This window comes from Nocardia abscessus (genome assembly GCF_015477775.1).
Classification (GTDB): domain Bacteria; phylum Actinomycetota; class Actinomycetes; order Mycobacteriales; family Mycobacteriaceae; genus Nocardia; species Nocardia abscessus_A.
The window spans coordinates 341,544-398,151 of the sequence record NZ_JADLQO010000006.1 but is presented as its reverse complement, the minus strand read 5'-3'; the positions used below and the strand labels follow the sequence as shown (position 1 = coordinate 398,151).

The 56,608-nt window shown below is 69.3% G+C and carries 54 protein-coding genes (1 of these 54 running past the window's edge); 29 read left to right on the top strand and 25 right to left on the bottom strand.

The genetic code is table 11. The features are described 5' to 3' along the window. Nucleotides 1-483 (top strand): transposase (locus IU450_RS19005; RefSeq protein WP_195151057.1); only part of this gene is annotated, 483 nt, incomplete at its 5' end. Between the two features lie 145 nt (nt 484-628). Here the strand turns inward: IU450_RS19005 and IU450_RS19000 are convergent. Then, nucleotides 629-1,825: an NAD(P)/FAD-dependent oxidoreductase gene (locus IU450_RS19000; protein ID WP_195151056.1), complete on the bottom strand. Its 1,197-nt coding sequence runs from the start codon at nt 1,823-1,825 to the stop codon at nt 629-631. A 217-nt stretch (nt 1,826-2,042) separates the two neighbouring features. Here IU450_RS19000 and IU450_RS18995 point away from each other — a divergent pair, with 217 nt between their 5' ends. The 3 genes from IU450_RS18995 to IU450_RS18985 all read left to right on the top strand — a co-directional run bounded on the left by IU450_RS18995 (nt 2,043) and on the right by IU450_RS18985 (nt 4,074). Beyond that, nucleotides 2,043-2,399, top strand: a complete 357-nt coding sequence (locus IU450_RS18995) for an SPW repeat domain-containing protein (protein ID WP_195151055.1) — start codon at nt 2,043-2,045, stop codon at nt 2,397-2,399. Then, nucleotides 2,399-3,028 (top strand): TetR/AcrR family transcriptional regulator, encoded by a 630-nt coding sequence (locus IU450_RS18990; protein WP_228834743.1) that lies wholly within the window; start codon nt 2,399-2,401, stop codon nt 3,026-3,028. Before IU450_RS18995 ends, IU450_RS18990 begins: the two co-directional genes overlap by 1 nt. Nucleotides 3,029-3,117: 89 nt before the next feature. Beyond that, complete coding sequence (locus IU450_RS18985) at nt 3,118-4,074, top strand: type IV toxin-antitoxin system AbiEi family antitoxin domain-containing protein (protein WP_195151054.1); 957 nt, start codon at nt 3,118-3,120, stop codon at nt 4,072-4,074. A gap of 125 nt (nt 4,075-4,199) precedes the next feature. On the opposite strand, the gene IU450_RS18980 is transcribed toward IU450_RS18985, so the two are convergent. Further along, nucleotides 4,200-5,021: an alpha/beta fold hydrolase gene (locus tag IU450_RS18980; protein ID WP_195151053.1), complete on the bottom strand. Its 822-nt coding sequence runs from the start codon at nt 5,019-5,021 to the stop codon at nt 4,200-4,202. A 193-nt stretch (nt 5,022-5,214) separates the two neighbouring features. Here IU450_RS18980 and IU450_RS18975 point away from each other — a divergent pair, with 193 nt between their 5' ends. Both IU450_RS18975 and IU450_RS18970 read left to right on the top strand, forming a co-directional pair. Continuing rightward, nucleotides 5,215-6,222 carry an adenylate/guanylate cyclase domain-containing protein gene (locus IU450_RS18975; protein WP_228834742.1) on the top strand — a complete coding sequence of 336 codons (1,008 nt, stop codon included), beginning with the start codon at nt 5,215-5,217 and terminating at the stop codon, nt 6,220-6,222. 41 nt (nt 6,223-6,263) lie between these two features. After that, nucleotides 6,264-7,031, top strand: a complete 768-nt coding sequence (locus IU450_RS18970) for an RluA family pseudouridine synthase (protein WP_195151051.1) — start codon at nt 6,264-6,266, stop codon at nt 7,029-7,031. Nucleotides 7,032-7,696: 665 nt separating this feature from the next. Here IU450_RS18970 and IU450_RS18965 read toward each other — a convergent pair. Next, a complete protein-coding gene (locus IU450_RS18965; RefSeq protein ID WP_195151050.1) occupies nt 7,697-8,299 on the bottom strand; it encodes a TIGR03086 family metal-binding protein in 603 nt (200 codons plus the stop codon). Between the two features lie 51 nt (nt 8,300-8,350). On the opposite strand from IU450_RS18965, the gene IU450_RS18960 reads away from it, so the two are divergent. From IU450_RS18960 to IU450_RS18950, 3 genes are all read left to right on the top strand, one after another. Then, on the top strand, nt 8,351-8,788 hold the full coding sequence (locus IU450_RS18960; RefSeq protein WP_195151049.1) for a MarR family winged helix-turn-helix transcriptional regulator: 438 nt from the start codon (nt 8,351-8,353) through the stop codon (nt 8,786-8,788). A 178-nt stretch (nt 8,789-8,966) separates the two neighbouring features. Then, a complete protein-coding gene (locus IU450_RS18955) occupies nt 8,967-9,752 on the top strand; it encodes a metallophosphoesterase (protein ID WP_228834741.1) in 786 nt (261 codons plus the stop codon). Nucleotides 9,753-9,819: 67 nt separating this feature from the next. After that, nucleotides 9,820-10,497: a phosphodiesterase gene (locus IU450_RS18950; protein ID WP_195151048.1), complete on the top strand. Its 678-nt coding sequence runs from the start codon at nt 9,820-9,822 to the stop codon at nt 10,495-10,497. Here IU450_RS18950 and IU450_RS18945 read toward each other — a convergent pair. Next, entirely contained in the window at nt 10,494-11,555 is a 1,062-nt protein-coding gene (locus IU450_RS18945; protein ID WP_195151047.1) for an AraC family transcriptional regulator, read from the bottom strand. The genes IU450_RS18950 and IU450_RS18945 overlap by 4 nt on opposite strands. A gap of 85 nt (nt 11,556-11,640) precedes the next feature. Between IU450_RS18945 and IU450_RS18940 the strand changes: the two genes are divergently transcribed. From IU450_RS18940 to IU450_RS18925, 4 genes are all read left to right on the top strand, one after another. After that, a complete protein-coding gene (locus tag IU450_RS18940; protein ID WP_195151046.1) occupies nt 11,641-13,107 on the top strand; it encodes a flavin-containing monooxygenase in 1,467 nt (488 codons plus the stop codon). Nucleotides 13,108-13,173: 66 nt separating this feature from the next. Further along, the gene (locus IU450_RS18935) at nt 13,174-15,300 is read left to right on the top strand and encodes an ABC transporter ATP-binding protein (RefSeq protein ID WP_324197726.1); all 2,127 of its coding nucleotides are present in this window, start codon (nt 13,174-13,176) and stop codon (nt 15,298-15,300) included. Next, a complete protein-coding gene (locus IU450_RS18930; protein ID WP_195151045.1) occupies nt 15,297-16,037 on the top strand; it encodes an energy-coupling factor transporter transmembrane component T family protein in 741 nt (246 codons plus the stop codon). Before IU450_RS18935 ends, IU450_RS18930 begins: the two co-directional genes overlap by 4 nt. Before the next feature lie 705 nt (nt 16,038-16,742). Then, complete coding sequence (locus IU450_RS18925) at nt 16,743-17,396, top strand: ammonium transporter (RefSeq protein WP_195151044.1); 654 nt, start codon at nt 16,743-16,745, stop codon at nt 17,394-17,396. Between the two features lie 121 nt (nt 17,397-17,517). Here IU450_RS18925 and IU450_RS18920 read toward each other — a convergent pair whose 3' ends face one another. After that, nucleotides 17,518-18,786, bottom strand: a complete 1,269-nt coding sequence (locus IU450_RS18920) for a lipase family protein (RefSeq protein ID WP_195151043.1) — start codon at nt 18,784-18,786, stop codon at nt 17,518-17,520. 250 nt (nt 18,787-19,036) lie between these two features. Here IU450_RS18920 and IU450_RS18915 point away from each other — a divergent pair, with 250 nt between their 5' ends. Beyond that, complete coding sequence (locus tag IU450_RS18915) at nt 19,037-19,681, top strand: cysteine hydrolase family protein (RefSeq protein WP_195151042.1); 645 nt, start codon at nt 19,037-19,039, stop codon at nt 19,679-19,681. Between the two features lie 42 nt (nt 19,682-19,723). Here the strand turns inward: IU450_RS18915 and IU450_RS18910 are convergent, their stop codons facing one another. From IU450_RS18910 to IU450_RS18890, 5 genes are read right to left on the bottom strand one after another with little or no spacing between them, the layout of a single operon-like run. After that, complete coding sequence (locus IU450_RS18910; RefSeq protein WP_227954598.1) at nt 19,724-19,900, bottom strand: antitoxin; 177 nt, start codon at nt 19,898-19,900, stop codon at nt 19,724-19,726. Between the two features lie 44 nt (nt 19,901-19,944). After that, a complete protein-coding gene (locus IU450_RS18905) occupies nt 19,945-22,266 on the bottom strand; it encodes an ATP-dependent DNA ligase (protein ID WP_195151041.1) in 2,322 nt (773 codons plus the stop codon). A 47-nt stretch (nt 22,267-22,313) separates the two neighbouring features. After that, entirely contained in the window at nt 22,314-22,520 is a 207-nt protein-coding gene (locus IU450_RS18900; protein WP_195151040.1) for an antitoxin, read from the bottom strand. Between the two features lie 39 nt (nt 22,521-22,559). Beyond that, the gene (locus IU450_RS18895) at nt 22,560-23,699 is read right to left on the bottom strand and encodes an MBL fold metallo-hydrolase (protein WP_195151096.1); all 1,140 of its coding nucleotides are present in this window, start codon (nt 23,697-23,699) and stop codon (nt 22,560-22,562) included. Then, nucleotides 23,699-24,427, bottom strand: coding sequence for an enoyl-CoA hydratase (locus IU450_RS18890; protein ID WP_195151039.1), 729 nt, complete (start codon nt 24,425-24,427; stop codon nt 23,699-23,701). The genes IU450_RS18895 and IU450_RS18890 overlap by 1 nt, the downstream gene beginning before the upstream one ends. Before the next feature lie 89 nt (nt 24,428-24,516). Here IU450_RS18890 and IU450_RS18885 point away from each other — a divergent pair, with 89 nt between their 5' ends. After that, a complete protein-coding gene (locus IU450_RS18885; RefSeq protein ID WP_195151038.1) occupies nt 24,517-25,620 on the top strand; it encodes an NAD(P)-binding domain-containing protein in 1,104 nt (367 codons plus the stop codon). Between the two features lie 25 nt (nt 25,621-25,645). Here the strand turns inward: IU450_RS18885 and IU450_RS18880 are convergent, their stop codons facing one another. From IU450_RS18880 to IU450_RS18855, 6 genes are all read right to left on the bottom strand, one after another. Continuing rightward, entirely contained in the window at nt 25,646-26,503 is an 858-nt protein-coding gene (locus IU450_RS18880) for an aldo/keto reductase (protein ID WP_195151037.1), read from the bottom strand. 114 nt (nt 26,504-26,617) lie between these two features. Then, nucleotides 26,618-28,213, bottom strand: a complete 1,596-nt coding sequence (locus IU450_RS18875; protein WP_195151036.1) for a carboxyl transferase domain-containing protein — start codon at nt 28,211-28,213, stop codon at nt 26,618-26,620. Nucleotides 28,214-28,264: 51 nt separating this feature from the next. Continuing rightward, the gene (locus IU450_RS18870) at nt 28,265-28,867 is read right to left on the bottom strand and encodes a GTP-binding protein (RefSeq protein WP_174186021.1); all 603 of its coding nucleotides are present in this window, start codon (nt 28,865-28,867) and stop codon (nt 28,265-28,267) included. Further along, nucleotides 28,848-29,222, bottom strand: coding sequence for a DUF742 domain-containing protein (locus IU450_RS18865; protein WP_014981573.1), 375 nt, complete (start codon nt 29,220-29,222; stop codon nt 28,848-28,850). The genes IU450_RS18870 and IU450_RS18865 overlap by 20 nt, the downstream gene beginning before the upstream one ends. Before the next feature lie 7 nt (nt 29,223-29,229). Then, a complete protein-coding gene (locus IU450_RS18860; protein ID WP_011207200.1) occupies nt 29,230-29,643 on the bottom strand; it encodes a roadblock/LC7 domain-containing protein in 414 nt (137 codons plus the stop codon). Continuing rightward, nucleotides 29,640-33,635 (bottom strand): sensor histidine kinase, encoded by a 3,996-nt coding sequence (locus tag IU450_RS18855; RefSeq protein ID WP_195151035.1) that lies wholly within the window; start codon nt 33,633-33,635, stop codon nt 29,640-29,642. Before IU450_RS18855 ends, IU450_RS18860 begins: the two co-directional genes overlap by 4 nt. Before the next feature lie 320 nt (nt 33,636-33,955). Between IU450_RS18855 and IU450_RS18850 the strand changes: the two genes are divergently transcribed. From IU450_RS18850 to IU450_RS18830, 5 genes are all read left to right on the top strand, one after another. Continuing rightward, nucleotides 33,956-36,019, top strand: a complete 2,064-nt coding sequence (locus tag IU450_RS18850) for an AMP-binding protein (RefSeq protein WP_195151034.1) — start codon at nt 33,956-33,958, stop codon at nt 36,017-36,019. Between the two features lie 121 nt (nt 36,020-36,140). Further along, the gene (locus tag IU450_RS18845; protein WP_195151033.1) at nt 36,141-36,527 is read left to right on the top strand and encodes a hemophore-related protein; all 387 of its coding nucleotides are present in this window, start codon (nt 36,141-36,143) and stop codon (nt 36,525-36,527) included. 129 nt (nt 36,528-36,656) lie between these two features. After that, nucleotides 36,657-37,370, top strand: a complete 714-nt coding sequence (locus IU450_RS18840) for a response regulator transcription factor (protein ID WP_195151032.1) — start codon at nt 36,657-36,659, stop codon at nt 37,368-37,370. Further along, nucleotides 37,367-38,743: a sensor histidine kinase gene (locus IU450_RS18835; RefSeq protein ID WP_195151031.1), complete on the top strand. Its 1,377-nt coding sequence runs from the start codon at nt 37,367-37,369 to the stop codon at nt 38,741-38,743. Before IU450_RS18840 ends, IU450_RS18835 begins: the two co-directional genes overlap by 4 nt. A gap of 56 nt (nt 38,744-38,799) precedes the next feature. Beyond that, entirely contained in the window at nt 38,800-39,969 is a 1,170-nt protein-coding gene (locus IU450_RS18830) for a YhgE/Pip domain-containing protein (RefSeq protein WP_195151030.1), read from the top strand. Nucleotides 39,970-40,027: 58 nt separating this feature from the next. Here IU450_RS18830 and IU450_RS18825 read toward each other — a convergent pair whose 3' ends face one another. The 4 genes from IU450_RS18825 to pdxH form a co-directional block, all read right to left on the bottom strand. Continuing rightward, a complete protein-coding gene (locus tag IU450_RS18825; RefSeq protein ID WP_195151029.1) occupies nt 40,028-40,387 on the bottom strand; it encodes an FKBP-type peptidyl-prolyl cis-trans isomerase in 360 nt (119 codons plus the stop codon). 38 nt (nt 40,388-40,425) lie between these two features. Then, the gene (locus tag IU450_RS18820) at nt 40,426-41,739 is read right to left on the bottom strand and encodes a citrate synthase (RefSeq protein WP_195151028.1); all 1,314 of its coding nucleotides are present in this window, start codon (nt 41,737-41,739) and stop codon (nt 40,426-40,428) included. Nucleotides 41,740-41,931: 192 nt separating this feature from the next. Next, a complete protein-coding gene (locus IU450_RS18815; protein ID WP_195151027.1) occupies nt 41,932-43,212 on the bottom strand; it encodes an MFS transporter in 1,281 nt (426 codons plus the stop codon). Between the two features lie 70 nt (nt 43,213-43,282). Then, nucleotides 43,283-43,975 carry a pyridoxamine 5'-phosphate oxidase gene (pdxH, locus tag IU450_RS18810; protein WP_195151026.1) on the bottom strand — a complete coding sequence of 231 codons (693 nt, stop codon included), beginning with the start codon at nt 43,973-43,975 and terminating at the stop codon, nt 43,283-43,285. A 121-nt stretch (nt 43,976-44,096) separates the two neighbouring features. On the opposite strand from pdxH, the gene IU450_RS18805 reads away from it, so the two are divergent. Then, on the top strand, nt 44,097-45,245 hold the full coding sequence (locus IU450_RS18805; RefSeq protein WP_195151025.1) for a citrate synthase 2: 1,149 nt from the start codon (nt 44,097-44,099) through the stop codon (nt 45,243-45,245). A 452-nt stretch (nt 45,246-45,697) separates the two neighbouring features. Here the strand turns inward: IU450_RS18805 and IU450_RS18800 are convergent, their stop codons facing one another. Beyond that, on the bottom strand, nt 45,698-46,336 hold the full coding sequence (locus IU450_RS18800) for a hypothetical protein (RefSeq protein ID WP_195151024.1): 639 nt from the start codon (nt 46,334-46,336) through the stop codon (nt 45,698-45,700). 64 nt (nt 46,337-46,400) lie between these two features. On the opposite strand from IU450_RS18800, the gene serC reads away from it, so the two are divergent. The 3 genes from serC to IU450_RS18785 all read left to right on the top strand — a co-directional run bounded on the left by serC (nt 46,401) and on the right by IU450_RS18785 (nt 49,907). Further along, nucleotides 46,401-47,525 (top strand): phosphoserine transaminase, encoded by a 1,125-nt coding sequence (serC, locus tag IU450_RS18795; protein ID WP_195151023.1) that lies wholly within the window; start codon nt 46,401-46,403, stop codon nt 47,523-47,525. Between the two features lie 211 nt (nt 47,526-47,736). Continuing rightward, on the top strand, nt 47,737-48,780 hold the full coding sequence (gene sepH, locus IU450_RS18790; RefSeq protein ID WP_195151022.1) for a septation protein SepH: 1,044 nt from the start codon (nt 47,737-47,739) through the stop codon (nt 48,778-48,780). A 383-nt stretch (nt 48,781-49,163) separates the two neighbouring features. Next, the gene (locus IU450_RS18785; protein ID WP_195151021.1) at nt 49,164-49,907 is read left to right on the top strand and encodes a DUF6928 family protein; all 744 of its coding nucleotides are present in this window, start codon (nt 49,164-49,166) and stop codon (nt 49,905-49,907) included. A 30-nt stretch (nt 49,908-49,937) separates the two neighbouring features. Here IU450_RS18785 and IU450_RS18780 read toward each other — a convergent pair whose 3' ends face one another. After that, nucleotides 49,938-50,237, bottom strand: a complete 300-nt coding sequence (locus IU450_RS18780) for a DUF2537 domain-containing protein (RefSeq protein WP_195151020.1) — start codon at nt 50,235-50,237, stop codon at nt 49,938-49,940. Then, the gene (locus IU450_RS18775; RefSeq protein ID WP_195151019.1) at nt 50,234-51,037 is read right to left on the bottom strand and encodes a TrmH family RNA methyltransferase; all 804 of its coding nucleotides are present in this window, start codon (nt 51,035-51,037) and stop codon (nt 50,234-50,236) included. The genes IU450_RS18780 and IU450_RS18775 overlap by 4 nt, the downstream gene beginning before the upstream one ends. 113 nt (nt 51,038-51,150) lie before the next feature. Between IU450_RS18775 and IU450_RS18770 the strand changes: the two genes are divergently transcribed. From IU450_RS18770 to IU450_RS18760, 3 genes are all read left to right on the top strand, one after another. Continuing rightward, nucleotides 51,151-52,347 (top strand): GNAT family N-acetyltransferase, encoded by a 1,197-nt coding sequence (locus tag IU450_RS18770; protein ID WP_195151018.1) that lies wholly within the window; start codon nt 51,151-51,153, stop codon nt 52,345-52,347. 86 nt (nt 52,348-52,433) lie between these two features. Continuing rightward, a complete protein-coding gene (locus IU450_RS18765) occupies nt 52,434-52,835 on the top strand; it encodes a YccF domain-containing protein (protein ID WP_043686801.1) in 402 nt (133 codons plus the stop codon). 216 nt (nt 52,836-53,051) lie between these two features. Continuing rightward, nucleotides 53,052-53,279, top strand: a complete 228-nt coding sequence (locus IU450_RS18760) for a hypothetical protein (RefSeq protein WP_195151017.1) — start codon at nt 53,052-53,054, stop codon at nt 53,277-53,279. A 51-nt stretch (nt 53,280-53,330) separates the two neighbouring features. Here the strand turns inward: IU450_RS18760 and IU450_RS18755 are convergent, their stop codons facing one another. After that, entirely contained in the window at nt 53,331-53,768 is a 438-nt protein-coding gene (locus IU450_RS18755; protein ID WP_043686798.1) for a MarR family winged helix-turn-helix transcriptional regulator, read from the bottom strand. Nucleotides 53,769-53,882: 114 nt separating this feature from the next. Here IU450_RS18755 and IU450_RS18750 point away from each other — a divergent pair, with 114 nt between their 5' ends. Beyond that, complete coding sequence (locus tag IU450_RS18750) at nt 53,883-54,122, top strand: DUF2530 domain-containing protein (protein WP_195151016.1); 240 nt, start codon at nt 53,883-53,885, stop codon at nt 54,120-54,122. A gap of 9 nt (nt 54,123-54,131) precedes the next feature. Here the strand turns inward: IU450_RS18750 and IU450_RS18745 are convergent, their stop codons facing one another. Then, nucleotides 54,132-56,192 (bottom strand): neutral/alkaline ceramidase, encoded by a 2,061-nt coding sequence (locus IU450_RS18745; RefSeq protein ID WP_195151015.1) that lies wholly within the window; start codon nt 56,190-56,192, stop codon nt 54,132-54,134. 126 nt (nt 56,193-56,318) lie between these two features. Here IU450_RS18745 and IU450_RS18740 point away from each other — a divergent pair, with 126 nt between their 5' ends. Then, nucleotides 56,319-56,608: the beginning of a TetR/AcrR family transcriptional regulator gene (locus tag IU450_RS18740; protein ID WP_228781771.1), read on the top strand. Its footprint extends 328 nt past the window's final position; the window shows 290 of its 618 coding nt (coding positions 1-290); its start codon is at nt 56,319-56,321; its stop codon lies beyond the right edge, outside the window.

Genomic DNA, 56,608 nt, shown 5'->3' with positions numbered 1-56,608 from the left:
GTGCTCCCGAAACTGGCAGATTCGTTGAAAGTAGTTCTGCTGCAACGCAAGCAGATCGCCGAGGACATCGAGGAGATGTTCGCCGACCACCCTCTTGCCGAGGTCCTGACCTCGATGCCCGGCATCGGAGTCAGGACCGGCACCCGCATCCTGCTCGAAGTCGGTGACGCCACGGCGTTCGCCTCGGCCGGCCACCTCGCCTCCTACGCCGGCATCGCCCCGATCACCCACCGCTCCGGCAGCTCCATCCGCGGTGAACACCCCGCCCGCTCCGGCAACCACAAACTCAAACGAGCGCTGTTCCTGTCCGCATTCGCCGCCCTGCACGACCCGGCCAGCCGCGCCTACTACGACAAAAAGAGAGCCGAAGGCAAGAAACACAACGCCGCCCTCATCTGCCTGGCGCGACGACGCTGCGACGTCCTGTTCGCCATGCTCCGCAACAAACAGCCCTACCGGACACCCGCAACCTCAGCAGCTTGACGAACACGATAGGGACACCCCCCGCCGCAACAGCCGCACGCACGCCGGCTCGCCGCCCCGGCCTCGTCGAATGGGACCAGCCGAACTGCCCGCAATTCAGCTGAGCGCCATCAGCCCGCCGAGATTCGTCGCTCACCCGGCGCGTTCAGCTGGGCGCCAGCAGCTCCGTCACCGGAGCGCCCGCCGCGATCTTCGCGCGCGCCTTCATCACCTGCGCGGTCATACCCGCGCCGACGACGCCGGTGAGGTTGCCGCCCTGGGAGTAGTAGGCGAGGAACTTGCGGCCGTCGTCGGAGGCGATGTGCACCTCGTCGGTCGCGCCAGGGGTGCCGAGCGCCTGGATCTTGACGTCGTACTGGTCGCTCCAGAAATAGGGGACGCGCGCCGCCGTGGGCGGTTCGGCGCCCAGCAGCGCGCAGGCGACCAATTTGGCCTGTTCACCCGCGTTGGTCCAGTGTTCGACGCGTTTACGCGATCCGGTGTCGTGCAGCCACGCCGCCACGTCACCCACCGCCCACACGCCTTCGGCGGACGTGCGCCCCACCTCGTCGGCGAGCACGCCGCCACCGGCCGACGGTTCGGCCAGCGCGATCCCGGAATCGCTGAGCCATTCGGTCACCGGCCGCGAACCCACGCCGATCACGACGAGGTCGGCGGCGATCTCGGTGCCGTCGGACAGTCGGGCGCCGCGCACCCGCCCCGCGTCGTCGCCGAGGAGGGTGTCCACGCCGATACCGCAGCGCAGATCGACCCCTTCCGCACGGTGCGTCCGCGCGACCAGTTCGCCGACTTCTTCGCCGAGCACCGAGGCCAGCGGCGTCGCCTGCGGTTCGACCAGCACGACGTCCACCCCCTGCGCCCGGAAACTCGCCGCGAGTTCGCAGCCGATGAAGCCCGCGCCGACGACGAGCGCCGTGGCAGCGCCGGCCAGATCGGCGCGCAGGGCGACGGCGTCGGAATGGCCGCGCAGCACGTGCACGCCGGCCAGATCGGGCAGGCCGGGCAGGCGGCGCGGGCGCAGGCCGGTGGCGACGATCAGCTGGTCGTAGTCCAGCATCGTGCCGTCGGCGAGGCGAACGCGGCGCGCCGCGGTGTCCACGCCGACCGCTTCGGCGCCCAACCGCAACTCGATCTGCTTCTCGTCGTAGAACTCGCTCGGACGCAGGGTGGTGTCGTCGGTTTCGCCGCGCACGAACTGCTTGGACAGCGGCGGCCGGTCGTAGGGCAAGCGCGACTCGTCACCGACCAGCACGAGCGCACCGGCGTATCCCGCGCGGCGCAGTTCCTCCGCGGTGCGCAGGCCGGCGAGGCCGGCTCCGACGATCACGATCGGCGCGGTCATACGGCCATCCCTTCTTTGGAACCCGGCCGCCGATTCCCGGGAACCAGCGGTGCGACGAAGCCCACCCTAACCTCTGCTTGGTTCACGCCTCTGTGAGGACGGTCACGTCAGGGCGGGCGAGCGACTGCCGCGCAATCGTTTCCATTCCGATATTGATCGGGCGGTCAATCAGAGTTATACCGAGGACAGGACATATTTCCAGCCCGAGGAGGCACACATGTTCACCGAGAGCCGCGCGCAAGATTTCCTGGCTGTCGTGCTCGGAGCCTTCGCCGCACTGTCCCCCCTCTGGGTGGACACCAACGACAACGCCATGTGGTCGCTGATCGTGCTCGGCGTGCTCATCGCCCTCACCGGTCTCGCACAGATGGCCCGCCCCGAGATGGCGGCGGCGGACTACGTGATGGGCCTGTGCGGCGCACTGCTGTTCATCTCCCCCTGGGTCATGGACTTCACCGAGTACCGCAGCGCATCCTGGACCGCATGGGTGGTCGGAGTAGTGACGGCGGTGGTCGCGGTAGCGGCGCTGCCGACGGTGTCGGGACGTCTGCACGGCATGGCCACGCATCACTGATGCAGATGCCCAAGGCCCGGCGCGCCGGGCGTCGCCGCAGCGCGAAAGCCGACGGCGACGCCCGGCAGCTCATCCTCGACGCCGCGGAGAAACTCTTCGCGGCACAAGGATTCGACGCCACCGCGACGGCGGCCATCGCCGCCGCGGCGTGCGTCCCCAAAGGACTCGTCTTCTACTACTTCCCGACCAAGGATTCGATCCTGTCCGCCTTGATGTCCGAGCGGGTGCCCGCGCAGCCGATCGATGACATCGGCACCGTGGTGGCGCCGGGCGATCCGGCGACCAGCCTGGTCAACCTCGATGCCGCACTGAACCTGCGCGACCACCACTCGTCGGTGCTGCGGGTGATCCTGTGGCGGGAAGCCGACACCCATCCCGACGTGCGACGGCAACTGCGCCGCCTGCGCGATCAAATGCTCGACGTGACCGCCAAGGTGCTGCAGGCCAGCGCACCGGTCCCGGTCCGCCCCGGAACCCTGCGTGCGTGCGCCGCGGCCTGGGTCTCGGCGATGTTCGCCATCGCCAGCACGGACCGGCTGCACGCGCTCGACGGAGTGCCGCTGCCCACCGCCGACGAAGTGCTGAACGTGGCCCAGGTGGTCGCGGCGGGCATGACTCAGATGGGCTGAACGCGCCGGAGTTATCCACAGCAGGCGTGTTGTCCACATTCGCCCGCGCGATGGGTGTGCCGGGGGCGCCGGTCGCTCACGATCGTCATATGGAAGCACCGCAACTGATCTCGCGCAGGCAAGCGCTGGCATCCGGTCTGTCCGACAAGGCACTGCACCGGTTGTGCCGAACAGGGAAATGGCAGCGGCTGCGGGCCGGGCACTATCTGAATTCGCCCGCGTCCGGTCTCGGCGCGACCGGGCGACATCTGCTGATGACGTTGGCGACGGCGGAATCCACGTCCGAGTCCGCCATCACGAGCCACTGCTCGGCGGCGGTGCTGCACGGAATGGCGACCTGGGGCATTCCACTCGACCGCGTTCATCTCACCAGGAACCGGATCAACGGCGGTCGGCTGAGCAGGCGGGTCGTGGTCCATTCGGCCCAGGTGGAGCCGGACGAGATCACCCTGGTCGACGACATCCGAGTGACCACGGCGGCGCGGACCGTCCTCGACATCGCGCGCTCGGAAGGCTTCGAACAATCCGTCGCTCTCGGGGATTCCGCCTTGCGCCAGGGCCTGACCACCACGACGGAACTGCGCGAACAACTCCGCAGGGCCAGGCACCGGCCGGGCTGCCGCAGGGCCGCCCTCGTCCTCGACTTCCTCGACGGCCGCAGCGAGAGCGTCGGAGAATCCCGCAGCCGGATCTTGCTGCGGCAGCATGGTTTCCCCGCTCCCGAAGTGCAAGCACGCGTCTTCTCCGATAGCGAGATATGCGTCGGTCGGGTCGATTTCCTGTTCCCCGACCTCGGGGTGATCGGCGAGTTCGACGTAAAGGCCGAGCACCGGACCGCATCGCGCGGCCTGCGGCCCAGCGACCAGGCGGTCACCGCGGAAATGCTGCGCGAAGACCGACTCCGCGCCCTCGGCTGGACGGTCGTCCGCTGGACCTGGAACGACCTGCGCGCTCCCGCCTGCCTGGCCGAGCGCCTTCACACGGAGTTCCGCACCGCCACGGGCGACCACCGCTCCGGCTACTGGACGCCCACCCCCGCATTCTGATCCACACTTCCACCGTCCCGATGAGCGCGAAAAGGCGTCCCATGAACCATTGCCCGATCACCGGCCCTCGCCCATCGAGGGACAACCGCCGTGGGCGAGATACCGGCGATTCGGTTCATGGGCGCTCAGGCGCTGCGGGTCAGGAAGTCGGTGACGTCGGTGGCGAAGCGGGGGTGCTTGATCGCACCCATGTGGCCCGCGCCGGGGTAGATGACGAGGCGGGAATCGGGGATTCCGTCGGCGGTGCGACGGAACGTGGCGAGGCTGTAGGCGGCGTCTCGTTCGCCGCCGACGACGAGCGTGGGCGCGTGGATCTCGCCGAGGCGCGCGCCGAGGTCGAATCCGTCCTCGGCGCGGAGGAAGGCGTGCGTGTCGGCCGGGTCGGCGGGGCGGTTCAGCGGATCGAGCAACCACATGGCGGCGGCCGCGAAACGGGCGCCGACAGGCGAGGATACGGCGCTCGATGCCAGGTGGTGCATCGCCCGGCGGCCGCGCAGAGCGGCTTCGGCGTAGCGCATCTGGCCTTCCTTGGCGACCGGATCCAACCGGTATCCGGACGACGCGATGACGAGGCGGCGCACCACCTCCGGATGATCGGCGGCCAGTTGCAGCGCCACCGAGCCGCCGGAGGAGATGCCCAGCACGTCGACCGGCTCACCGAACTCGCCGCGCAGCGCATCCGCGTGCTCGGCGGCGATCTCGCCCATCGTGATGCCCTCCGTCATGCCCGGCGCGCGGCTCACCGCGTAGACGCGGAATTTCCGGGCGAGCGGCTTCAGCGTCTTGATCTCGGAATCGCGCATCCACCCGCGCGGGTTCGCGTGGTCGGGGCTGAACCAACGGAGAAACACCAACGGCCGACCGGAGCCGATCGCGAAGTAAGGAAGGCCGTGCGCCCACACGCCCTCCGTGATCTCGAACCCGGCAGCCCGTCCGGTCTTGCCCACGATGTCCTCCGATCAGAGACCCGTCCCTCGCCCCGACGCTATCGGAGTGCGCCGTGCGGTGCGATGACCTCTGCCGCCGAGAAAGCCGTCCACGCCGTCGCCGCGGAAGCGAATCCGACGTCGGGTAGTCGGCGGTATGTGAACTCCCCCAATGGGGGCCGAGTCGTCGGATATGGCCCGTAAGGTACCGATCATGGCCACCGAGAGGTCCGAGTTGGTGCAGTCGGTCGTCGAGACCTACCTGCTCGACGGAGCACGCCGGTACAACCGCACCGAGGTCGCCGAGCAGTCGGGGACGACGACGGCGCTCACGAAGCGCTTGTGGATGGCGCTCGGTTTCCCGTCGAGCATCGGTGACGAAGCGGTCGACTACGCCGACGCCGATGTCGCGGCGGTGCGCAATTTCGAGCAGCTGACCGTGTTGTCCTCGGCGGACACCCGGCAGCAGTCGGCCACCGCGCGCACGCTCGGCCAGGGCATGGCGCGCCTGGCGGAATGGCAGGTCGACCTGGTGCTGGCGGAGATCGAGGAGCGCATCGCCAGGGCGGATCCCGACGCCGACCCGGAGGAGACGGTGCGCGCCGCCACCGAGGGCGCCATCGCCACGCTCGAGCAGCTGAACACCTACGCGTGGCGACGCCATCTCGCCGCCGCGCTGTCGCGCTCGCTGGACCCGGGGACGAGTGCGGGTGAGTCGGTGCGCGAGCTGGCCGTCGGTTTCGCCGACATGGTCGGCTACACCCGGCTGACCAGGCACCTGCATCCGGACGAACTGTCCATGCTGCTGGAGGCGTTCGAATCCACCACCACCGCCGCCATCACCGAGAACGGCGGATGGGTGATCAAGAACGTCGGCGACGAAGTCATGTTCGCCACCGAGAGCGCCACCGAGGCCGCCCGCATAGCCCTCGCCATCCAGGAATCGACCATGATGGTCGGCGGCACCCCGGACCTGCGCGTCGCCGTCGCCTACGGCCCGGTACTGCAACGCTTCGGGGACCTGTACGGCTCGGTGGTGAACATCGCCTCGCGGCTCACCGGCGTCGCGCGGCCGGGCACCGTCCTCATCGATGACCACGCCGCCGCCGCGCTGGAGGGCGACCCGGCATTCACCATCAGGCACCTGCGCAGCGTCCGGGTGCGCGGCTTCAATCGCCTGCGGCCGCACCTGCTGCGCCACAACGGCAAGAACGGCAAGTAGCCGCTGCCGCTTGCCCGCGACGGCCGCCCTAGGCTCGTCCGGTGGACACGGACTGGTCACAACTGCGCGGGCGTTCCCTCATCGACGAGGACGCGGCGATCCTGGCCCTGCACAAACCCGCCGGCATCTCCGTGACCGGCGAGCGCCACGACACCGACCTCGTCGAACTGGCGGCCGCGGCAGGCGAAACGCTGTATCCGGTGCACCGGATCGACAAGGTGACCTCCGGCCTGATCCTGTTCGCCAAGGAACTCCGCGCGCACGGCGAGCTGACCAGGCAGTTCAACAAACAGACCGCCGACAAGGCGTATCTGGCCGTCGTCGCGGCCACCGATCTGCCCGATAGCGGCGTGTTCGATCTGCCGCTCAGCGTCGGACGGAAGAACCGGGTGCGGATCGCGGCGCCGCGCGAGAGCATCCGCCATTCGGCGGGCCGCTGGTTCGTCGACGACGCCGACCTGCTCTCCGCCAAGAACTACCCGTCACTCACTCACTTCGTGACGGTGCTGCGCGGCCCGGCGCACACCGTGCTCGCGCTGCGTCCGGTCACCGGCCGCCGTCACCAGATCCGCGTCCACCTGGCCTGGACCGGGCATCCGATCGTCGGCGACCCGCTGTTCGACCGCTCCGGCGCCCACCAACGGACCTACCTGCACTCCTGGCGCCTGGCCCTCACCGCCTCGTGGCGCACCCCGCCCGAACTGTCGCTGACCGCCGAGCCCGACGCCGATTTCTGGGCTCCGCTCGGCGAACCCACAGCCCCGCCCCCGCTCGACCACGCCGCCGACCTCCTGCGCACAATCCGGTAGCCCGCCGCCTTTCGTTCTCCACACCTCCCGTCGTCTCCTCAGCTGGGCATCGCCGCTGCGAAAAACGCTGTGCGGCGAACCGGTGCCGACCCACCGGTCGGCCCCGCCCCGGCGCAGGTCCGTCGACCACGCGAGACGGGGACAGTGCGCGAGAAAGCCCGGCGGCACGACCGGGTAAGCGGCTGCCACCGCGCGGTTCTTCCACAACCATCCCGAGGTGGATCACCCAGGGTACCCGCCCGACGTGGGGGCAGCAGCGCCGCAGCACGCCCGACGAGCCACCCGCGCGGCCGGCCGGGGAGCGGCCCCGAACGCAGTTCGTGCACAGCTGTCCCCAGGACGCACTGTCGGCGCACAAGGCCAGGAGCATCGCGACGGGCCGACGGGCCGTCTTCGCGGATCAACTCGGCGAGTTGAAGAGCGGCCGCCGCGCGGTTGTTCTCCGGTCATCGCTGGTGGGGTCGCCTAGGGCACACAGCCGATCCGAGAGGTCAAAGGCCTGCACGAGAGGTTCCGCCGGGCCACTCGAGCGGATCAGCTCGCCAGTTCAGGGAGCCACCGCCAGCGTGCGGTTCACGCACACTCATCCCCAGACGGATCACCCAGAGCGCCGGGCCTGAGGAGGGCGGGAACCCCCGCAGGGCTGACCGACTCGCTCGAGCGGGTCAGTTCGGCCAGTTCGGTGAGCGGCCGAGGGCCAGCAGGATTCGGTCGAGGGTCGATGTCTGCCCCGGCGCGGTCAGGGCCGGGGCGAAGGGCGCGCCGGGGGCGGAGCGTTCGGGGCCGTCGGGGACGGTGAGTGCGATGTTCAGCGCTTCGTCGGCCAGGGCGGCATCGAGCGTGACGGTTTCACCGATGGATCGCGCGACGTCCCAGGCGTGGACGACGCTGTCCACCAGATGGAAGCCGATCACACGGTCGGCGGGAATGCCTTGGTCCGGCAGGATTTCCGCGAGCACCAGCGCGCGCTCGAAGACGTCCTCGGCGGCGAAGGCGGCCAGGACGTCGTCGGCCGAGACGCGGTAATCCGCGACCGGATCGGCGGATGGGCGGACGGCCCAGACGCCGATATCGTCGCCGCCCCGCGCGGCGTCGGCGAAGCCGTTGTTCTGCGCGATCATGTGTTCCAGCAGGTCACGAAGAGGCCAACCCGCACAGGGAGTCTCGGCGTCCAGCTGGTCGGGGCGCACACGGGCGACGACGTCCACGCTCAATCGAACGGACCGGGCGTGCCGGGCCCGCAATTCTTCCAGAGAGTTAGTAGGCATGCGCTTATCGTAAGTGCAAGCCTACAATTTGCCAAGCAGTATCGTCGGTCCATGCCGAACGCCCGTCCCGATCTCGCCGCGATGATCGCGCCGCTCATCCGGACGCTCATGGCCGCCGAACAGCCCATCTTGGAGCGCCACGAGCTGTCGATGTGGGGCTACTCCGTCCTCCTCGGGCTCGGCGCCGAACCCGTCTACACCCAGGCGGCGCTGGCCAAGGCGATCGGCGCGGACAAGACCCGCATCATCGGCGTGCTCGACGAGCTGCAGCGCCGTGGCCTGATCACGCGCGAACCGGACCCGACGGACCGACGGGTCAACCTGGTGTCGATCACCGACGCGGGCCGCGCCCTGCGCGACCGCGCCCAGCGCGACATCCAGGCGGGCGAGGACCGGCTACTCGAGCGGCTTCCCGAACCGGACCGCCGCACCTTCCTGCGCGCCCTGCGCACCCTCTCCGACGCGGTGTCCGAACCCTCCACGTCCTGAACGAGACCGCGACCGCGCATTTCACAATGTGATCTCGATCATAGTTCGATGGGGACCTTTCGCGCGGTGGCGAGCGTCATGACGACGCGTAATACGCAGGTCAATTAGCCTGATGACGTGCGGCGGCCGCGGCGCGCGCACACTCTGACGCAGTGCAGCGAACCCCTAGCGAAAGCGAATGCCGATGATCCTGGTGGCTCAGGTCAGCGACACACATTTCGATCTCGGCACCCGCAATGCCGAGCGTGTGCAGCAGGTGATGGCGTTCATCGCCGGCCTGCGCCGCAGACCCGACGCCATCCTGGTCACCGGCGACATCACCGAGTCCGGCAAACCCGAGCAGTACGCGGAGGCCAGGCTCGCGTTCGACGCCGAGATCCCGGTGTACGCCATCCCCGGCAATCACGACGACCGCGCGGGCTTCCGCACGCGCCTGCTCGGCGAGCCCGCGTCCGACGCCCCGATCAACCGCACGCATCGCATCGGCGATCTCACCATCGCGCTGCTGGATTCGAGCGTTCCCGGGGAGGCCGGTGGACGGCTCGCCGACGAGACCTACCAATGGCTGGACGAGGTGCTCGACAGGGCACCCGCGGGCAAGCCGATCCTGCTCGCGTTGCATCACCCGCCCGCGCACCTGTTCAGCCCGATAGTCGACGGGATCTCCCTCGCCGAGCCGCAGCGGCTGGCCGAGTTGGTGGCCGGTGACGACCGGATCGTCGCGGTACTGACCGGGCACGCGCACTCCGCCGCGACCACCATGTTCGGGGGCCGACCGCTGCTGGTGGCTCCCAGCACCGCGTCGGTGCTGGCCGGCGAGTGGGAACTGGACATGCCCGACCACGTCATGGACTACGCGCCGGACCCGGCGGTCGCGCTGCACGTCATCGGCGACGACCACCGGCTCACCACCCACTTCCGGACCGTCCCGCTGGGCGGCCGGATCGGCGTACAACCGGTCTGAGGGCGGTTTACCGGGCACGAGCCGGGGCAATCGGGAGGCACACGACGCCTACCCGGGAGGATTCGCCATGGTCGATCTACCAGCCGCAGTGGTGAAGAACGCGTTCGCGGCCGGAGCACGGATCCGGCATGCGCGGGTGTTCCACCCGACGGGTCTGCACCTGGCCGGTCGCCTGCACGCGGAACCCGAGTTCGAGCCGCTCTTCGGCAGTGGCGACCGTGCGGTCATCGCGCGGCTGTCCAAGGGCGTCGGGCTCCCGGACGGGCTGCCGGATGTGCTCGGCTTGGCGTTCCGAGTGCTCGGCCATGACGACCAGCCTTGGGATTTCGCGCTGGCCACCACGGGCCGGGGACCGCTGGGCAGGCTGGTGATCACTCCCGCGCGCGGCTGGGCCAGCGCACGCTACGGCTGCCTGATGCCCTACCGGATCGACAACTCCGCGCCCACCTGGTTCTTCGCCGAGCCGGACGGCGTGCAGCCCGGGTCGGCGTCGCTCGAGTCGATGCAAGCCCACCTGCAAGAGGACCTGGTGGCCTTCACCCTCACCGCCAGCCGCCTCGGCGGACCCGCCTGGCGGGTCGCCGAACTCACGCTGCGTCCCGCCGAATCCGCCGAGCACCGGACGGACTACTTCGATCCGATGCTCAACCACCCGCCCGAGGTGGAGCTGTTCCCCAAAGCCATCGGCAAGATCCGCGAGCTGGCCTACACCGGCAGCCGCAGCGGCCGCGGCGAAGGGGCTTAACGCCGGACGACGCGTTCGCGGCGGTAGGCCGCCGGGGTGTTACCGGTCCACCGCTTGAAGGCGAAGATGAACGTCGAGGCTTCGGCGTAGCCGAGCCGGATCGCTACGTCGCTCACCGATAGCGGTGTGGCGGTGAGCATTTCCTCCGCCAACGCCCGCCGCACTTCGTCCAGCAACGCGCGATAACTGGTTCCGGCCGCGTCGAGGTGGCGGCGCAGCGTGCGAGTGCTCATATTGAGATCGTTCGCCACGGCGTCGATGCCGGGTGGCGCGGCGAACCCGTCCGCGCCACCGCGCGGCACCAGGCGCTCGCGCACCTCGGCCGCGATGCCGGTGCGGGCCCTGCGGCGGTGAACCAAGTCCCGGCACTGCGCCAGGCACATCGCCCAGGTGTGCTCGTTGGCCTGCGGCAGTGGTTGTTCCAGCAGCATCGGTTCGATCGCGAACAGGTTGCGCGACATGCCGAAGCGCGGCGGCACCACCGTCACCTCAGTGATCCGCTCCGCGTAGGCGGGTGCGGGGAAACGGAATTCGGCGCGCGTCAGCGGCAAGCGGGTGCCGAGCAGGTCGCTCATCACCTGATGCATGGCGGTGACGTCGCGCTCGACGAGGAATTGGCGCACGTCCGCAGGCACCGATTCGTCGTGCACCACCGCGACGAACTCGCCTTCGCCCCACTCCGCGACCGGCAGGCAGAACGTGAAGCTGAGATCCAGGTAGCGCAGCGCGAAGCTGATCGCCTCGCCGAGCGTCGGGCTGCTGACGCAGGCGAAGCCGAAGATGCCGAAGGTGGTGATCCGGTAGCGGCGGCCGATCTCGACGCCGAGCGCGGGCCGGTCGGCGAGTTCGCGGACTAGATTGCGGATGACCGCCAGTTCGGTGTGTGCGTCGATCTGCGCGTCCGGATCCCGCAATTGCTGCTCGGTGAGGCCGGTGCCCCGCAGCATGCGGGCGACAGGCACCTCGTGTTCCGCCGCGTAACCGACCATCAGCGCCACGCTGGCCACCCCGCGCGGAAAGTTCCAATCGCGGATTTCCGGATCCTGCACCCGCTCCACGCGGACATTATGGCCGAATTTCTCGATACCACGGCACAGCGGCTCCTACAGTGGAGACAGTTACGGTCGCAGTGAGGAGTGTCACATGACAGCGCGCAGTGGGCCGACGATCCTGATCATCGGCGCGGGCTTCGGCGGCATCGGCATGGCGATCGAGCTGCGCCGCAACGGCTTCGACGACATCACCATCCTGGAGCGCGCCGCCGACATCGGCGGGGTGTGGCGGGAGAACACCTACCCCGGCGCCGCGTGCGACGTGCCGTCCCCGCTGTACTCGTATTCGTTCGAACCCAAGCCGGACTGGCCGCAGCGGTACTCGGGGCGTGCCGCCATTCACCGATACCTGCGCGGTGTCGCCGAACGCCACGGCGTGCTGGCGGCGATCCATTTCAAATCCAGCGTCACCGACGCGGAATTCGACGACGCCACCGGCCGGTGGACCGTCCGCACCGCCGACGGGGGCAGCTGGATCGCAGACGTACTGATCTCGGCGGTGGGTCAGCTGTCGCGGCCGTCCCTGCCCGCCATTCCCGGCGTCGAGACGTTCGCGGGTCCGTCGTTCCATTCGGCCGAGTGGGACCACGGGGTCGACCTCGACGGCAAACGCGTCGCCTGCGTCGGCACCGGGGCCAGCGCCATCCAGTTCATCCCGGAGATCCAGCCCCGGGTCGACCGGCTCACGCTGTTCCAGCGCACGCCCGCCTGGGTGATCCCGAAGTTCGACACCGATTACTCGCCGATCCAGCACAACCTCTTCGCGCGGTTGCCCGGCGCGTTGCTGGCCGAGCGGTTCGGGTGGTGGTCGATCGCCGAGTTCGTCTCGCTCGGGCTGGTGGAAGTGCCCGCGATCGCGCGGTGGGTGGCCCGCATCGCCTCCCGGCACTTGGCCGAACAGGTCGAGGACCCGCAGCTGCGAGCCAAGCTCACCCCCGGCTATCCGATCGGGTGCAAGCGCGCACTGTTCTCCAACGACTACTACCCCGCGCTCACCCAGCCGAACGTGCGGGTGGAGACCACCGCCATCAGCGAGATCACCCCGCAGGGCGTACGCACCGCCGACGGAACCCTGCACGAGGTGGACGTGATCATCTACGGCACCGGCTTCAAAGGCACGGAGTTCCTCTGGCCGATGGACATCTACGGCCGCGGGGGCCGCAAGCTGGCCGACGCCTGGGCCGACGGCGCGCACGCCTACTACGGCATCACGGTGCCGGACTTCCCGAACCTTTTCCTCGTCTACGGGCCCAACACCAATCTCGGCGTCGGCTCGATCATCTACATGATCGAGTCGCAGGCTCGCTACATCCGGCAGGCCGTGCAGTTGCTGGCCGACCATCCCGGCCACTGCGTCGACGTTCGCGCGGACCTGGAGGAGGACTACAACACCGCACTCCAGCAACGCCTGGCCCGCACCCCGTGGAACTTCTGCTCGAGCTGGTACCGCAACTCCGCGGGCCGCATCACCAACAACTGGCCCGGCTCGCAAACCAGCTACCGCCGCCGAACCCGTCGCCTCGACCCCCAGCACTACACCCTCACTCCGGTCTCGTGACGGACAAAGGCCCCGCTCGATTTCGCCGTCACCCGGCACCCCCCGCCGGGCTGGCAGACTTGTGCTGTGAATGAACTGGACCGTCCGGGCGAATCGGATCAGCGGGGGCCGCTGCGTCCGATCGAGCTGGCCACCGGCGCCGTGCTGGGCGGAGCCACCGTCGGGCTGGTCACCATCGGATCGGTGGTCCCGTTCGCCGCGGCGCTGAATCTGGTCGCCGCGGTCCCGATCGGGCTGATCGCGCATCGCTTCCGGCCGCGCGCGGTGGTGACCGCGACCATCGCGGCCACGCTGGTCACCTTCGTGGCGGCCGGTATGGCGGCGGCGACGGCATTGCTCGCCGCGGCCACCATGGGCGGAATCATCGGGAGCGTGAAGCGGCGCGGCGGCGGCGTCATCGCGGTGTTCGTGCTCTCGCTGCTCGCCGGGCTGGTCTGGGCCGCGCTCGCCGTCGGGTCGCTGCTGGCGCTGTCGAGCGCCCGCAACCTGTTCTTCGACAACATCCGCAACCTCGCGCGCGGTATGCAGGATCTCGCCGCCCAGGTGCAGCTCGCTGCGCTCGGGCAGCTCGCGGCGGAACTGGCCGACTCGGTGCTGCGCTGGTGGTGGCTGTGGATCGGTGGCGGCGTCGCGCTCGGCATGGTGGCCACCGGGGTGTTCTCCTGGTATGTCCTCGGCTCGGTACTGGACCGGCTGGACTGGCTGCCCGGCTCGGACCGGCTCGACGCCCCGGTCGACGACCGGCCCGTCGCACCGCTGCCGGTCACGCTGCGCGATGCCGGGTTCCGCTATCCCGGCGCGGCGCGCGAAGCGCTCAGTGGCGTCGACCTGACCGTCGAGGTCGGCGAATTCGTGGCCGTGGTGGGACACAACGGTTCGGGCAAGTCGACGCTGACCCGGCTGCTGGCGGGGCTGCCGCCCACCTCGGGATCGGTGCGGCGGCCCGGGTCGGCCGGGCTCGGGCGGCTCGGCGGGACGGCGCTGGTGCTGCAGCGGCCGGAGAGCCAGACCCTCGGGGTGCTCGTCGCCGACGACGTCGTGTGGGGCTTGTCCGCCCAGCTGGCCGCCGAGGTGGACGTCGAGGGACTGCTCGGCGAGGTCGGTCTCGCCGGGATGGGTGGCAAGGAGACCGCCACGCTCTCCGGCGGACAGCAGCAGCGGCTCGCGGTCGCGGCGGCGCTGGCCCGGCGGCCCGCGCTGCTGATCGCCGACGAGGCGACCTCGATGATCGATCCGGACGGACGCCGGGAACTGGTGGAACTGCTGGCCGCACTGCCGAGACGGCACTCGATGGCCGTGGTGCTGGTCACCCACCACGAAGCCGATGCCGCGGCCGCGGACCGGGTGGTGCACTTGGCCGCAGGCCGTTCGGTCGAGCGCCTGCCCGCGTGGCCGCGACCGGCGCGCGACGAGCGCCGTAGGCCGATGGGCGAGCCGATCCTGGAACTGCGCGACGTCCGGCACACCTACAACCGCGCGACGCCGTGGGAAGCGCCCGCCCTGCACGGCGTCGACCTGTCCGTCCGGCAGGGCGAGGCGCTGCTCATCGTGGGCGGGAACGGCTCGGGCAAATCCACCCTGGCCTGGATCATGGCGGGTCTGATCGAACCGAGTTCCGGTCGCTGCGACCTGCGCGGGAAGCCGATCAGCAAGCAGATCGGGCGGGTCGAGCTGGCGTTCCAGCATTCCCGCCTGCAATTGCAGAAGCAGACCGTCGGCGCGGAGATCGCGGACTGGGGCGGGCGGGCCACGGGCTCCGGTGCGGTCGGGCGCGCGCTGGACGCGGTCGGGCTGGACCGGTCGCTGGCCGCACGCTCGATCGAGGAACTCAGCGGCGGCCAGGCCAAACGGGTGGTGCTCGCCGCCATCGTGGCCAGCCATCCCCAAGTGGTCGTGCTCGACGAGCCCCTGGCCGGTCTCGACCCGGAGGGCCGGGCCGACGTGGTGGAGCTGCTCGCGCGGCTACGAGATTCCGGATTGACGCTGATCGTCATCTCGCACGACGTGGCCGACATGGCGGCGGTGTGCGATCGGACGGTGCATCTGCGGTCGGGACGGATCCTGGGCGCGGAATCCGCATGGGAGGCCACGCCGGTGGCGAGCAAGGCCGGCGCGCAGGCCGATTCCGGCTCGGGGGCGCTGCGTACGCGGGGTGAAACCGCGTGGCGATTCGAGCACGGAGGTCGAGGATGAGCACCGTTCTGCTGCGTCAGGTGCCGGTCGCCAGTCCGGTGCACCGGCTGTGGGCGGGCACCAAGATGATCGGCGTGTTCCTGATCAGCCTGGTGCTGATGTTCATGCCCTCCTGGCCGGTACTCGGGGTCATGACAGCGTTCCTGGTGTTCGTCGGCGTCACCGCCCGGTTGCCGCTCGGCACGCTGCCACGCCTGCCCTGGTGGTTCTGGGCGTTGTTCGTCGTCGGCGGCCTGATCACCGTGCCGGTCGGCGGCGCGGCGGTGCTGCGCTATGCGCAGATCGCGACGTTCACCCTGATCCTGGTGGCCGCGTCGTTCCTCATCGCGTGGACCACACCGATGGGCGATATCGCGCCCGCCCTCGCCAGGTTGGGCGCGCCGTTGCGCCGACTGCGGCTCCCGGTCGACGAATGGGCTGTCGTCGTCGCCCTCACCCTGCGCGGTCTGCCCTTGCTCATGGAGGAGATCCGGGTGCTGCGGGCCGCTCGCCGGCTGCGTCCGAAAGCCGGCATGCTCGCCCGCGCGGCCGACAATCCGCTCATCGACATCCTCACCGCGGCCATGGCGGTGTCCACCCGCCGCGCCGGCGAACTGGGTGAGGCGATCACGGCGCGCGGCGGCACCGGCCAGCTCACCGCCCACCCCAGCGCTCCCGGCCGCCGCGACGCGCTCGCGCTCGCACTCATCTTCGGCGTCTGCCTGGGCTCCATCGCCCTGCACCTACTGCTGCTCTGACTATTCTGGTCGGTTGCCACCCCGGAAAGTCTCCGGTGAACTGTGTCGCCGATATTCGCCGAAGGTTTGCGGCCTGCGTGACATCACCCGATACGAGAAACGGCCCGCGGACACCGAAACTCGACCGACCGGGTTCGGCGCAGCGTTCGTGCGTTATGTCGGCAGCCATCGGCCCACGGTCGGTGTTCCAGGTCTCGTCGCGCCACCCTTCCAGCCGCCCAGCTGTCGGCCGCGCGAGCGGGATGAGGGCATCCGCACGCTTGCGCTCGCGCACGATCTCGCGAAAGTCATTGGCGTAGTTGGCCTTACATACTCGAAAGACTCGCTTCGAGTATCTCGGGACAGCTGTTTCAGTTGGAGGTCGCACCGCATCGCGCACATGGGAAGCGACGACCGGCGCGGCCGAGCCGCCGTGAGTTCGGTCGAGAACAGGTCCGCGGCGCCGAGGACACGCCGCCTCGCCCGCAACCACTACAGCGCGGTCCGCCTTGAATAGCGATGCGCTATAACCCCATGGGAGCCGTGAAAAACGGAAGATTACCCCTGAAAATCAGGTCCTAAACCCCGTCAGCCACAGTACAGTTATCACTCAGAAGTAGCTGTCTTCTGGATCACATTACGGACGTACATGCCGATGGGGGAAGGAATTTCGGCGTGCGCCGCGTTCTCTATTGCTCGAAACCTGATGAAGATTGGAACCGAGAAATGATTCTCCGGAAAGTCACCGCCGCTGCCGTGCCACTTGTCGCCGCGCTCGCGGTCGGGACCGGCGTCGCGCACGCGGAACCCGCCGCGGCGCCGGTCCAGGACATCGGCTACCAGGCCGAGCTGATCGGGAACAAGATCGTGACGACGCTCACCGCGGGGACGTTCGACGTGCGCGGCGACGCCGTCGACATCAAGGATGCGGCCGGAAACGTCGCGGTCACACTGCCACTCGCGTTCCGGCAGGACGGCCTCGAATATCCCATGCCGCACGCCGTGCGCGACGCGGGCCGGGTACTGGAACTGACCGTCGTGAAGGACGCGGCACAGGCCCGCCCTGCGGTCACGCCGGTCGCGTCCCCGTTCGAGAACCAGCGGGCGATGGACGCGTTCCTGTCGCAGTTCAGCATCGCCACCGCGGTCGGCGGGTTCATCGGCACGGTGATCGGCGCGCTCGTCGGATTGACCGGCCTCATCGGCGGGCCGATCGGTATCGGCACCGTACTCGCCGGTGCGGGCATCGGCGGCATCATCGGCACCATCGTCGTCGGTGGACCGGCTCTGATCATCGCCGGTATCGATCTGCTGAGCACGCTGGCCGCCCAGCCCGGCACCACCAAGTGGATGGACACCACCGGCCGCCCGCAGAACTGACCGGCGCCCGCCGCACGACGCGCACCGAATCGACTGTGATTCGGTGCGCTTTCGTGTGTGTACCCGGTGGGTCTCGTCCGCGGCGGTGCGCGCCCGCCACCGCGGTCGGACGTTCACCCGCCTACCGCTCGCGGCATCCCGCAGCGGCAGGCAGACCCGCGAAGCGTTCGGCCAGGAAGTTCATCGCGCCCGGAGCCTCACCGATCGCCGCGGGGTTGTGCGTGGGCAGCATCGAGTGCACCGAGGTGACGGTCGCTCCCCGCGCGCAGTAGCGGCGGACCAGGTCGGTGAACCCCGCTACGGGGATAACGTCGTCGGTGAGGCTGTGATACAGATACATCGGCGCCGCGGGCGCGCTGCCGCCGAGTTCCTGGGCGTCGGTCGCGGCCCGGAAGGCCGGTTGTGACAGCAGATCCGGGACCAGGGCGAAGTCGTCGACCCGCGCGCCCGCGTACTTCGGCACCAGATCGGACCCGCAGGCCGCGCCGTTCTCGATCAGCGCCGCGTGCCCTCGATCGTTGAGCAGCTCCAGCAACCCACCGCCGGGATCGTTGCGGGCGAGCGCGAACAGGATCAGCAACGCCAGTCCGGCCTGCACGGTGCCGTCCGCTTCACGCGCGATGGCAGGCCAGTCGGCCGGAACGCCGCCCGAGGTGAGCCCCGCGAGCCGGACATCCGGCGCGTACCACGGCTGTATCTGCGCGGCCCACAACGTGGCGAACGCACCACCGGAGTAGCCCCAAGCGCCGATCGGCGTCGCGGGCCCGAGTCCGGCAGGCGGGAAGTCACGGGCTGCCCGAATGCCGTCCAGCACACCCCGTCCGGAGTTCACCCCGTCGAGGAAACGGGATCGCGGCCCCTCGTAGTCGCTGACCACCACCGCCCACCCGCGGCGTAGCGCCTCCGCCATGAACGGCGTGTCGATCAGCGTGTTCACGGCACCGGTGTCCCAGCCGCCGCGCAACGCGAACGACGGCGCGCACCGCGTGCCCAGACTGTCCTCGGGGACCTGGTAGGACAGCAGTGGCCGTGCGCCGGGACCGAACCACGGCAGCATCGGCACCATGACGGTCGCCACATCCGCGACGGGATCGTCACTGGCGTCGGTGCTCCGGTACTTCACCTGCCAGGTCGAAATGGGCAGAGGCAGACCGAACAGCGCGATCGGGCGGGAATCCAGCACGGCGCCGTTCCGGTAGTCGCCCAGGTCCGCGGGGGCGGCGTAGAACGGGTCCAGATCCGGCGGCGGTAGCTCGGCGTACGCCGCGGGGGCGGCGCTCAGGGCGGCGACCAGAAAGGTCAGAGCCGCCAGTACGGCCCGCAGGATCGCCGCGCGCACAGGCCGGTTGCTCGCCCACGCGATGGCAGGCGCTCGCTGAACATCCTTCATCAGGGCCTCCCCAGTCCCGGCGAGGCGCGAGTATCTCCGGTGCGTTCGGCGCCGAACCACCCGGCCTCCAGAACTCAACGGTACTGCGGCGCCGACCACCCCGGCAACGGTCGATCGCAGGTCACACCCACCGCCGGTGGTGTCCGCCGGACTGGCTACAGTGTTGACGAAAACGCCCCTAGCGCAATCGGATAGCCGTCGGGCGCCACCCCCCGAGCGGCGCGGGCGCAACGAAGAGGAGTAGCCGAGTATGCGGCATGGCAACGGACTGGACATCCCCGAAGGACTCGCCGACGTGTGCGCCCCGGACCGGATGGCGGTGATCGTCTACGACATGCAGGTCGGCGTGCTCAGCCAGTTGCCCGACGGCCAGGAGATCATCGAGCGCGTGGTGCGGGTGGTCGACGCGGCGCGCTCGGGTGGCTACCCGGTGGTCTTCCTGCGCCATTTCTTCCTGCCCCAGCGCCTCAGCGGAGCCTTCGCGCTGCGCATGGCCATGAACTGGCAGCAGGTGGATTCGGTGGACGAGGTGCGCTTCATCCTGCAGCGCGACACCCCGGCCTTCGAACTGGTCCCGGAGCTGCGGCCGCGCGCGGACGAGGTGGTGTTCGACAAGACGTCGATGTCGGCGTTCGAAGGGACGCCGCTGGCCTCGATGCTGCGCGACCTGCGTATCGGCGCCTACGCGATCGCGGGTGTCGCGCTGGAGATCGGCATCGCGCCCACGGTCACCCACTCCACCGACCTCGGGTTCGTCCCGGTGGTGATCAGCGACGCGGTCGGCGGCCGGGACGAAGCGGCCATGGCGCGGGCCTACGACGACTTCGCATTCCAAGGCCACACGCTGGTGACCGATATCGCCACCATCACCCCGCTGCTCGCGGGCGGCCGCTGACACGAGAACGGGCCCCGGCGCGGCCGGGTCCCGTTCGATCGTTCACTGCTCCCGCAAGGCCTTCTTGGCCGCGTCCTGGGCGGTGTCGACCTGGCTCGCGTACTTCTTCCCCGTCTTCTCGTCCACGAGGTCGCCCGCCTTGTCGATGACCGCGTCCAGCTTGTCCGCGTTCTTCTGGGCCAGGTCCATCGCTTTGCCTGCCAGGTTCTTGAAGTCCACCGTGCACTCCTCGTTTTCGCGCTGGGAACAACCGCGAATCAACCCTACCCAGCCTCCCGCGCGTGCGGCGCGGCCCCGACCCAGGCCGGGTGCCACAGCCGTCCCGCCTCGGTCCAGTTCATGAACCTAACGGTGCCACCGAGTTTCGGCGTCACCCACACCGCCTCCTTGCGCTCCTGCGCGGTGAGGTCGTTGTCGAACGGCGAGGTCTTTCGCTCCAGCTTGCGCAAGCGCGCCGCCAGGTCCCGCATGACCGGCTCGTCGAAGCCGGTACCGACCCGGCCGACGTAGATCAGCCGCCCGTCGTGCGGAATGCCGACCAGCAGCGATTTGAAATCCCGCGCCGTGCTGCGCCGCCAGCCGCCGATCAGCACCTGCTGAGTGCGCCAGTTGCGCTGCTTCACCCAGGAATGCCCGCGCTTGCCCGGCAGATACACCGAATCCTTGCGTTTCGCGACCACGCCCTCCAGCCCTTGCTCCTGGCTGTAGCGCAGGGCTTCGGCGCCCGAGCCGTCCAGTCGCGGCGGCACCACCAGCGACGGCGCGTTCGCGGCGAGCGCCTCGAGCACCCTGCGGCGATCGGAATAGCGTTTGCGCAGCAGCGAGGTGCCGTCCAGGTACAGCACATCGAACGCGACGAAAACGGCCCGCGCCGCATCGGCTTGCAGCAGACCGAGGATCGCCACGTCGTGATCGTCGAAGACGACCGCCTCGCCGTCCAGCACCACTCGGTGCCCGGACAACTCCCGCCGCAACGCCGCGATGCCGGGATAGCGGTCGGTCACGATGTTCCCCGCCCGGCTGCGCAAGGTGATCGCGCCGGAATCGATCTCGGCGATCAGCCGGAAGCCGTCCCACTTCGTCTCGAAGCACCACTCGTCGGCCCCGAGTTCGTTGACGTCGCCGGGAGTCGCGAGCATCGGCGACAGTCCGCGCGGCAGCGGCGCGGGCCCGTTGGACGGACGGATGATCCGGCCCGGCGACTTGTCCGCCTCTTCCTGGGGTTCGGCAGCGTCGGAAGCACGCATCAGGTGCATCAGCCACTGGTTGCCGTTGGTCTGGATCAGCGCGTACCGGCCGGTGAGCCGCTTGCCGTGGAACCGGACGATGACTTCGTCGTCGCGCCACTTCTCGGTCTCATAGATGCCGGAGTCCCAGATCGTCATCTCGCCCGCGCCGTACTCGCCCTTCGGGATGGCGCCGTGGAAGTCGAGATACTCCATCGGATGATCCTCGGTGTGCACCGCGAGGCGATTCTGCTCCGGCGAGGTCGGCGGGCCCTTGGGCACCGCCCAGGACACCAGGACACCGTCGCGCTCCAGCCGCACATCCCAGTGCAGCCGCCGCGCGTGATGCTCCTGCACGACGTAGCGGTTGTTCGTCCCCGGCTCGGGCGCCTGGGCGGGGACGGGCTCCGGCGTGCGGGCCGGATCACGCATCGAGCGATACTTCGTCAACGCGTCCGGCCCTGCCTGCGTCGAGGTCGAATCACGCCGCGCCAGCGGCGGATCCAGCTCCGCCAGCAGATCACCGTCGGCTCGGTACCTGGCCAGCACCTCGTCGAACCGCAGGTGCCGCAGCTTCTTCCGGTTCTCGATCTCTTTCCACGTGCGCGCGGCGGCGACGTTCGGCTCCGGCCGCCCCCGCAACGAGTAGGGCGCGATCGTGGTCTTCGCGGGGTTGTTCTGGCTCCAGTCCAGAAAGACCTTGCCGCCGCGAGCCGCCTTCGCCATCGTCGACGTGACCAGGTCCGGGTGCAGCCGTTCCAGATTCGTGGCCACCTGCTTGGCCACCGTGGACGCGCCGCCCGGACTCAGCTCGCGATCCAACGGCACGTAGAGGTGAATGCCCTTGCTGCCGCTGGTGACCGGGAACGCGTGCAAACCGATGCCCTCGACCATCTCGCGCACCGCGAGCGCCACCTCGGCGCATTCGGCGAGCCCGACGCCCTTGCCCGGGTCCAGATCGAAGACCAACCTGGTCGCCGGGCCCATCTCGTCGCCGTCGAAACGCCACTGCGGCACATGGACTTCCAGCGCGGCCTGCTGCGCGAGCCAGGCCAGCCCTGCTTCGGAATCGATCAGCGGGTAGTGGACCTTGCGATCGGAATGCCGCAGGGTGCGCCGCTCGATCCAGGACGGCGCGTGCGACGGAAGATTCTTTTCGAAGAAGGACGGTTCGTCGACCCCGTTGGGCCAGCGCTTCCGGGTGACCGCCCGGCCGGCGATATGCGGCAGCATGGCAGGCGCGATCGCCGAATAATAGGCGATGACTTCGCCTTTGGTGGTGCCGGTGGCCGGATACAGCACCTTGTCGAGGTTGCTCAGGTCAACCTCGATACCACCGAACGCGCGGCGGGCCGCCATATCCGAAGTGTAGCGGCGGAGACCACGACGTGGTCTCCGCCGCTCGCTCAGGCGTGCGGTCCGGACTGATCGGGCGGGACCACCTTCTTGGCGGCCTCTTTGCCCTTCGCGATCTTGTCCGTGTACTTGCCGTGCGTCTTCTGATCGATGAAGTCACCGGCCTTGTCGACCGCTTGGTTGATCTTGTCGGAGTTCTTGGCCGCCGCGTCCTTCCCCTTTTCGACCAGGCCCTTGACCGTATCCGCGAAACTCATCGCCGTGAATCCTTCCTGTCGTCAATTAGCCGGAGTCGTTCACCCAACATTCTCCCACCAAGAATCCGCAGGTGGGGCACTCGACGGGTCCACACGCTGGCCGGGCATCGGTACTGCGACCGCAGTACCCGCCGACCGCGCCGCGGCCACCATGCGCCCGACCGGCTCGGACCAGCCGTGGAAGGCGAGATTGAACGTCGCCCAGTGAATGGGCACCAGCAGGCCGCGGCCCGGATCGCCGCCACACAGATCGGCGTGTGCCCGGACCGCCTCCTCGGGATTCATGTGCACATCCGGCCAGCGCTCGTCGTAGGCGCCGATCGGCAGCAGCGTCAGATCGAACGGGCCGAGCGCGGCGCCCGCCGCGGCGAACGCTTTGGTGTAGCCGGTGTCGCCGCCGAAGTACGCACGCCGTGTGGGACCGACGATCGACCACGAGGCCCACAGGGTGGTGTTGCGCAGCAGGCCGCGTCCGGAGAAGTGCCGCGCCTCCGTGCAGGTGATCACCAGATCCACGCCATCCCGGTCCCGGCCGAGCTCGGTGAGCGAAATCGAACCGCCCCAATCCAATTCGACGATCCGATCCTCCGGGACACCCCAGTGCCGCAAGTGGGCGCCGATGCCGATCGGAACCAGGAACGGCGCGCTCTGGCGCGCCACCAGCTCTCGGACCGTCTCCTTGTCCAGGTGGTCGTAGTGGTCGTGCGAGATGATCACCGCGTCGATCGGGGGCAGATCGGCCAGCGGTTGCGGCACCGGATGCAGCCGCGCCGGCCCGACCAGCGGCGAAGGCGAAACCCGCTCGCTCCACACCGGATCGGTGAGAATCCGGTACCCGTCGACCTCGATCAACGTCGTCGCGTGGCCGTACCAGGTGACGGCGAGCGCGGCCGCCGCCGTGGGCTGCGGGGTTTGCAACGGGATGGCGCCACGCGGCCTGCCCGCGTTGCGCCGGGTCAGGGCCGAGACCAGCAGCGAGGGAGCCGAACCCGCGGCTATCTGGCTACTGGGCTCGGTGTTGTGGAACTGGCGATCGCGATAGGTCGTCGCGCCCACCGCGTGCGGCTGAATGGCGGAGATCGAAGCGCCCATCGCCGACGGGATGTCCCACACCGCCCGGACCAGCCAGGCGATGCCCAGCGCACCCGCGGCCGCGCCTCCGATACGTCTGATGTCCATCATCGCCCCACGAACTTCGCCGGACGCTTTTCCTGCCTGGCCAAACGACCCTCCTTGGCATCCTCGCTCGTCCACGCGGCCTCGAGTGCCGCCCGCTGCTGCGCGGTTTCCGGATCGCGCGTTCCGTCGTCGTTGAGCACCAGCTTCATGTGCCGCAGCGACAACGGGGCCAGCGCCGCGATCTGCTTGGCCCAGGCTTGTGCGTCGGCCAGCCCGCCGATCCGGTTGGCGAACCCGAAGGCGTAGGCGTCGTCGGCCGGTATCTGTTCGGCGCCCAGCAGCACGGTTCGCGCCGGTCCGCCGCCGATCAGGGCGACCAGCCTGCGCACGGTCCACCGGTCCACGGTGATGCCCAGTTTCGCGGCGGGGACCGCGATGTACGCCTCCGGTGAGATCACTCGCAGATCCGAGGCGAGCGCCAGCTGCACCCCCGCTCCGATCGCGGCGCCGTTGATCGCCGAAATCACCGGGATCGGCGCCGATTCGATCGTGTGCAGCATCTCCAGCAGCCCGGACAGGAAATCGTCGGAGTACACCCCGGACAGGTCGGCGCCCGCGCTGAAGACCGGGCCGCGGCCCGTCAACACGAGGACCCGCGCCTCGTCGGCGACCGCGGCGAGCACCGCCTCGCGCAGCAGTGTCACGAGTTCGTAGTTGAGCGCGTTGCGACGCTCCTCCCGCCGTAGTTCGATGGTGACCACGTCACCGTCACGGCTGACCCCGAGCATGCGACCTCCCCGGCTGAACGGTCCATCTGGTCTCTTCACTCTGCCATAGCCCGTCACCCTTTCCGCGCCAGGCGATACGATCACCGGCTGTGCCGACCGACTTCGACATCCTGGTGATCGGCGCTGGTCAGGCGGGGCTGTCGGCCGGATATCACCTGCAACGCCTCGGGCTGCGTCCCGAGCGGCACTTTCTGCTGGTCGACCGGTCCCCCGGTCCCGGCGGCGCGTGGCAGTTCCGCTGGCCATCGCTCACCCTGGAAACGGTGAACAGGGTGCACGACCTGCCCGGCATGCCGTTCGCCGAGACCTTGCCGCCGGGTTCGTCGTCCGTACCCGCGGCCACCGCTGTACCGCACTACTACGAGCTGTACGAAAAACGGTTCGACCTGCGCGTCCACCGGCAGGTGTCGGTCACTGTGGTCTGTGACCGCACCCAAGAGGGCGACCCGGCAGAGCGCGGAACGGTGCTCAACGCGGAAACCGACGCGGCCGGAGCCATCCGGGTGCGCGGTGTGATCAACTGCACCGGCACCTGGGAGCATCCGTTCGTCCCGCACTACCCGGGAGCGGAAGCCTTCACCGGCCGCCAGCTGCACACCCACGACTACCGCAGCGCCGCGGAGTTCGCGGGCAAGCACGTCGTCGTGGTCGGCGGCGGCATCTCGGCGGTACAGCTGCTCGACGAGATCTCCCAGGTCACCACCACCACTTGGGTGACGAGGACCCCGCCGCGCTTCCGCGAGGGTCCCTTCACCGAGGAGACCGGGCGCGCCGCGGTCGCGATGGTCGAAGACCGGGTGCGGCGCGGGTTGCCACCGGGATCAGTGGTTTCGGTCACCGGGTTGCGGCTCGACGACCGCCTACGCGCGGCACGAGCCCGAGGCGCGCTCACCCGCTTGCCGATGTTCGAGCGCATCGAACCCGGTGGGGTGCGCTGGGCCGACGGCAGCTTTCAGCAGGCGGACGTGATCCTCTGGGCCACCGGGTTCCGCAGCGCCCTCGACCACCTCGCACCACTTCGACTGCGCGGGCCCGGCGGAGGCATCACCATGACGGGCCGGCTGGCCACCCAGGTAGCCGCCGACCCGCGCGTCCACCTGATCGGCTACGGGCCGTCGGCCAGCACCGTCGGCGCCAATCGCGCGGGACGCGCGGCGGCGCACGAACTCACCGAACATCTCGGATTGCGCTGACCGCCGCACCCGCCGACCCGGAACGTCAGTCGATCAGACCGAGCGTGAACGTGTCCGGATCACCACCGAGGCGCGAACCGTTGTCCAGCGCGTTGATCGCGTCCATCTGCTGCGGGCTCAGCTCGAAACCGAACACGTCGAAGTTCTCCGCGATCCGCGATGGCGTGACCGACTTCGGGATGACGACATTGCCCAGCTGCAGATGCCAGCGAATGATCACCTGCGCCGGAGTGCGACCGACCTCGGCGGCCACCGTTGTGATGGCGCTCTCCGCGAGCAGCGTGCCCTGCCCGAGCGGGCTCCACGCCTCGGTGGCGATCGCGTTGGCGGCGTGGAACTCGCGCAGCTCGCGTTGCGCCAACCTGGGGTGCAGCTCGATCTGGTTCACCACTGGGATCTCACCGGTCTCGGCGATGAGCCGCTGGATGTGCGCGACCGTGAAGTTCGAGACGCCGATCGAGCGCACCCGGCCCTGGGACTTCAGCGCCTGGAAAGCGCGGAAGGTGTCCACGAACCGGTCGGCGGCGGCCACCGGCCAGTGGATGAGGTAGAGGTCGAGGTAGTCCAGGCCGAGCCGCTGCATGCTGGCGTCGAACGCGCGCAGCGTCGAGTCGTAGCCCTGCTCGGAATTCCACAGCTTGGTGGTGACGTAGATCTCGTCGCGGGGCAGGCCGGATTCCCGGATCGCCCGGCCGGTGCCCTCCTCGTTTCCGTAGACAGCGGCGGTGTCGATGCTGCGGTAGCCGACCTCGAGCGCGCTGGTGACGGCCGAAACGACGTCCTCGGCGGGCACTTGGAACACGCCGAAGCCGAGCTGCGGGATCACGTTCCCGTCGTTCAGCACGATCGAGGGAACGGTGCTGGTCTCGCTTTTGAAGGTCACATTCCGACGGTAGAAGTGCGGCGGCGAACCGTCAATCACGCCCTCGGGTGTGTTGGCCCGCAATTTGCTGGAAACCTGCGGCCAAGGGCCGGAACGTACCGCGTTTGCCCTGGGTCAGCTCGTCCCGCCGGGCAGCCCGAGCCGCCGGTAGCGCGCCCGCCGCGCCGCGAGCAACTCCGATTCCGGACGGGCGCGCAACGCGGCCAGTTCGTGCGCGATCGCGGCGACCATCCGGCGGGCGAAGTCCACCGGCTCGTCCGCCGCGTCGGGGAATTCGGGCACGATCCGGTCGACCACGCCGTCGGCGAGCAGATCGGCGGCGCTGATGCGTTGCGCGGCAGCAAGTTCCGCCGCATGGTCGGTGTCGCGGAAGACGATGGCGCTCGCCCCTTCCGGCGGCAGCGGGGCCAGCCAGCCATGCGTGGCGGCGAGCACCCGGTCGGCGGGCAGCAGCGCCAGCGCGCCACCGCCGGTGCCCTGACCGAGCAGCACCGAGACGGTCGGGGTGTCCAGCGTCACCAGATCCGCAATGCAGCGGGCGATTTCGGGGGCGAGTCCGCGCTCCTCGGCCTCCTTCGACAGCGCCGCACCCACCGTATCGATCACCAGCACCAGCGGCAGCCGCAACTCCTGAGCAAGCGCCATACTCCGCCGCGCCTCGCGCAGGGCGGCCGGGCCCATGGTGTTCTCACCCTGCTGGCCGCGCCGGTCGTGCCCGAACACCACGCACGGCTGCCCTCGAAAACGTCCGAGAGCGAGCACCGCCGTGCGATCGGACTCGCCCTGCCCGGTGCCGCTGAGCGGAACCCGTTGTGTCACATGACGTAAGAGATCCCGGAGCCCGGGACGCTGCGGACGGCGCGAGATAAGGACCGACTGCCACACCGCATTGCCTTCGGAACGGCTCTCCGGTTCGCCGAGTCGAATCCGTTCCGCCGCAGCGTCATTCGGATCGTGCGTTGGCCGCAGCGGCGTCGAACTCGGTTCGAGTGCCGCGGGCCGTTCGGAAACCGGCCGTGCGGCAGTGGAATCGGGCAACTCGACGCCACTGAACACACTCAGCGCGCGGTGGGCGATCCGGCGGAAGACCGGAATCGTCAGAACGCCATCGATGACGCCACGCCGATACAGGTTCTCCGCGGTCTGCACGCCCTCCGGAAACGGCTTGCCGTACAGGGCCTCGTAGACCCGCGGGCCGAGAAACCCGATCAGCGCACCGGGTTCGGCGAAGGTGATGTGCCCCAGCGAACCCCACGAGGCGAAGACGCCGCCCATCGTGGGATTACGCAGGTAGACAAGGTAGGGATGACCGGCCGACTTGTGCGCCGCGACCGCACCGGCGATCTTCACCATCTGCACGAAGGCGACGGTGCCCTCCTGCATCCGGGTGCCGCCGGAGGTCGGTGACGCGACCAGCGGCAGCCCGAGTTCAGTGGCGCGCTCGACCGCCGAGACGATCCGCTCCGCGGCCGCCACGCCGATCGAGCCGGCCAGGAATCCGAACTCGCAGGCGATGACGGCCACGCGCTGACCGCGCAGCAGTCCTTCGCCGGTGAGCACCGATTCATCGATGCCCGCCGCGACCGCCGCCTTCTGCAAGGCATCGCGGTACTGCGGGGATGCGGCCACCGTCACCGGCGGCCGGTCCCAGCTGACGAACGAGTTCGGGTCGAGCAGTTGCTCGAGTAACTCTCGCGCCGAGGTACGCACCGGGCGAGCCTATCCGGCCCTACCCGGCGCCTCGGCAAGCCACACGAGCACTCAGTAGCCCTGCATCACCTTGCGCAGCGCGTACTCGGTGAGCGCGACCAGCGCCTGCTTGGCCGGCTCCCGGCGTCGGGCATCGATGGACAGGATCGGCACGTCGGCGGGCACCGCGAGTGCCTGCCGGATGTCCTCGATCGGGTATCGCGGCGCATCGTCGAATTCGTTGAGCGCCACCAGGAAAGGTAGGCCGCGCGCTTCGAAGTAGTCGACGGCCGCGAAGCTGTCCTCCAGCCTGCGGGTGTCGACCAGCACCACCGCACCGATGGCGCCGCGGATCAGGTCGTCCCACATGAACCAGAATCGATACTGGCCGGGCGTGCCGAACAGGTACAGCACCAGATCATCGGCGAGGCTGATCCGGCCGAAGTCCATCGCCACGGTGGTGGTCGACTTCATCGGAATGCCGGTCAGGTTATCGATCCCGGCGCTGGCATTGGTCACCAATGCCTCGGTGCGCAGCGGAACGATCTCCGAGACAGCACCGACCAACGTGGTCTTCCCGACGCCGAAGCCACCCGCGACCACGATCTTCGCCGATGTTGGCTTGCTGGTACGAGTGTCGACCTGCGCCGTCGAATCAAATACGCCGGAGTCCACTGAGAACCCTTTCGATCAGCTCGCGACGCTCATCGTCGCTGGAATCGTCTTTCAAAGTCGCCGATACGCGCACGTGCCCGGCCTCGATCAAGTCGGCCACGAGCACGCGAGCCACCCCGATAGGAATACCCAATCGGGCTGCCACCTCGGCAACGGACGGCGATTCTCTGCACAACTCCACGATTGACGTCTCGATGTTGGTCAGTTCGAACTGCCGCTCCAGGGCGACCGGATGCGATGCGACGAGAGCTTCCAACGCCAACTCGACCGCGGGCCTGGTGCGGCCTGCGGTCAGCGAGTACGGACGGACGAGGCTCGGCTCGGCGCTCCCCACGCGGTGATCTTCTATGTCCATCCCACCATCAGGAACCCATCGTGACGCGTGGCGTGGCCTGAACAGTCTGGCCAACACGCTCGACCAACAGAGCCATCTCGTAGCCGACCTGGCCGATGTCACACGACGTGTTGGTCAGCACCGCGAGGTAGGAACCGTCGCCGACAGCCATGAGTAGCAGGTAGCCGTGCTCCATCTCGACGACGGACTGCAGCACGGTGCCGCCCTCGAACAGGTTCGAGACGCCGACTGACAGGCTGGCCAGACCGGCCGTGACGGCCGAGAGCTGTTCGGCGCGGTCGACGGGCAGCTGGGCACTCGCGGCCATGAGTAGGCCGTCAGCCGAGACCAGGACGGCATGGGCTACGCCAGGAACCTCGTTGGCAAAGTTCGAAACCAGCCAATCCAGCTGACGGTTCGTACCACCTAGATCGGGGTTCATCGGTCTCCTTTATCTCCGGTTAGGTTCATTGCTCTCATTGCGCGGCCATCCCGGACGCCCTGCTGGTGACGACTCAAGCTGGACCTGATCGTTTCTGGGTCACGGCGCGGCGCCCGATCCACCGCACCGGTCACGCCGCCGGGGACAAGCCTTCCGCCCGGATTGCGTTGCGGCAAGCCCGCCGCCGTTTTCGTCTCGGTCTGCGCCTCGCTGGCACGGCGAGCGGCTTGCCACCCCTCGTCACCCGGCGATTCGAAGGAGGCGGCCACCTGAGACCTGTCAGTGCTGGGATCCGACAGCCACGCCGACATCATCTCGGCGAAGATCGGCGTTCCGCCCATCGACGCCCCCGACTCTTCCGCGGGCTGCAGCCTGGTCTGGAAGAATGAGGCCGTCTTGGCCGGGTTGGACCGGAAGCTGTGCTTGCCGGGATCACGCCCCGGCGAGGTGGCCTGCTGATCTTCGCTCGCGGCGTGCTGGCCACCGCGATCCCGCTGCGGCAGTGCGATGCCCGGCGGCACGGGCTGGCGCTGCGGCGCTTGGGCGCCCGGCTGCCGCTGCGGCAGACCGGTCAGCCCGCTCTCCCGCTGCGGCGGGCTCGACGGTGCGGGGGGACGTTGCGGCAAGCCGTTCGCGATACCGGGCTCACGCTGCGGCAGACCGTTCGAAGAATCCCGTTGCGGCAGACCGTTGACGGCGGGCAGCGCACCGGACCCCGACTCACGCTGCGGCAAGCCGTTCGCCGACTCACGCTGCGGCAGATGGTGGGCGCCGGTATCCCGCTGCGGCAGACCGATGCCCGGCTCACGCTGCGGCAGACCGCCGGAAGCGGACTCACGCTGCGGGAGGTTCGGCGCAGGCTGCCGCGGAGGCAGGCCGGTGAGGCCGGGGTCACGCTGCGGCGGACCACCCGCCGCCGACTCACGCTGCGGCACACCGTTCGAACCCGGCTGCCGCTGAGGTAGGCCGGTGGACCCCGGCTCGCGCTGCGGCAAGCCACCTGTCGACTCACGCTGCGGCAAACCACCCAACGCGTCACGCTGCGGCAGACCACCAGACGCGGACTCACGCTGCGGCGAACCACCCAACGCGTCGCGCTGCGGCAGACCACCTGTCGACTCACGCTGCGGGAGACCGCCCAACGCGTCACGCTGCGGCAGACCACCAGACGCGGACTCACGCTGCGGCGAACCACCCAACGCGTCGCGCTGCGGCAGACCACCTGTCGACTCACGCTGCGGCAAACCGCCCAACGCGTCACGCTGCGGCAAACCACCGGAAGCAGACTCACGCTGCGGCAAACCGCTCGAGGCATCGCGCTGCGGCAGACCACCTGTCGACTCACGCTGCGGGAGACCGCCCAACGCGTCACGCTGCGGCAGACCACCGGAAGCAGACTCACGCTGCGGCAAACCGCTCGAGGCATCGCGCTGCGGCAAACCGCCGAAGGGGTCACGCTGCGGCAAACCACCAGACGCGGACTCACGCTGCGGCAAACCACCCAAGGCATCGCGCTGCGGCAGACCACCCGAGGCGGACTCACGCTGCGGCACACCGTTCGAACCCGGCTGACGCGTCGGCAGACCCGTGCTCGGCTGCGGCACACCGTTCGCGCCCGGCTGACGGACCGGCAGCTCACCGGAGTTCGGCTCACGCGGCGGCAGGCCCGACCCGGACTGTTCCGCGGGACCACCGGGCTGACGCGGCGGCGGACCGCCCGGGCTGAGGTTGCGCTTGGGCAGATTGGCCGCGGCGAGCTTGCCGCGCTGCGGACCGCTCGGCGCGGGCTGCCCCGGCGCGGGGCGCAGGCTCGCGGCCGACTGTTGCGCGTCCGAGCGCATACCGGACGACGACATCGCCGTACCCGGCTGCCGCTGCGGCAGTCCGCCCGGACCCGTGGCCGCGGGCGCACTGGGGGTGGGCCCGCTGGGGGTCGGCGTGGAACTCGTGGCCGGGATCGGACCACTCACTCCGGGATCGACGGTGACCATGACATTGCCCCCAGGGGTCCGCGTGACGGCCCGCATCTGCATCGACGAAGGCGCCGACGGACGCTGGGGCGCGGCGGCCTGCGGCGAGGGCTGCGGGGTGACGGGCTGCCCCGCGCTCGGCTTGCCCGCGACGATCAGTCCGACCGGCACGTGCACGGTCACCGTCACGCCCGGATCGCGCGCGGTGTCGAAGGTCGGGCGCAACCGCACGGTCAGGCCGTGCCGCTCGGCGAGCCTGCCGACCACGAACAGACCCATGTGGCGGGCCGTGTCCGGTCCGGGCTCGGCGGTCTGCTCCAAGCGCCGGTTGATGTCGGCCATCTCGGCGGGCGGCATACCGATGCCGCGGTCGGCCACCTCGATGAGCAGGCCCTGGTCGTGCGCCTGCGCGAAAGTGAACTTGACGTCGGTCTCCGGCGGCGAGGCGCGCAGCGCGTTGTCCAGCAGCTCGGCGAACAGGTGCGCGAGGTCGGAGGCGGCGGGCTCCTTCAGCGAACCGCGCGGCGTCGCGCCGAGCTTCACGCGCTCGTAGTCCTCGACCTCGGAGATCGCGGCGCGCAGCACGTCGGCGATCTCGACCGGGGCGGACTTGGCGCGGCGCTGCCTGGTGCCGGCGAGAATCAGCAGGTTGTCGCCGTTGCGGCGCATGCGTGCGGCGAGATGGTCCAGCCGGAAGAGGTTTTCCAGCAGGCGCGGGTCCTTCTCGTCGTACTCCATCGCCTCGATGAGGGTGAGCTGATGGTCGACGAGCGACTTGGACCGCCGCGCGAGGGTCTCGAACATGTCGTTGACCTGCGAACGCATCTTCGCCTGGTCGCTCGCCAGGCGCAGCGCCTGGCCGTGGATGTCGTCGACCGCGCGGGCCAGCTGACCGATCTCCTCGGTGCTGCGCACCGGCATCGGCTCCAGCGGCACCTCTTCGGGCGAGGCGCCGTTGCGGAGCTGGGCGACCTCGTGCGGCAGGTCGCTCTCGGCCACGCGCAGCGCGGCCAGCCGCAGGCGGTGCAGCGGGACGATCATCGAGCGGGCCACGAAGACGGCGAGCAGGAGCGCGGCGAGGATGGTCGCGATGACGACCGCGGTGTAGGTCCACGCGTCGCGCTGGGCCGTGGACACCAGCGACTGCATCGCGGAGTCGATGTCCTTGGTCGACTTGCCGACGACATGCTCGTACACGGCGAGGCTGTCGGTCAGCGACTTCTTCAGGTCACCGATCGGGAGCTGGCCCGCCTGGGCCTGCGGGCTGGTCAGCAGCGCGACCCTGGTGTCGATGCCCGCGCGCAGATCGGCGATCGAGGTGTCGCCGTCCGGGAAGCGGTGCGCGACCACGTTGAGCAGCGCCCGCTCCGTGCTGGACGCGATGAGGAAGCTCTGCACGCCGGCCTGCTGGGAACGCAGCACCTCCGGGAACGAGGCGACCACGCTGACCAGCGCGGCACGGGTGTTGAGCGAGTCGACCAAGCGCAGCTTGGCCGCGTCGACCCCACCGTCGCTGACCTGGCCGACCGTGGTTTCGACGATGTGCACGCTGTCGTTGCGGACGCGGTCGATCAGCGCGACGGTATCCGAGGCCGGACCGGTGGTGGCGCCTTTACCCTGGGCGCGGACGGCTTTGGCCTGGTTGAGCATGCTCTCCAGCGACGCGCGCGCGCCGGGCACGCTGCTCAACCGGTCGACCGACTTCTCCGCGTTGGCGATCGCCTTGTCCAGATCCGCCAGGTTCTGATCGGTCACGATGGACGTGTTCGGCGCCAGGGTGACCATCTGCGAACTCGCAGTGGTCGCCGTCTGCGCGCTGAGGCCGGTGACCACCGGGATGGCGGCGATGTTCTCGGCGATGTCGGCGAGCCGGTTCGATTCCGCGAACTCCGATGAGATCCTGGACACGCCGAGCCCGACCGCGACCGCCAGAGGCACGGCGAGTACCGCCGTCACCTTCCAGCGCAGGTCCCAGTTGCCGAGCGCCCAGCGTTTGTTGCCGGACCTAGCGGCGTCACGCATCTCCCACTCACTTTCCAAACTGGCCTCTACCACGCACCATCAGCCGAACCTCCACAATCGCGTGCATGGCTCGACGGGTGGAGCTGGCCGAGAACTGCGGCTGGCCGAGAAATTGCGTCTACGACGGCCCAAACAAGTGACATCAGATTCTAACGGATCAATAACTTCTTGGGTGACTCCGCGTAAGTTCGCAACCGATGACCTGCCGATTCCAGGCAAAACCAAAGGTGGCGGCACCCACCCGGGCGTCGCGTGAAGTCTGCCACAATCAACCAGATCTATCGAGGCGGGCATCGAGGCGAGGCTAGGGAGTCACGGGGTTGAACGTGCGGCAGGAGTATCGACCGGCCTATCAGACCAGCTTGGTGGATCCCGCCGAGTTCTGGGCAGCCGCGGCCGAGGCGATCGACTGGGACGTGCCGCCGACGCAGATCGTCGACGCCGGCGCCCGGCCGGTGGCCAGGTGGTTTCCCGACGGCCGCCTCAACACCTCGTTCAACGCGCTCGATCGGCACGTGCACCCGACGACCCCCGATGCCCCCAGCCGCGCCGATCAACCCGCACTGATATACGACTCGGCTATGACCGACGCGACCGTCGTCTACACCTATGCCGAGTTGCTCGACGAGGTGGCGCGGTTCGCCGGTGCGATGGCCCGGTTGGGCGTCTCGGCAGGCGACCGTGTGGTGATCTACCTGCCGATGATCCCCGAAGCGGTGATCTCGATGCTGGCCTGCGCCCGCATCGGCGCGGTCCACTCGGTGGTGTTCGGCGGCTTCGCGGCGCCGGAGCTGGCCGCCCGGATCGATGACGCGGAACCGGTGTTGATCATCACAGCCTCCGGCGGCCTGGAACCGGGCAAGAACATCGAATATCCGCCGATCGTGCTGCAGGCGCTGGATCTGGCCGAGACCACCGCGCCGCGCACGGTGATCGTCAAGCAGCGGCCGCAGTTCGACACCATCCATTTCCCGGCCCCGCAGCCCGCCACCGAGTATTTACCGAGTTCGGCGCAAACCGTCGCCGCGCAATGGCTGGACTGGGACGACGCCGTGCGCGACGCGCCCCCGGCCGACCCGGTGCCGGTCGCCGCGACCGATCCGCTCTACATCCTGTACACCTCCGGCACCACCGGTAAGCCGAAGGGCGTGGTCCGGGACAACGGCGGGCACGCGGTCGCCCTCGCCTGGTCCATGCGCAACATCTACGACGTCGGCGCGGGCCAGGTGATGTGGGCGGCCTCCGACGTGGGCTGGGTGGTCGGTCACTCCTACATCGTCTACGCGCCGCTGCTGGTCGGAGCCACCACGCTGCTGTACGAAGGCAAGCCGATCGGCACGCCGGACGCGGCCGCGTACTGGCGGGTGGTCGACCGGCACAAGGTCGACGTACTGTTCACCGCCCCGACCGCGCTGCGGGCCATCCGCAGGGCCGATCCGCGAGCGGAGCTGGCCCACCGCCACGACCTGTCCTCACTGCGCGCCCTGTTCTGCGCGGGCGAACGGCTGGACCCGGCCACCTACGCCTGGGCCGACGAGATCCTGTTCGCGGGCCGCGAGGACTGCCCGGTCGTCGATCACTGGTGGCAGACCGAGACCGGCTGGCCGATCTGCGCGAACCCGCTCGGCCTGCAGCGGCTGCCGATCAAGCCGGGCTCGGCGTCGGTGCCGGTACCGGGCTATCGACTACGGGTGCTCGACTCCTCGGGCAACGCGGTGGCGCCCAACACCGAGGGCAATATCGTCATCGGTCTGCCGCTGCCGCCCGGAACGCTGACCGGGCTGTGGCGCGACGACGCCCGCTACGAACGCTCCTATCTGTCCGCCTACCCCGGCCACTACCTCACCGGCGACTCCGGCTACTTCGACGAGGACGGTTATCTGTTCGTCCTCGGCCGCAGCGACGACGTGATCAACATGGCCGGGCACCGCCTGTCGGCGGGCAGCATCGAGGCGGCCATCGCCGGGCACGAGGCGGTCGCCGAATGCGCCGTCATCGGGCTGCCCGACGAGCTCAAGGGCCACCGGCCGCTGGCATATGTGGTGTTGAAGGCCGGGGTCGAGATCGATCCGCGGCAGCTGCGCGACGAGCTGATCGAGCGGGTGCGCTCCCAGGTCGGCGCCATAGCGACGCTGCACGACGCCATCGTCGTGACGGCGCTGCCCAAGACCAGGTCGGGCAAGATCCTGCGCAAGACCATCCGGCAGATGACTTCCGGCGGGCCGTTCGAGGTGCCGTCCACCATCGAGGATCCGGGGGTGCTCGCGGCCCTGGAACAGCAGATCCGCACGGCGCGCCCGGAGTGGCGGGAACCGGCGAACAGCGACACGGAGAACACCGACGACGTGGTGGCGCCCGACGTGGATCCGGTTGTGCCATCCTGAATTTCCGCACGAACCGTTATGTCCTCAGAGTTTCCACAGAGGACGTTCATATCCGTGCCAGCAGTTCGAAATAGCCTCGAGACCGCCCCGAAACCCCTCGATGATCTGGAGGCAACACATCATGAAACGTTCCGTAGGCCGCCCCGCCGTCGCCGCTCTCGCAGCTGGTGGATTCGCCACGGTCACGTTGTTCCTGGGCCCCGCGATCGCCACCGCGGGCCCGATGGAATACGCCGAGCCGCTGCTGACCTCGAGCTGCTCGTTCGCCCAGGTCGACGCCGCGCTGCACGACAGGGCGCCGCAGCTGGCCGCGATGCTCGACGCCAACCCGAACCAGAAGGCCGAGTTGCAGCGCAAGTTCGACCAGCCGGTCGAGCAGCGGCGGGCCGAGCTGCGGCGGGCCATCGATGAGAACCCGGAGGCCGCGCGACAGGCGGAGAACGACCCCCGGACAGCGCAGTTGCGCGACACCATCCGCGCCGTGGCCGAGTCCTGCCACAACTACTGATCGCGCGAGGACTCGGGTGACCCGCCGGGGCCGATCGGCTCCGGCGGGTCACCCGGCCCGGGAGCTGGACGCATGTCCGGCATCCCCCGACCTGCACGGATCGAAGACCCGGAGAGGAGGGGGAGCAGAATGGACGACGTGACGTCGACCCCGACTCCCACGGTTCTCGTCGTCGACGACGACGAGGACGTGCTCGCCTCGGTCGAGCGCGGGCTGCGCCTGTCCGGCTTCCAGGTTCTCGTGGCCAGGGACGGCGCGCAGGCGCTGCGCAGTGTGAACGAGAACGCGCCCGACGCCATCGTGCTCGACATGAACATGCCCGTGCTGGATGGTGCAGGCGTGGTCACCGCGTTGCGCGCGATGGGCAACGATGTGCCGATCTGTGTGCTCAGTGCCCGCGCGTCGGTGGACGACCGCATCTCCGGCCTCGAGTCCGGCGCCGACGACTACCTGGTCAAACCATTCGTGCTGAAGGAGCTGGTGGTACGGATCCGGGCCCTGCTGCGCCGCCGATCCGACGCACCCGCCCCCGCGACCCCGGGCGCGATCTCCGTCGGTCCGCTGGAGGTGGACGTCGCGGGCTACCGCGCGCTGCTGCACGGCCGCGAGATCGAGCTGACCAAGCGGGAATTCGAGCTGCTGTCCACGCTGGCCAGGAATGTGGGCGTGGTGCTGAGCCGGGAGCGGCTGCTGGAACTGGTGTGGGGCTACGACTTCGCCGCCGACACCAACGTGGTGGACGTCTTCGTCGGCTACCTGCGCCGCAAGCTCGAGGTGGGCGACACGCCCAGGCTGCTGCACACGATCCGCGGCGTCGGGTTCGTGCTGCGAGCGCCGAAATGACCGTGGCCGTCACCGACCGTCCGAAGACCCGTCGGCGCCGGTCGTTTTCGCTGCGCACCCGGGTCGCGGGAGCGGCGGCGGCGGGCGCGATCGTCATCGTGACGCTGATCAGCCTGATCAGCATCCGCGCCATCGAGCGCAACAACCTGCAGCAGTCCGACCAGCAACTCGCCGTCGCGGCCCGGATCGTCCTGATCGAGCCGCAGATCGCGGTCCGGTTCATCAGCTTGACCGGGCTGAACAACGACATGGCCGTGACCGTCCGGGACAACGGCGAGGTCGTTGCCAGCACGCCCACCGAACTGCCCGCGCTGGCCACCGGTTCCCGCACCGTCACGGTGCGCGGCACCCCGTACCGGATTATGACCACCGTCGAGAATCAACCCGCGGGCCGGGTGGTCTCGCTCGGCATCCCCGCCGCGGGCGCGGCCGAGGCCACCGCCGAACAGCAACGGTGGGTCCTCGGCGGCGCACTGCTGGCGATCGCCGCCGCGGCGGCGCTCGGCTGGCTGCTCGCGGGCGCCGCGGTGCGTCCGATCGTCCGGCTCACCCGCCAGGTCGGGGCACGCAGCGCGTTCCCCGATCCTCGCGATCCGCAGACGCCGGTGGAGGGCGCGGGCGTGCACGAGGCGGAGAAACTGGCCGAGGCGGTGAACACCATGCTGCAGCGGGTGGATCAGGCCCACGCCCAGACCGCGGCCGCGCTGGAGACCGCGCGCGACTTCGCCGCCGTCTCCGCCCACGAGCTGCGCACTCCGCTGACCGCGATGCGCACCGACCTCGAGGTGCTGCGCACCCTCGATCTGGACGAGGCGCAGCGGGCCGAGATCCTCGATGACCTGCAACGCAGTCAGGGCCGGGTGGAGAGCACGCTCGCGGCGCTGGAGCGACTGGCCACCAGCGATCTGACCGACGAGCGCGACCACGTCGCCACCGACGTCGGCGACCTGTGCGATCAGGCCGCGCACGACGCCATGCGGCACTTTCCCGGCCTCACCGTGCGGATCGATTCCGATGCCGAACTGGTCACCCGCGGCCTGCCCGCCGGGTTGCGGCTGGCGGTGGACAACGCGCTGGCCAACTCCGTCAAACACGGCGGGGCCACCGAGGCCTTGGTCTCCGCGCACCGGGGCGCGGGCGGCCACATCGTGATCTCGATCGACGACAACGGCCGCGGCATCCCGCCGCAGGAGCGCGAAGCCGTCTTCGACCGCTTCTTCCGCGGCAGCCAGGCCAGCAAAGGAGGCTCCGGCCTCGGCCTGGCGCTGGTCGCCCAGCAGGCCCAACTCCACGGTGGCCGTGCCTATTTCGACGCGGGCACCCTCGGCGGCATCCGCCTTGTCCTCGATCTACCCGAGCGGTCGGCAATTTAGCTATCTCTCAGAGAAACGCCAAGGAGCGCACCATAATTCGCGCTTAGTGTGCGGACGTGATCGGAAAACGCGCCCGCTGGGCCTTTCTCGCCATTGCCCTCGTCTCAGCGGGATTCCTCGGCGCCGGAATCAGCGCATGCACCGGGACCGACCGGGGGCCGACGGCGATCGCGCTGGTCGATGCCGATCTGGGCCCGACCGGTGCGCGGGTGGTCGAGGCGTTGCAGGAGGCGGGTGGCTACGAGTGGCACGCCGTCGCCGAGAGTGAGCTGAACACCGACGATTACGCCGCCGTCATCACCCTGCCCGCCGATCTGACCGAGTCGATGAGCACCCTGGCCGGCGCGCAACCGAAGCGGGCCAAGGTCACCGTGGTCACGCACGAAGACGCCGACGCCGATCTGGTGCACGGAGCGGTCACCGCGGTGACCCATCGGATCGGGGCGGTCGGCGTCGACGCCGCTCTCACCGCCGTCGCGCAGGCCCGGTCCCAGATGTCGCAGGTGCAGTTCACCGCCCAGCTGCTCAACGCGGGCGTCGACGCGGCCGCCGCGGGAGCCGATCAATTCAGCTCCGGCGCCGATCAGCTGCTGGGCTTCCTGGAGTTCGCGAAGAACGGTTCGGCGCAGCTGACTTCGGCCATCGCGCTGCTGAACTCCACCGTGGACGGCGCCGCCGCGCAAGCGAACCAGCTCGCCGCCGCGCTCGATTCGACCGGCATCACCATCGCGCAGGTGGAACGGACGGCGAACACGGTCAGCAGCGGACTCGATCAGATCCTGCCGCTGTTGCGCGCGCTGCCGTTCGCGAGCGATCCGGCACTCGCCGACATCATCGGGAAACTGGACGCGCTGCGGGGCGTATCCGGCCAGGCGGGCGCGCAGCTGACCGGACTGGGCTCGCTCGTCGGCGGCGCGGTGGACCCCGACACCGATCTCGGCACGCTGCTTCGCACCGTCGTCGACCGCCTGACCAGCGCGAGCGCGCAACTGTCCGAGGGCGCGAAGCTCGCCGAGGGCCTGCCCCGGCTGGCCGAACAGGGCGGAGCCCAGTTGGTCGACGCGATCGGCCAGCTCACCGGGGGTGTGAGCCAGCTGCAGGGCATCGTCCGCAACCTGAGCGCCCAGACCGACAAGGCCGTCGCCGCCTTGCCGCAACGCAGCAGCGCCCAGCAATCGGCTCTGGCCGCGGCCCTCACCGATCCGGTCGAGATCGTCAGGCAATAGCCGGTTACGAGAAGTGGCCTGTGTTCCGATCGGAACACAGGCCACTTCTACGCCGAAATCAGTTGGCGTTCAGCAGGTCGATCACGAAGACCAGCGTCTTGCCCGAGAGACGGTGACCGGCGCCCGCGGGGCCGTAGGCCAGCTCCGGGGGGATGGTCAGCTGACGACGGCCGCCGACCTTCATGCCGGGGATGCCGTCCTGCCAGCCCTGGATCAGGCCGCGCAGCGGGAAGGTGATGGATTCACCACGGTTCCAGGAGGAGTCGAACTCTTCGCCGGATTCGAATTCGACGCCCACATAGTGCACCTCCACGGTGCCCCCGGGCACGGCTTCCTTGCCCTCGCCTTCGATGATGTCCTTGATCACCAGCTCGGCGGGCGCGGGCCCTTCCTGGAACTCGATCTCCGGTTTGGTCATTCGGCTTTGCCCCTTCGATAGATGGTGGATGGATTTCGTCAGCGGTTGGTGATCTCGCGGTAATCGCGGGCGCCGTAGCCGGTGTAGATCTGCCGCGGACGGCCGATCTTCAAAGGCTCGCTGTGCATTTCACGCCAGTGCGCGATCCAGCCGGGGAGCCGGCCCATCGCGAACAGCACCGTGAACATGCGGGTCGGGAAGCCCATCGCCTTGTAGATGACGCCGGTGTAGAAGTCGACGTTCGGGTACAGGCGCCGCTCGATGAAGTAGTCGTCGGTGAGCGCGGCCTCTTCCAGGGCCTGGGCGATGTCGAACAGCTCGTCGTGGCCGCCGAGCTTGCTCAGGATGGCGTCGGCGTGCTTCTTGGCGATCGACGCGCGCGGGTCGTAGTTGCGGTAGACGCGGTGCCCGAAGCCCATGAGCTTCACCCCGTCTTCCTTGTTCTTGACCTTGCGGATGAACTCCTTGACGTCGCTGCCACTGGCCTTGATGCCGTCGAGCATCTCCAGCACGGCCTGGTTCGCGCCGCCGTGCAGCGGACCCCAGAGCGCGTTGATACCGCCGGACACCGAGGTGAACAGGTTGGCGTCGGACGAGCCGACCAGGCGCACGGTCGAGGTTGAGCAGTTCTGCTCGTGGTCGGCGTGCAGGATGAGCAGCATGTCCAGCGCCGCCGCGACCTCGGGGTCGACCTCGTAGGGCTCGGCCGGGAAGCCGAAGGTCATCCGCAGGAAGTTCTCCACCAGGCTCAGCGAGTTGTCCGGGTAGAGGAAGGGCTGGCCGACCGACTTCTTGTACGAGTAGGCCGCGATGGTGGGCAGCTTGGCCAGCAGCCGGATGGTGGACAGCTCGACCTGTTCGGGGTCGCGCGGGTCCAGCGAGTCCTGGTAGTAGGCCGACAGCGCGTTCACGGCCGAGGACAGCACCGGCATCGGGTGCGCGTTGCGCGGGAAGCCGTCGAAGAACCGCTTCAGGTCCTCGTGCAGCAGGGTGTGCCTGCGGATGCGGTCGGTGAAGTCCTCGAGCTGGGCCTGGGTCGGCAGCTCACCGTAGATGAGCAGGTAGCTGACCTCGATGAAGGTCGAGGCCGCCGCGAGCTGGTCGATCGGGTACCCGCGGTAGCGCAGGATGCCCGCCTCACCGTCGATGTAGGTGATCGCCGACTTGGTCGGGGCGGTGTTCATGAAGCCCGGGTCGTATGTCACGTACCCGGTGCTGGCCAGCAGCTTTCCCAGCTCGATCCCGTCGTTGCCCTCTGCGGCCCTGGTGACCGTCATCGGGAACTCGCCGCCGGGGTAGGAAAGTACCGGCTTGGCGTCGTCGTCGACGTTGATGATGTTCTCAGCGGGCACGGAAGGATCCCTCTCAGGCTAGAACCACAGGCACCGGCGCGGTCGGCGCACGATGCGCTTGCCTCAACGCTAGCCGTTCACCGACGCGGACAATACCGGAGGGTAGTCCTGCGGCGGCTCACAAACACGTCCTGGCGCGGTGAGGTCCCGCGCCCACGGCGGAACGTGGTCGCCGGGTGTTCGCGGTGCACGTCACACGGCGATTTCGGCATGAGCGCGAGCGACACGGTAACGCGTGAAAGCCGGAAACGCGACCGCCGCGATCAGCACGCCCGCCACCACCAGCGCGCCTCCGCCCGCCGCGGCTACAGCGGTACCCAGGCTCGCGGCCGCGAAACCGTGGGCAACATCACCGATCCGCGGACCGCCCGCGACCACCACTGTGAACACCCCTTGCAGCCGCCCGCGCAGTTCGTCGGTGGCCACCGTCTGCAGCATCGTGACCCGCAGCGCGGCCGAGACCATGTCCACCGCGCCGCCGAAGGCCGAGCAGGCCAACGCGATCCACAACCCCGCGCCGAGGCCGAGGCCGTGGCCGGTGAAACCTACGGCCAGACCGAAGCCGACCATGGCCAGGCCCCACAGCACGATGCAGACCAGCACCGCGAGGCCCTGCCTGCGCACGCGCGGAATCCAGCCGGAGAACACCCCGCCGAGCACCGCGCCCGCCGACATCGAGGCGAACAGCAGGCCGAGCGCCACCCCACCGGTGGCCGGGTCGCCGAAGGTCTCGTGCGCGATCTGCGGGAACAGCGCGCGCGGCATTCCGAACACCATGGCGATCACGTCCACCGCGAACGACGCGAGCAGCACCCGCTGCGTGGCGAGATAGCCGAAACCGTCGAGCACCGTGCGGAATCCGGCGCGGCGCACGTTTCCGGTCGGCGGCAGCGCGGGCAGCCGCCAGACCGCCCAGAGGGTGGCCAGCAGCGCGACGGCGTCGACGAGGTAGAGCGTGGCGAGCCCGACGACGGGGATGAGCGCGCCTGCGAGCACCGGCCCCGCGATGGCGCCGAACTGCATCACGGTCATGTTCAGCGAATTCGCGGCGGCCAGTTGGTCTTCCGGCAGCAGGCGCGGGATGGTGGCGCTGCGGGTGGGCTGGTTCACCGCGAAGAACGCCTGCTGCACCGCGAACAGGCCGAGCACGACCCAGACGTTGTCCAGCCCGGCCGCCGCTTGCAGCCAGAAGGCCAGCGCCGTGAGTCCGGTGCCCGCATTGGTGAGCAGCAGCAGCCTGCGCCGATCCAGCACGTCGGCAAGCGCGCCGCCCCACAGGCCGAACACGATCAGCGGCACCAAACCGAACAATCCGGCCAGACCGACGTAGCCGGAGCTGCCGGTGATCTGGAAGATCTGCTGTGGCACCGCGACGACGGACAGCTGAGCGCCGATCATGGTGACGATGCCCGAGCTCCACAGGCGTCGGAAGTCCGGATTGCGCAGCGGAGTGGTGTCGGCGAGCAGTTTCACCGGGCGCAGCGTATCCAGTCGGGCCCGTCCGGTTCGACGCGAGAATTCTCACGCGTGGGCCGGGAATACCTCAGGGTTGCAAGCGCTCCACCGAGGTGGTCCCGTGCTCGATCCGCACCCGGATCCGGTTGTGCAGCCTGCCGCGCCGCCCTTGCCAGAACTCGACCTCGTCGGGGCGGACCAGGAAACCACCCCAGTGCGGCGGGACCGGGATCTCGTCGACATCGGCGAAACGCTCGGTCGCCTCGGCCAAGGTGCGATCCAGTTCCGCCCGCGAGCCGATCGGCGCGGACTGCCGCGAGGCCCAGGCGCCCAGCTGCGAGTCCCGCGGCCGGGAGCGCCAGTAGGCCGCCGTAGTCTCGGCGGGAACCCGCTCGACCGCGCCACGCAGGTGCACCTGCCTGCCCAGGGCGGGCCAGACGAAGGTGACCGCCGCGTACGGGACGGCGGTCAGTTGAGCGCCCTTGGCGGACTCGTAGTTCGTGTAGAAGATCACACCTTCCGGCGAGAGCCCTTTACACAGCACGGTCCGCGCGACCGGTCGCGGCGTGCCGTCGGCCAGCGACACCGTGGCCAGCACCATGGCGTTGGGTTCGGCGATGCCGACGGCGGTGGCCTGTTCGATCCAATGCCGCAGCAGCGGCTCCCACCCACCCGCGAGCCAGGTCTCGTCCAGGTCGACGTCCTCGTTGCCACCGTGCGGCAAGCCGCCGTAGTCGACTCGCATGGCGGCGAGATCCGATGAATTGTCCAGGTCACGCATGGGCCAGACGTTACTCCGCAGTAGCGGCGAGCTAAGGTTTTGATGATCGGCATGTGATCGTCAAATCCGACACCTTCCCATCGACGAGAACATGCGACCCAAGTGCAAGGAGAGTCGCAACATGACTACCAGCCCCGCGGTTTCCGGTGGGCAGGCCACCGTACCCAGCGATTTCGTCAGTGGCCTGGAGGGCGTGGTTGCTTTCACCACCGACATCGCCGAACCGGACAAGGACGGCGGCGCGTTGCGCTACCGCGGAGTCGACATCGAGGACCTGGTCGAGAGCCGGGTGACCTTCGGTGACGTGTGGGCGCTGCTGGTCGACGGCTCGTTCGGCCGCGGCCTACCGCCGGCCGAACCGTTCCCGCTGCCCGTGCACACCGGTGACGTGCGCGTCGACGTGCAGGCCGGGCTGGCCATGCTCGCGCCGATCTGGGGCTACCAACCGCTGCTGGACATCGACGACGAGACCGCTCGCGAGAACCTCGCCCGCGCCTCGGTCATGGCGCTGTCCTACGTCGCGCAGTCGGCGCGCGGTATCTACCAGCCCGCGGTCCCGCAGAAGAAGATCGATGAGTGCACCACGGTTACCGAGCGCTTCATGACGCGTTGGAAGGGTGACCCGGACCCGCGCCACACCGAGGCCATCGACGCCTATTGGGTCTCCGCCGCCGAGCACGGCATGAACGCCTCCACCTTCACCGCCCGGGTGATCGCCTCGACCGGCGCCGACGTGGCGGCCTCGCTGTCCGGCGCGATCGGCGCCATGTCCGGTCCGCTGCACGGCGGCGCCCCCGCGCGCGTGCTGCCGATGATCGAAGAGGTCGAGAAGACCGGCGACGCACGCGCTCTGGTCAAGGGCATCCTGGACCGCAAGGAGAAGCTGATGGGCTTCGGTCACCGGGTCTACCGGGCCGAGGACCCGCGCGCCCGCGTCCTGCGCGCCACCGCGAAGCGGCTGGCCGCGCCGCGCTACGAGGTCGCCGCCGCGCTGGAGCAGGCCGCCCTTGCCGAGCTGCGGGAGCGTCGTCCGGACCGCGCCATCGAGACCAACGTGGAGTTCTGGGCCGCGGTGATCCTGGACTTCGCCGAGGTGCCCGCGCACATGATGCCCGCCATGTTCACCTGTGGCCGCACCGCCGGCTGGTGCGCGCACATCCTGGAGCAGAAGCAGCTGGGCAAGCTGGTCCGCCCCGCGGCCATCTACACCGGCCCCAGCCCCCGCAAGCCCGAAGAGGTCGAAGGCTGGGCGACCATCGCGCACACGTAGCCGAACCACAGCGTCACCGCCCCGAGCCGGGCGTGACGGCGGAGATGTCATCCTGCCGTCACGCCCGGCTCGCGCAGCATCCGGGAAGAGCGGCCGGTACGACATCCGCCGGGGCACATCGGGATCCGGCCACAGCAGTAGGACGTCGAAATCGCAGGCCGCCGCGATTCTTTCGCCCGGGCGCCGCGCATAACCACGATGTCGCGGTGTCAATCGTCCACGAATTGCGTGGAATCCCGGCCGCATTCGATATCGACACCGATTTCTGCGCGACCGCGTCGGCCACCAGGACGCAATCGGGAATGAATGTGGCAGTCTCCGCCGCTATTTCACTCGACCAAATGCATCGCACTCCGGAACCGCGGCGAGCGTGATGGCGGCGCTGCCGAAGATCCGCGCGATGGGTTTCACCTTCGTGCACCGCTGGGCGCTCGGCCGAATTCGCCGGCGGTTCACTCCTCGAGCGACGCGAGCCAGTCGACGGCGACCGTTTCGCCGTGATCGACCTCGAAGAAGGCGACCTCCAGATGCTGACCGAGGTCGACCAAGCGGATGGCGTTCAGCGGCACCGGCTGGACCAGCCGGACCCGCCACGGTTTGGATTCGTCCCAGGCCCGCAATTCGAGGTCCAGCCGCAGCACGGGGTCGTCGCGACCGGAGTAGTCGGCCGCGACCGGCGCGGCGGCGAGCACGGTGGCGTCCGCGCGGCGACCGTCGGCGAGGATCTTCGCGATGCTCGCCCGACCGGATTCCTCGGCGTCGGGCACGTACAGCACCAGGCGATCGCGATCGCGCGGGTCCACTCGGCAGCACACCACGTCGCCCGGGCGCATCCATTCCAGGTCGGCGTCGGCCACCCGCTGCCGCACCCGGCTCTCGTAGGGGAACTCCGCGGCCAGCTGCACCCGGACCCAGAAGACGTGCCCGGGTTCGGTGCGCCGCGGACGCACGCCCAGGATCGTGGCGGTGCCCGCTTCCCCGCGGATCAGCAACTCCCGCCGCATCGCGTCCGAGACCGTCGCGCCGCGCAGGCGGAAGTTCCGCGCCCGCTCGCGCAGTCGCCACCCTGAGTTAGCTGACGGCATGCTCATGGGCGCCTACGTTAGCCGGAGTGTGGGCGTCGCCACAGCGACACCACCGACTACCCTGTTCGCCATGACCTCTGCGTTTCCGACCATTCCCGACGATCTCAAGCCCGCCGACGGACGGTTCGGTTGCGGCCCCTCCAAGGTGCGCCCGGAGCAGCTGCAGTCGCTGGTGAACGTCGGCGCCTCGGTGTTCGGAACCTCGCATCGGCAGAAGCCGGTCAAGGACGTGGTGGCGCGGGTGCGCTCCGGTTTGCGTGAGCTGTTCGGCCTGCCGGACGGCTACGAGGTGGTGCTCGGCAACGGCGGCACCACCGCATTCTGGGACGCCGCGGCGTTCGGCCTGGTCCGGGAGCGCTCGCTGCACCTGACCAACGGTGAGTTCAGCTCGAAGTTCGCCGCGGTCACCAAGGGCAACCCGTTCATCGGCGACCCGATCGTGGTCTCGTCCGAGCCGGGCAGCGCCCCGGAGCCGGTGTCGGACCCGTCGGTGGACCTGATCGGCTGGGCGCACAACGAGACCTCGACCGGTGTGTCCATCCCGGTCCGCCGTCCCGCCGACTCGGAACACGCGCTGATCGCCATCGACGCCACCTCCGGCGCGGGCGGTCTCCCGGTGAACATCACCGACGCCGACGTCTACTACTTCGCCCCGCAGAAGTGCTTCGCCTCCGACGGCGGCCTGTGGGTCGCGTTGATGAGCCCGGCCGCGCTGGCCCGGGTCGAGGAGATCAAGGCGTCGGGCCGCTGGACGCCCGATTTCCTGTCGCTGCCGATCGCGATCGACAACAGCACCAAGGACCAGACCTACAACACCCCGGCGCTGGGCACCCTGCTGCTGTTCGCCGACCAGATCGAGTGGCTCAACGGCAACGGCGGCCTGGACTGGGCGGTCAAGCGCACGCTGGACTCGTCGTCGCGGCTGTACTCCTGGGCCGAGTCGAGCGAGTACGCGACCCCGTACGTCACTGATCCGGCGCACCGCTCGCAGGTGGTCGGCACCATCGACTTCGCCGACTCGGTCGACGCGGCGGCGGTGGCGAAGATCCTGCGTGCCAACGGCATCGTGGACACCGAGCCGTACCGCAAGCTGGGCCGCAACCAGCTTCGCATCGGCATGTTCCCGGCGATCGATCCGGACGATGTCAGCCAGCTGACCCGCTCGATCGACTGGGTCGTGCAGAATCTCGGCTGACCGCCGCATATTTCGATCCGCACGGCCGCAACACGCCCGGGATCGACACGCCGCGTAATTAGGCATAGCGGATCGAACAGAGCAGATTAGCGGGGCACGGACGTCTCTCCGGAGATTTCCGTGCCGCGTGTCCTGCCCCATGAATCTCAGATGTGCACTACTGTTTCGGAAAGTGGGCGGTGTCGCGAGTCGACGCGATAAGGAGGTAACGGTGCGTGAACTTCGAGTGATCGGGGTGACGCCCGACTCCACGCACATCGTGTGTATCGACACCGAGTCCGGTCAGAAGTTCCGGCTGCCCGCCGACGACAAACTGCGAGCCGCCGCGCGCGGAGACCTTGCCCGATTCGGCCAGATCGAGATCGAAATGGAAGCAACTATGCGTCCCCGCGATATCCAGGCCCGTATTCGTGCAGGGGCCTCCGTGGAACAGGTCACCGAAGAATCCGGAATGCCGGCCAGCCGCGTCGAGCGGTTCGCCTACCCGGTGCTGCTGGAGCGAGCTCGCGCCGCCGAACTCGCCCAGAAGGCCCACCCGGTCCGTCCCGACGGTCCCGCCGTGGACACCCTCATCGATGTGGTCACCGCCGCGTTCACCGCGCGTGGGCACAACATCGAGGGCGCCGAATGGGACGCGTGGAAGGACGAGAAGGGGTACTGGGTCGCCCAGTTGCAGTGGCAGAACGGTCGATCGGAGATCGCCGCGCACTGGCGCTACCAGCCGGACGCGCACGGCGGCTCGGTCTCCCCGCTCGACGACCCGGCCTCCGATCTGATCGATCCGGATTTCGGACGCGCGCTGCGCGGGCTCGCGACGATCCTGCCGCCGGAACCCGAACCGGCCCCGCCGCAACCGGAACCGGTGGCCGAACCGCGTCCCGCCCCGGCCGCGCCACCCGCGCGCACCGCGAACCGCCAGAGCCAGCCCACGCTGGACGAGTACTACGAACAGCGTGCCGTCGCCGGTGGTGGCAGCGCCGCGGCGATCACGCCGGGCAACGCCGCCGCCGCTGCCACGGCGGCCCCCGCGGCGGCCGGTAACGCGGCCCCCGCCAACGGCGCCGCTGCGACACCGACTTCCGGCGCCGCGGCGGATCCGGCCCCGGCTGCCCCTGCCGCGTCGGCGCCCGCCGCGAGCGAGGAGCCGGCCAAGCCGGCGAAGGCTCCGGCGAAGCCGAGTCGCGCCAAGCGGGGCAAGGCTCCGATGCCGTCCTGGGAGGACGTGCTGCTCGGGGTGCGCAGCTCCGGCCACTAGTGCGCGCTGATCCGCCTCTGGCGTATCTTCGGGCCGTACGAGCCGACGGCGTGGATTCGCGTACTGGTCTTGATGCCGTTTCAGTTCTGGGCGTTTCCGTGAGTTACCCGAGTGCTCGCCGAATCGGCAGTCACGATTGATGCTCGATCGCCCTTGCGCGACGGAACTATTGCCGACACCCGCGCGGTAACGGGCCGGTGGGCGCGTCGTGTGTTCGCGGCGCGAAGCCGCACCGCGGACGGTGCGGGGCGAGTAAATTTTCGGTGTGGTCGACGACGCGCGTCGGCACCGGACAGGTCACCGCAGCGGTGCGCCGGTCGACACCATCGCGCGTTGCTCGAAGTTCGCGGAGTCCATTCGTGCAACTATCGGGAGGTGCCGGAATGCTATCCAAGGCTTGGTCGCTCTGGTACGTCGACACCCCCGACCCCGTGGCGGTCCTGCGCGCGAACCACGACCCGGATCCTCGAGCCGCACTGGCACTGGCGAGGCAACTGCACGAAGACCGCGATGTGCGGCCGATCATGGTCGGGACGCTGGCCGGTTGCGCGGGCCCGGCGAACGACGAGGTGTACATCGGTTGTTTTCCGGGCGTGACGGTGCTGTGCTCACCCCAGGCCGCGCGGATCCACCCGACCGAGATCCCGGAGTTGCTGGTGCGCCCGCTGGCCTCCGAGCACACCTACCTGGTGTCGTTCGACATCGAGCACGGGTGGGGCGCGTTCGCCCATTGGGAGCGCGGCGAGTTCCGCCGAGCGTTCAGCTCGAGCCGGGTGAACATCCTGGAGGACGAAGGACTTCCGCTGGTCTGGGAGCGTTCCTATTGGGCGGGCGAGCATCCGGTGCGGTGGCGCGCGGGCGAACTACCCGACCCGCAGGCGCTGCCGTTCGATCCGCCCGACTTCGCCGACGCCGCCAACGACGAATGGCTCGGCTTCCGCTACCGCGGTCCGGCCGCTCCCGGCGCGATCGTGCCCGGTGACATCCCCATCTGCGGCTTCGCGCTGTACCCGAAGGGCAAGCCGCCCGATCCGGCGCTCCGCAGCCCCGCCGACGGCGGGGCGCACGCGACCTCGCGCAGGCGCGGCCTGTTCGGCTGGCTGCGCGGACCCGACCCGGTTCGCTAGGCGCGTCGCCGTCCGGCGTGGCCGGTCGGGCTAAGCCGCCGATCCGCCGAGCAGCAACGCGATCCAGCCGAGCAGCACGCCCGCCGCGCCGCCGCCGATCACCCACCGCGTCACCGGCGCGAAACGCCAGCGCCACGCGGTGGGCGCGGCGCCGCCGACCGCGACGAGATTCACCGCGATCGCGAGCAGCGGGTGCACCTCGGCCAGCGCGGCACCGAAGGAATACACCGCGACCGCCGCCAGCAGCGCCACCATGATCGCCACGGTGAGGCCCGCGCCCCACGGCGTCGGGTCCTGATAGGACGGATACGGTCGATACGGTCCGGTCATGCGGTCCTCACCCGCTCGTAGAACGCCATCGCGGCCGCGGTCGCGACGTTGAGCGAATCGGTGCCCGGCGTCATGGGAATGCGCGCGCGGACGTCGGTGGCCCGCATGGCATCCTCGGTCAGTCCCGGCCCTTCGGCCCCGAGCAACAACGCCACCCGCTCCCCCGTCATCGCCGTCGCCAGATTCGCCGCCGCCGGGTTCGGAGTGAGCGCGACGATCTGGAATCCCTTGCGCCGCAGTATATCCAGTCCAACCGGCCAATCCGGCACGGTCGCGAACGGGACCCGCAGCACATGTCCCATCGAGACCCGGACGGCGCGGCGGTACAGCGGGTCGGCACAGCGGTCGCCGAACAGGATCGCGTCGGCACCCAGCCCGGCCGCGTTGCGGAACATGGCGCCGAGATTCTCGTGGTCGTTGACGCCTTCGAGCACCGCGACGGTCCGTGCTCGATCGATCACCTCCGCCACGCCGAGTTCCGCGGGGCGGCGCGCGACTGCCAGCACGCCACGGTTGAGGTGGAACCCGACCACCTCGGCCATCACCTCGGCCGTCGCGCGGTAGTACGGCGCGTCCACGGTCACCAGGTCGTCGGCGAGTTCGCGGCGCTTGCGTTCCACGCCGAGCAGCGCGGTCGGCGCGAAGCGCGAATCGAGCATCCGCTGGACCACCACGACGCCCTCGGCGATCACCAGTCCCTTGCGCCCGGGGAGATCGGGCCTGCGGTCGGCCGACTTGAGATCGCGGAAGTCGTCGACCCGGGGGTCGGCGGGGTCATCGATATCGATCACTTCGGCCACCGCTCCATCCTGCCGGGCGGTCACGCCCGGTTCCGAATCGGTGTTCGCCCGGTGGTCGCCGACCGCGGGAAAATGCGGTGCGGGCGGGTACACGAACGTGGGATGGTCGAGGCATGACTCTCCCGGGAATCACGATTCGGCCGGCCACCGAGGACGACGGGCCCGCGATCATGACGCTGGTGGAGACCTCCTTCGGCACCCGCTACGACCCGGCCGAGTTGGAGCGGGTTCCACTGCTGTTCCCCCACGCGATCGTCGCGGTCGAGGGCGGACAGGTCGTCGGGCACCTGCAGTCCACCACCATGACGGTGACGGTGCCCGGCGAGCGGACCGTGCCGGTGTGCGGCATCGCGGGCGTCGGCGTGGCGCCGACCCACCGGCGGCGCGGCATTCTCCGCGCCATGTACACCGAGCAGCACCGGCGCATCGAGGAAGCCGGGCTGCCCCTGACCATGTTCACCGCCAGCGAGGGCAGCATCTACGGCCGGTTCGGCTACGGGACCGCGACGCGGGAGAACGCCGTCGCCATCGAACGCCGCCTCGCCGAGTTCCTGCCGACGGCGCCGGACCCCGGCGGCGTGACGCTGCGGACGCCGAGCGAACTGCGCGCGGCCGCGGAGCAGATCTACGATCGCTGGCGCAGGCTGGTGCCCGGCGCACAGGTGCGTCCGGCGGCGGCATGGGACATCGTGTTCGACGACCCGGAACGTTTCCGGGAAGGCGGCACCACCCTGTTCGGCCTCCTGCACGCCGACGGCTACGCGCTGTATCGCTTCCACTCGGATGGCAGGGCGAGAACTGTCGAAGTCGCCGAAATGCGGACGGTCACGGCCGAAGCGCACGCGGCACTGTGGCGGGCCCTGCTCGGGCTGGATCTGGTCCGGCGAGTGGACGGCGTGCTCACCGACCACGACCCGCTGCCCTATCTGCTGACCGATCCCCGGCTGGTGCGCACGACCGCCCGCTACGACGGACTGTGGCTGCGCCTGATGGACGTTCCCGCCGCGCTGACGGCGCGCGCTTACGCGGGCGAGCTCGATGTGACCCTCGAGGTGACCGACCCCTTCCGGAATGCGGGCGGCACGTTCGCGCTGCGGGTGCGCGACGGCCAGGCGGAATGCGCGCCCACCGACCGCGCGGCCGATGTCGAACTGGGCATCGACGTGCTGGGCAGCATGTATCTCGGCGCGTATCCCAGCCGGGTGTTCGCCGCGGCGAACCGGCTGCGGGCCAAGGATTCCGCGCAGGTGCGTGCGCTCGACGACGCCTTCCGGACGGACCAGGATGCGATGCTCGGCTGGTTCTTCTGACGACACGCGCCGCGCTCCGTCGCTGGAAAGGAAGGGCCGGGAAGGAAGGAATGTCCGAATCGGCGCGCGGCTGGCATGCTGGTCTCATGAAGCCGATTCAGTTGGTTCTCAACATCCTGTGGCTCGTCCTCGCGGGGTTCTGGCTGGCGCTCGGGTACATCGCGGCGGGGATCATCTGCTTCATCCTGATCATCACGATCCCCTTCGGCATCGCGTCCTTCCGGATCGCCGCCTACGTGCTGTGGCCGTTCGGCCGGACCACGGTGGAGAAGCCGGGCGCGGGCGCGGGCTCGCTGATCGGCAACATCATCTGGTTCATCGTCGCGGGCTGGTGGCTCGCGCTGGGCCACCTGATCACCAGCATCCCGCTGTTCGTCTCGATCATCGGCATCCCGTTCGGCTGGGCCAACCTGAAGTTCATCCCCATCTCGCTGTTCCCGCTGGGACGGGAGATCGTGGACAGCGACCAGCCGTTCGGTACGCGGTAGCCGTAGGCACACCGACTACGCCGCCTTCGTGCTGGTCGCACTGAGGTCTGACCCTGCACGGCCACTGGGCGCCTTCGCGATCCATCTGTGATCTACGTCACAGACTGTTAACGAAATCACACTCTCGTGCGAATGTTAGCTAGAAGGTAACTGACGTTTTCCAGTGCCCATCGCGCCCCGAGCGGGTGCCGAGCCGACCGCACAGGAGGGCTCCACATGACCGACCGCACTGCCCCGGACACCGCGCCACTCGCGCCGATCGCGGCGGTGCTGGGCCTGCTGCTGATCGTCGTCGCGGCCACCCAGCTCACCCGCCTGCCCCGATGGGCCGACGACTACGGGGTCCTGGTCTATCCGGCCTTCGTCCTCTGCCTGACGATTGCGGGCGGCCTGCTGTGGTGGGGCGCCGGAGTCCTCGTCCGGCTCGTCCGGACGAATCGCTGATCCTGCCGCCGTCGGCGGCCTCGGCATCGAATGTCGTTGCGGCCGAGCGGGCTACTCGGACTCCGCGACGATCTGCTTCATGATCGCCACGGCCCGGGTGAGCACGACGAGTTGCTCTTCGGTGAGCGTGGACAGCTGCTCGGTCATCCACGCCTCTCGCGCGCTGGCCTCGTCGGCGATGAGCGCGCGGCCCGCCGGGGACAGCGAGACGATGATCTGGCGGCCGTCGGTCGGATGCGGATTGCGCTCCACCAGATCGAGATCGGTGAGCGAGGCGATGACGCGAGTCATGGACGGAGGCTGGACGCGTTCTTTCGCCGCGAGCGCGCCCGGAGTCATCGCGCCCTCTCGCGCGAGGGTGGCGAGCGCGGAGAGTTGGGTCAGCGAGATCTGCGAGTCGGCCCGACGGCCGCGCAGGTGTCGCGTCAGTCGAACGACCGCCAGCGAGAGCTCACCAGCGAGGGCTCTGACATCCGATGGCGTTGTCACAGTGGCAAACGATACGGGACCGCGCGCGGCCGGTCGCGGGTTCTGCGCTCCGGGATCGCCTCGCTTCCGCTCGGCCGACGGACTTCGTCTCGCTGGGCCGATTAGGCTGAGCCCGTGACGCAGAATGTCCCGCAGCTCCCACCGCGCCTGACCGATCCGCGCCCCGTGCTCGCGGTCGGCAGCGCGCTGTGGCTGATCGCCACCGTGGTGGTGTGGGTGGGCGGGGACCGATGGGCATCGGCCCGCCCGGTCTGCCTCATGGGGCTGGTGGTCGGCCTGATGGCCCTGGTGATCTATCTGGTGCAGCGCCGCGGCGCGCGGCGCGGGGACAAGGGCGCACAGACCGGTTTGTAGCCCGCCTGGTTACGGTCGGCCCACCTCGAATTCGTCGGTGACGCCGGTGAACGAGTGGAGGGCGCCACCGGGATCGAGACGGGTCGCGTAGTGCTGGAAGCGGTAGCGTCCCGGCTCGGCGTCGAGCGGGATGTCCCAGGTGAAGCGAGCTACCGACTCGGCGCGCCCGCGCTTGCTCCAGTGGTATCGCACCGCCCATTCGCCCTCGTTGGCCACCCGCACCCATTCACCGGAAGCATTCCGGCGCTGCACTTCCAGGAACGTCCCGTTGCGGCGGTTGTCGTGTTTCGGATGCGCCGAGACGAATTCGGCCGCCACTCGGCCGCCCGGCCCATAGGACGGGTGGGGCTGCACCAGCACATCGCCGAAGCCGCGGCCCGGCGCGGCCGCGTCCGGACCGGCGCCCGGCTGGAAGTTCGGCTGCGGCTGGGACACATCCCGCGGCGCCGGGCCGCGCGCCACCCGGCCACCGGCGGCGAAGGCCGTTGCCAGCCGCGTGAACTCCTGCTGATAGGCGCCCAGGGTGTAGCGGCCGAACAGCGTCGAAGCGCCCTCGTACTGCTGAGAGTCGTATTCCTCGGGCGTGGTGACGTATTCGTGATAGGCGTTCGCGTACCCCTGCATGAGCACCTGCTCCAGCGAGACGTTCAACACCGCCGCGACCGCACGGCGGATCCGCAAGCCGGCCGTGATGGTGAATTCCCCTCCCGCGGCGGCCAAATAGAGTTCGCCGATCCGAACGAGCTGAATCGGCAGCACATTCGGCACCCACGCCACCGGGGGCAGCATGCCCAGCGGCACCGCGATCGCTTTCGGCGCCTGCGCGTCCACCAGCCAGGACGGCGCCGGCTGGGCCGGGTCACCGAGCGCCTCGAGAAAGGGATTGCGCACACCTTCGGGAATGGGGCCGCCCGGCAAGCCCGGACCGTCCTCGACACTGCCCGCGATCAGCGAGACACCCGCCGCGGCCGGTGCGGTGCGCCGCGGCAGGCCGTCCGGCGTGAAGCGGCCGTCCACGGCGATGTCGGCCAGGTCGATGTAGCAGAGCAACCCGTCCACCGGACCGGAGATCGAGCGCGCCTGGGCCGCAGCGTCTTTCGACGCCGCGTACTGCCGCTCGCCGAGGATCCGGGTGTTCTCGAACTCATCCTCGGTGGGGCCGGAGCCCGGACGCAGATTCAGGTTCGGGGACATGTCACCGGCGTTGGTCTGCGCGAAGGCGGCCACGAACGCGGGCTTGCCGTCCAGGTAGCGCACGCCGTGCTCGATGTGCTCGCCGGAGAACGAGGCGTAGCCCTTGTTGTCCGAACTGATCAGCCGGTTCGCGTTGGTCATCGAGGTGTTGTGCGTGGCGAACCAGGTGATGGTTCCGACCGACCGGCCGCCCTTGCGCAGGACGAGCGTGGTCACCGCGGGATCGATGGCGTCCGGGAAATGTTGCCTGTCCGCGAGCGGATTACGTTCCCAGGCCACCCGGGAGCGGTTCACGCTCGCGTTGTGCAGTTCGGTGCGTCCGACCGCGAGCGAGCCGGGACCGACGTCGGCGTGCGCCGCGGCGATCGCCTCGACGATCCCGTTCACCTCGGCGTCGTAGACCTGCTGCTGGAAACCGAGAATGGACAGGTTGTAGGCGTAGTCGTGGCTGGAGCCGCCGCAGGTCGCGTGCGAATGCGTGGAGGTGAGCAGGACGTTCTGCTCGGTGTACAGACCGCCGAACCGCCGGGCCAGTTCGGTCAGCACGCCACGGTGCACGGACTGGAAGATCATCCCGTTCTCGGCGACCACGAAGACGATTCGCCGCCCCGCGCTGCCGATGACGAACGCCCGCGCTCGCGGACGCAGGTGGATGCCCGCGGTCTGCTGCTCGAGCTGGGAGTAACCCATCATGCCGCATTCCGCGGCCGGGCCGGTGATGTCGGAGAGCCCGACGCCGATCTCGTAGGCGCCCGAATCCGGGGCGGCCGCCGCCGGAACGCCTAGCACGCCGGTCATCCCGGGCACCGTCGCGGCCGCGAGCGTCGCCGAACCGATCGCGGTCCGGGCCAGAACAGTTCTGCGCGACACCGACATACCCGTCTCCCTTCTGTCCCGATGCAGCGAACCACACACCTGGTCACTCGTCCAGTCCAATTTTTTTCCGCCCGCGAATTGACTGCGCGGGCCGTGGGCGCTTAACTCCCTTGGGTGTCCTCCCGATTGAGCGTCGAAGAACGACGGGCCCACCTTATCGAGGCCGCGATCGGCCTTGCCGAGAAAAAGGGCGTCGCGGGCGTGACCACGCGCGATGTCGCTCAGGCGGCCGGTGTCTCGCTTGGTGTGGTGCATTACTGTTTCGAAAACAAGGACGCGCTGATGACCGAGCTGGTCAAAGCGTTGTCGATGGAATTGCGCGATTCCGTCGACGCAAACGAAACGGTATGGCAGGACGTCGGAAGTGGAAAAGAAGCCCTTCAAAAATTGATCCGTGCCGGACTCGAACTCATGTG

Excerpts from the sequence above, each read along its gene's own strand:
- IU450_RS19000 (WP_195151056.1), bottom strand. The coding sequence starts at position 1,825 with ATGACCGCGCCGATCGTGATCGTCGGAGCCGGCCTCGCCGGCCTGCGC.
- IU450_RS18995 (WP_195151055.1), top strand. The coding sequence starts at position 2,043 with ATGTTCACCGAGAGCCGCGCGCAAGATTTCCTGGCTGTCGTGCTCGGA.
- IU450_RS18990 (WP_228834743.1), top strand. The coding sequence starts at position 2,399 with ATGCAGATGCCCAAGGCCCGGCGCGCCGGGCGTCGCCGCAGCGCGAAA.
- IU450_RS18985 (WP_195151054.1), top strand. The coding sequence starts at position 3,118 with ATGGAAGCACCGCAACTGATCTCGCGCAGGCAAGCGCTGGCATCCGGT.
- IU450_RS18975 (WP_228834742.1), top strand. The coding sequence starts at position 5,215 with ATGGCCACCGAGAGGTCCGAGTTGGTGCAGTCGGTCGTCGAGACCTAC.
- IU450_RS18965 (WP_195151050.1), bottom strand. The coding sequence starts at position 8,299 with ATGCCTACTAACTCTCTGGAAGAATTGCGGGCCCGGCACGCCCGGTCC.
- IU450_RS18960 (WP_195151049.1), top strand. The coding sequence starts at position 8,351 with ATGCCGAACGCCCGTCCCGATCTCGCCGCGATGATCGCGCCGCTCATC.
- IU450_RS18955 (WP_228834741.1), top strand. The coding sequence starts at position 8,967 with ATGCCGATGATCCTGGTGGCTCAGGTCAGCGACACACATTTCGATCTC.
- IU450_RS18950 (WP_195151048.1), top strand. The coding sequence starts at position 9,820 with ATGGTCGATCTACCAGCCGCAGTGGTGAAGAACGCGTTCGCGGCCGGA.
- IU450_RS18940 (WP_195151046.1), top strand. The coding sequence starts at position 11,641 with ATGACAGCGCGCAGTGGGCCGACGATCCTGATCATCGGCGCGGGCTTC.
- IU450_RS18930 (WP_195151045.1), top strand. The coding sequence starts at position 15,297 with ATGAGCACCGTTCTGCTGCGTCAGGTGCCGGTCGCCAGTCCGGTGCAC.
- IU450_RS18925 (WP_195151044.1), top strand. The coding sequence starts at position 16,743 with ATGATTCTCCGGAAAGTCACCGCCGCTGCCGTGCCACTTGTCGCCGCG.
- IU450_RS18920 (WP_195151043.1), bottom strand. The coding sequence starts at position 18,786 with ATGAAGGATGTTCAGCGAGCGCCTGCCATCGCGTGGGCGAGCAACCGG.
- IU450_RS18915 (WP_195151042.1), top strand. The coding sequence starts at position 19,037 with ATGCGGCATGGCAACGGACTGGACATCCCCGAAGGACTCGCCGACGTG.
- IU450_RS18905 (WP_195151041.1), bottom strand. The coding sequence starts at position 22,266 with ATGGCGGCCCGCCGCGCGTTCGGTGGTATCGAGGTTGACCTGAGCAAC.
- IU450_RS18900 (WP_195151040.1), bottom strand. The coding sequence starts at position 22,520 with ATGAGTTTCGCGGATACGGTCAAGGGCCTGGTCGAAAAGGGGAAGGAC.
- IU450_RS18895 (WP_195151096.1), bottom strand. The coding sequence starts at position 23,699 with ATGGACATCAGACGTATCGGAGGCGCGGCCGCGGGTGCGCTGGGCATC.
- IU450_RS18890 (WP_195151039.1), bottom strand. The coding sequence starts at position 24,427 with ATGCTCGGGGTCAGCCGTGACGGTGACGTGGTCACCATCGAACTACGG.
- IU450_RS18865 (WP_014981573.1), bottom strand. The coding sequence starts at position 29,222 with ATGGACATAGAAGATCACCGCGTGGGGAGCGCCGAGCCGAGCCTCGTC.
- IU450_RS18860 (WP_011207200.1), bottom strand. The coding sequence starts at position 29,643 with ATGAACCCCGATCTAGGTGGTACGAACCGTCAGCTGGATTGGCTGGTT.
- IU450_RS18855 (WP_195151035.1), bottom strand. The coding sequence starts at position 33,635 with ATGCGTGACGCCGCTAGGTCCGGCAACAAACGCTGGGCGCTCGGCAAC.
- IU450_RS18845 (WP_195151033.1), top strand. The coding sequence starts at position 36,141 with ATGAAACGTTCCGTAGGCCGCCCCGCCGTCGCCGCTCTCGCAGCTGGT.
- IU450_RS18840 (WP_195151032.1), top strand. The coding sequence starts at position 36,657 with ATGGACGACGTGACGTCGACCCCGACTCCCACGGTTCTCGTCGTCGAC.
- IU450_RS18835 (WP_195151031.1), top strand. The coding sequence starts at position 37,367 with ATGACCGTGGCCGTCACCGACCGTCCGAAGACCCGTCGGCGCCGGTCG.
- IU450_RS18825 (WP_195151029.1), bottom strand. The coding sequence starts at position 40,387 with ATGACCAAACCGGAGATCGAGTTCCAGGAAGGGCCCGCGCCCGCCGAG.
- pdxH (WP_195151026.1), bottom strand. The coding sequence starts at position 43,975 with ATGCGTGACCTGGACAATTCATCGGATCTCGCCGCCATGCGAGTCGAC.
- IU450_RS18805 (WP_195151025.1), top strand. The coding sequence starts at position 44,097 with ATGACTACCAGCCCCGCGGTTTCCGGTGGGCAGGCCACCGTACCCAGC.
- IU450_RS18800 (WP_195151024.1), bottom strand. The coding sequence starts at position 46,336 with ATGAGCATGCCGTCAGCTAACTCAGGGTGGCGACTGCGCGAGCGGGCG.
- serC (WP_195151023.1), top strand. The coding sequence starts at position 46,401 with ATGACCTCTGCGTTTCCGACCATTCCCGACGATCTCAAGCCCGCCGAC.
- IU450_RS18785 (WP_195151021.1), top strand. The coding sequence starts at position 49,164 with ATGCTATCCAAGGCTTGGTCGCTCTGGTACGTCGACACCCCCGACCCC.
- IU450_RS18780 (WP_195151020.1), bottom strand. The coding sequence starts at position 50,237 with ATGACCGGACCGTATCGACCGTATCCGTCCTATCAGGACCCGACGCCG.
- IU450_RS18770 (WP_195151018.1), top strand. The coding sequence starts at position 51,151 with ATGACTCTCCCGGGAATCACGATTCGGCCGGCCACCGAGGACGACGGG.
- IU450_RS18765 (WP_043686801.1), top strand. The coding sequence starts at position 52,434 with ATGAAGCCGATTCAGTTGGTTCTCAACATCCTGTGGCTCGTCCTCGCG.
- IU450_RS18760 (WP_195151017.1), top strand. The coding sequence starts at position 53,052 with ATGACCGACCGCACTGCCCCGGACACCGCGCCACTCGCGCCGATCGCG.
- IU450_RS18745 (WP_195151015.1), bottom strand. The coding sequence starts at position 56,192 with ATGTCGGTGTCGCGCAGAACTGTTCTGGCCCGGACCGCGATCGGTTCG.